At 73.2% G+C, this 54,115-nt stretch carries 59 protein-coding genes and 1 tRNA gene (1 of these 60 cut by a window edge); 23 read left to right on the plus strand and 37 right to left on the minus strand.

What is annotated here, in order from left to right; translation table 11 throughout:
• Positions 1-91 precede the first annotated feature (91 nt).
• Together ACGFNF_RS13140 and ACGFNF_RS13145 are read right to left on the minus strand one after the other, a co-directional pair.
• Positions 92-661 (minus strand): GNAT family N-acetyltransferase, encoded by a 570-nt coding sequence (locus tag ACGFNF_RS13140; protein ID WP_393167816.1) that lies wholly within the window; start codon positions 659-661, stop codon positions 92-94.
• Positions 658-2,049 (minus strand): cobyrinate a,c-diamide synthase, encoded by a 1,392-nt coding sequence (locus ACGFNF_RS13145; RefSeq protein ID WP_357580489.1) that lies wholly within the window; start codon positions 2,047-2,049, stop codon positions 658-660. The genes ACGFNF_RS13140 and ACGFNF_RS13145 overlap by 4 nt, the downstream gene beginning before the upstream one ends.
• Before the next feature lie 211 nt (positions 2,050-2,260).
• On the opposite strand from ACGFNF_RS13145, the gene ACGFNF_RS13150 reads away from it, so the two are divergent.
• Positions 2,261-3,088, plus strand: coding sequence for an SURF1 family protein (locus ACGFNF_RS13150; RefSeq protein WP_393167818.1), 828 nt, complete (start codon positions 2,261-2,263; stop codon positions 3,086-3,088).
• 18 nt (positions 3,089-3,106) lie between these two features.
• Here the strand turns inward: ACGFNF_RS13150 and ACGFNF_RS13155 are convergent, their stop codons facing one another.
• From ACGFNF_RS13155 to ACGFNF_RS13170, 4 genes are all read right to left on the minus strand, one after another.
• Entirely contained in the window at positions 3,107-4,687 is a 1,581-nt protein-coding gene (locus tag ACGFNF_RS13155) for an ATP-dependent DNA ligase (protein WP_393167820.1), read from the minus strand.
• A gap of 87 nt (positions 4,688-4,774) precedes the next feature.
• Positions 4,775-4,981: a hypothetical protein gene (locus ACGFNF_RS13160; protein ID WP_121399432.1), complete on the minus strand. Its 207-nt coding sequence runs from the start codon at positions 4,979-4,981 to the stop codon at positions 4,775-4,777.
• 77 nt (positions 4,982-5,058) lie between these two features.
• A complete protein-coding gene (locus ACGFNF_RS13165) occupies positions 5,059-6,411 on the minus strand; it encodes a dipeptidase (protein WP_393168162.1) in 1,353 nt (450 codons plus the stop codon).
• A gap of 99 nt (positions 6,412-6,510) precedes the next feature.
• Entirely contained in the window at positions 6,511-7,134 is a 624-nt protein-coding gene (locus ACGFNF_RS13170) for a hypothetical protein (RefSeq protein ID WP_393167822.1), read from the minus strand.
• Positions 7,135-7,327: 193 nt separating this feature from the next.
• Here ACGFNF_RS13170 and ACGFNF_RS13175 point away from each other — a divergent pair, with 193 nt between their 5' ends.
• Positions 7,328-7,729, plus strand: coding sequence for a rhodanese-like domain-containing protein (locus ACGFNF_RS13175; protein WP_151456079.1), 402 nt, complete (start codon positions 7,328-7,330; stop codon positions 7,727-7,729).
• Between the two features lie 249 nt (positions 7,730-7,978).
• On the opposite strand, the gene ACGFNF_RS13180 is transcribed toward ACGFNF_RS13175, so the two are convergent.
• The 3 genes from ACGFNF_RS13180 to ssb all read right to left on the minus strand — a co-directional run bounded on the left by ACGFNF_RS13180 (position 7,979) and on the right by ssb (position 11,495).
• Positions 7,979-9,523 carry a cobyric acid synthase gene (locus ACGFNF_RS13180; RefSeq protein ID WP_393167824.1) on the minus strand — a complete coding sequence of 515 codons (1,545 nt, stop codon included), beginning with the start codon at positions 9,521-9,523 and terminating at the stop codon, positions 7,979-7,981.
• The gene (locus tag ACGFNF_RS13185; protein WP_393167826.1) at positions 9,520-10,533 is read right to left on the minus strand and encodes a cobalamin biosynthesis protein; all 1,014 of its coding nucleotides are present in this window, start codon (positions 10,531-10,533) and stop codon (positions 9,520-9,522) included. Before ACGFNF_RS13185 ends, ACGFNF_RS13180 begins: the two co-directional genes overlap by 4 nt.
• 164 nt (positions 10,534-10,697) lie before the next feature.
• A complete protein-coding gene (ssb, locus tag ACGFNF_RS13190; RefSeq protein ID WP_393167828.1) occupies positions 10,698-11,495 on the minus strand; it encodes a single-stranded DNA-binding protein in 798 nt (265 codons plus the stop codon).
• Positions 11,496-11,869: 374 nt separating this feature from the next.
• On the opposite strand from ssb, the gene ACGFNF_RS13195 reads away from it, so the two are divergent.
• Together ACGFNF_RS13195 and ACGFNF_RS13200 are read left to right on the plus strand one after the other, a co-directional pair.
• Positions 11,870-12,286, plus strand: coding sequence for an HPF/RaiA family ribosome-associated protein (locus ACGFNF_RS13195; RefSeq protein WP_311414353.1), 417 nt, complete (start codon positions 11,870-11,872; stop codon positions 12,284-12,286).
• Positions 12,287-12,383: 97 nt separating this feature from the next.
• Positions 12,384-13,421, plus strand: a complete 1,038-nt coding sequence (locus ACGFNF_RS13200; RefSeq protein WP_393167830.1) for an alpha/beta hydrolase — start codon at positions 12,384-12,386, stop codon at positions 13,419-13,421.
• A gap of 34 nt (positions 13,422-13,455) precedes the next feature.
• Here the strand turns inward: ACGFNF_RS13200 and ACGFNF_RS13205 are convergent, their stop codons facing one another.
• Positions 13,456-14,157 carry a hypothetical protein gene (locus ACGFNF_RS13205; protein ID WP_393167832.1) on the minus strand — a complete coding sequence of 234 codons (702 nt, stop codon included), beginning with the start codon at positions 14,155-14,157 and terminating at the stop codon, positions 13,456-13,458.
• Between the two features lie 164 nt (positions 14,158-14,321).
• Between ACGFNF_RS13205 and ACGFNF_RS13210 the strand changes: the two genes are divergently transcribed.
• Both ACGFNF_RS13210 and ACGFNF_RS13215 read left to right on the plus strand, forming a co-directional pair.
• Positions 14,322-14,394: transfer RNA gene (locus ACGFNF_RS13210), tRNA-Arg, on the plus strand.
• Positions 14,395-14,462: 68 nt separating this feature from the next.
• Positions 14,463-15,953: a tyrosine-type recombinase/integrase gene (locus tag ACGFNF_RS13215; RefSeq protein ID WP_393167834.1), complete on the plus strand. Its 1,491-nt coding sequence runs from the start codon at positions 14,463-14,465 to the stop codon at positions 15,951-15,953.
• Positions 15,954-16,057: 104 nt separating this feature from the next.
• Here ACGFNF_RS13215 and ACGFNF_RS13220 read toward each other — a convergent pair whose 3' ends face one another.
• Positions 16,058-16,588, minus strand: coding sequence for a hypothetical protein (locus tag ACGFNF_RS13220; RefSeq protein WP_393167836.1), 531 nt, complete (start codon positions 16,586-16,588; stop codon positions 16,058-16,060).
• A 106-nt stretch (positions 16,589-16,694) separates the two neighbouring features.
• Here ACGFNF_RS13220 and ACGFNF_RS13225 point away from each other — a divergent pair, with 106 nt between their 5' ends.
• A complete protein-coding gene (locus tag ACGFNF_RS13225; protein ID WP_393167838.1) occupies positions 16,695-17,729 on the plus strand; it encodes an NAD-dependent epimerase/dehydratase family protein in 1,035 nt (344 codons plus the stop codon).
• On the opposite strand, the gene ACGFNF_RS13230 is transcribed toward ACGFNF_RS13225, so the two are convergent.
• From ACGFNF_RS13230 to ACGFNF_RS13240, 3 genes are all read right to left on the minus strand, one after another.
• Complete coding sequence (locus ACGFNF_RS13230; protein WP_393167840.1) at positions 17,709-18,413, minus strand: hypothetical protein; 705 nt, start codon at positions 18,411-18,413, stop codon at positions 17,709-17,711. The genes ACGFNF_RS13225 and ACGFNF_RS13230 overlap by 21 nt on opposite strands.
• A 19-nt stretch (positions 18,414-18,432) precedes the next feature.
• Positions 18,433-19,601 (minus strand): IS3 family transposase gene (locus tag ACGFNF_RS13235; RefSeq protein WP_393167842.1). Its coding sequence is split into 2 segments (ribosomal slippage): positions 18,433-19,314 and positions 19,317-19,601, totalling 1,167 coding nucleotides; the frame shifts between segments, so codons are not numbered across the junction.
• A gap of 38 nt (positions 19,602-19,639) precedes the next feature.
• The gene (locus ACGFNF_RS13240; protein WP_393167844.1) at positions 19,640-19,870 is read right to left on the minus strand and encodes a hypothetical protein; all 231 of its coding nucleotides are present in this window, start codon (positions 19,868-19,870) and stop codon (positions 19,640-19,642) included.
• Between the two features lie 283 nt (positions 19,871-20,153).
• On the opposite strand from ACGFNF_RS13240, the gene ACGFNF_RS13245 reads away from it, so the two are divergent.
• The gene (locus ACGFNF_RS13245) at positions 20,154-20,384 is read left to right on the plus strand and encodes a GntR family transcriptional regulator (protein ID WP_393167846.1); all 231 of its coding nucleotides are present in this window, start codon (positions 20,154-20,156) and stop codon (positions 20,382-20,384) included.
• A 105-nt stretch (positions 20,385-20,489) separates the two neighbouring features.
• Here the strand turns inward: ACGFNF_RS13245 and ACGFNF_RS13250 are convergent, their stop codons facing one another.
• Positions 20,490-21,062, minus strand: a complete 573-nt coding sequence (locus tag ACGFNF_RS13250) for a site-specific integrase (RefSeq protein ID WP_393167847.1) — start codon at positions 21,060-21,062, stop codon at positions 20,490-20,492.
• Positions 21,063-21,475: 413 nt separating this feature from the next.
• Entirely contained in the window at positions 21,476-21,715 is a 240-nt protein-coding gene (locus tag ACGFNF_RS13255; RefSeq protein WP_393167849.1) for a YrhB domain-containing protein, read from the minus strand.
• A gap of 594 nt (positions 21,716-22,309) precedes the next feature.
• Between ACGFNF_RS13255 and ACGFNF_RS13260 the strand changes: the two genes are divergently transcribed.
• Both ACGFNF_RS13260 and ACGFNF_RS13265 read left to right on the plus strand, forming a co-directional pair.
• Positions 22,310-23,125 carry a superoxide dismutase gene (locus ACGFNF_RS13260; protein ID WP_393167851.1) on the plus strand — a complete coding sequence of 272 codons (816 nt, stop codon included), beginning with the start codon at positions 22,310-22,312 and terminating at the stop codon, positions 23,123-23,125.
• A gap of 169 nt (positions 23,126-23,294) precedes the next feature.
• The gene (locus tag ACGFNF_RS13265) at positions 23,295-24,683 is read left to right on the plus strand and encodes an LPXTG cell wall anchor domain-containing protein (protein WP_393167853.1); all 1,389 of its coding nucleotides are present in this window, start codon (positions 23,295-23,297) and stop codon (positions 24,681-24,683) included.
• 234 nt (positions 24,684-24,917) lie between these two features.
• Here ACGFNF_RS13265 and ACGFNF_RS13270 read toward each other — a convergent pair whose 3' ends face one another.
• Positions 24,918-25,526, minus strand: coding sequence for a hypothetical protein (locus ACGFNF_RS13270; RefSeq protein ID WP_393167855.1), 609 nt, complete (start codon positions 25,524-25,526; stop codon positions 24,918-24,920).
• 98 nt (positions 25,527-25,624) lie between these two features.
• Here ACGFNF_RS13270 and ACGFNF_RS13275 point away from each other — a divergent pair, with 98 nt between their 5' ends.
• The 6 genes from ACGFNF_RS13275 (at position 25,625) to ACGFNF_RS13300 (ending at position 31,199) form a co-directional block, all read left to right on the plus strand.
• Entirely contained in the window at positions 25,625-26,182 is a 558-nt protein-coding gene (locus ACGFNF_RS13275) for a DinB family protein (RefSeq protein ID WP_393167857.1), read from the plus strand.
• 118 nt (positions 26,183-26,300) lie between these two features.
• Positions 26,301-27,194, plus strand: coding sequence for a septum formation family protein (locus ACGFNF_RS13280; RefSeq protein ID WP_393167859.1), 894 nt, complete (start codon positions 26,301-26,303; stop codon positions 27,192-27,194).
• 184 nt (positions 27,195-27,378) lie between these two features.
• Positions 27,379-28,557 carry a sensor histidine kinase gene (locus tag ACGFNF_RS13285; RefSeq protein ID WP_393167861.1) on the plus strand — a complete coding sequence of 393 codons (1,179 nt, stop codon included), beginning with the start codon at positions 27,379-27,381 and terminating at the stop codon, positions 28,555-28,557.
• Positions 28,547-29,713, plus strand: a complete 1,167-nt coding sequence (locus ACGFNF_RS13290; protein ID WP_393167863.1) for a hypothetical protein — start codon at positions 28,547-28,549, stop codon at positions 29,711-29,713. Before ACGFNF_RS13285 ends, ACGFNF_RS13290 begins: the two co-directional genes overlap by 11 nt.
• Positions 29,686-30,399, plus strand: a complete 714-nt coding sequence (locus tag ACGFNF_RS13295; protein ID WP_393167865.1) for a response regulator — start codon at positions 29,686-29,688, stop codon at positions 30,397-30,399. Before ACGFNF_RS13290 ends, ACGFNF_RS13295 begins: the two co-directional genes overlap by 28 nt.
• A gap of 74 nt (positions 30,400-30,473) precedes the next feature.
• Positions 30,474-31,199: a hypothetical protein gene (locus tag ACGFNF_RS13300; protein WP_393167867.1), complete on the plus strand. Its 726-nt coding sequence runs from the start codon at positions 30,474-30,476 to the stop codon at positions 31,197-31,199.
• On the opposite strand, the gene ACGFNF_RS13305 is transcribed toward ACGFNF_RS13300, so the two are convergent.
• The 11 genes from ACGFNF_RS13305 to ACGFNF_RS13355 form a co-directional block, all read right to left on the minus strand.
• On the minus strand, positions 31,081-32,061 hold the full coding sequence (locus ACGFNF_RS13305) for a GlxA family transcriptional regulator (protein WP_393167869.1): 981 nt from the start codon (positions 32,059-32,061) through the stop codon (positions 31,081-31,083). The two genes, ACGFNF_RS13300 and ACGFNF_RS13305, sit on opposite strands and share 119 nt — an antisense overlap.
• Positions 32,062-32,065: 4 nt before the next feature.
• Positions 32,066-32,674, minus strand: a complete 609-nt coding sequence (locus tag ACGFNF_RS13310; protein WP_393167871.1) for an isochorismatase family protein — start codon at positions 32,672-32,674, stop codon at positions 32,066-32,068.
• A 124-nt stretch (positions 32,675-32,798) separates the two neighbouring features.
• The gene (locus tag ACGFNF_RS13315) at positions 32,799-33,557 is read right to left on the minus strand and encodes a lysophospholipid acyltransferase family protein (protein WP_393167873.1); all 759 of its coding nucleotides are present in this window, start codon (positions 33,555-33,557) and stop codon (positions 32,799-32,801) included.
• A 163-nt stretch (positions 33,558-33,720) separates the two neighbouring features.
• Positions 33,721-35,778: a glycogen debranching N-terminal domain-containing protein gene (locus ACGFNF_RS13320; protein WP_393167875.1), complete on the minus strand. Its 2,058-nt coding sequence runs from the start codon at positions 35,776-35,778 to the stop codon at positions 33,721-33,723.
• Positions 35,778-36,155 carry an SCP2 sterol-binding domain-containing protein gene (locus ACGFNF_RS13325; protein ID WP_357578131.1) on the minus strand — a complete coding sequence of 126 codons (378 nt, stop codon included), beginning with the start codon at positions 36,153-36,155 and terminating at the stop codon, positions 35,778-35,780. The genes ACGFNF_RS13320 and ACGFNF_RS13325 overlap by 1 nt, the downstream gene beginning before the upstream one ends.
• A gap of 286 nt (positions 36,156-36,441) precedes the next feature.
• Positions 36,442-37,137: a hypothetical protein gene (locus tag ACGFNF_RS13330; RefSeq protein WP_357578826.1), complete on the minus strand. Its 696-nt coding sequence runs from the start codon at positions 37,135-37,137 to the stop codon at positions 36,442-36,444.
• An 83-nt stretch (positions 37,138-37,220) separates the two neighbouring features.
• On the minus strand, positions 37,221-37,637 hold the full coding sequence (locus tag ACGFNF_RS13335; RefSeq protein ID WP_132239381.1) for a CBS domain-containing protein: 417 nt from the start codon (positions 37,635-37,637) through the stop codon (positions 37,221-37,223).
• Between the two features lie 76 nt (positions 37,638-37,713).
• Complete coding sequence (locus ACGFNF_RS13340; RefSeq protein WP_357578825.1) at positions 37,714-38,154, minus strand: PPOX class F420-dependent oxidoreductase; 441 nt, start codon at positions 38,152-38,154, stop codon at positions 37,714-37,716.
• A gap of 146 nt (positions 38,155-38,300) precedes the next feature.
• Entirely contained in the window at positions 38,301-39,326 is a 1,026-nt protein-coding gene (locus ACGFNF_RS13345; protein WP_311411981.1) for an aspartate-semialdehyde dehydrogenase, read from the minus strand.
• 257 nt (positions 39,327-39,583) lie between these two features.
• On the minus strand, positions 39,584-40,930 hold the full coding sequence (locus tag ACGFNF_RS13350; protein ID WP_357578824.1) for a pitrilysin family protein: 1,347 nt from the start codon (positions 40,928-40,930) through the stop codon (positions 39,584-39,586).
• Complete coding sequence (locus ACGFNF_RS13355; protein WP_357578823.1) at positions 40,930-42,222, minus strand: pitrilysin family protein; 1,293 nt, start codon at positions 42,220-42,222, stop codon at positions 40,930-40,932. The genes ACGFNF_RS13350 and ACGFNF_RS13355 overlap by 1 nt, the downstream gene beginning before the upstream one ends.
• 89 nt (positions 42,223-42,311) lie before the next feature.
• Between ACGFNF_RS13355 and ACGFNF_RS13360 the strand changes: the two genes are divergently transcribed.
• Positions 42,312-43,052, plus strand: a complete 741-nt coding sequence (locus ACGFNF_RS13360; RefSeq protein ID WP_357578822.1) for a phosphodiesterase — start codon at positions 42,312-42,314, stop codon at positions 43,050-43,052.
• On the opposite strand, the gene ACGFNF_RS13365 is transcribed toward ACGFNF_RS13360, so the two are convergent.
• The gene (locus ACGFNF_RS13365) at positions 43,019-43,234 is read right to left on the minus strand and encodes a hypothetical protein (RefSeq protein ID WP_101415193.1); all 216 of its coding nucleotides are present in this window, start codon (positions 43,232-43,234) and stop codon (positions 43,019-43,021) included. The genes ACGFNF_RS13360 and ACGFNF_RS13365 overlap by 34 nt on opposite strands.
• Positions 43,235-43,683: 449 nt before the next feature.
• Here ACGFNF_RS13365 and ACGFNF_RS13370 point away from each other — a divergent pair, with 449 nt between their 5' ends.
• The 3 genes from ACGFNF_RS13370 to ACGFNF_RS13380 all read left to right on the plus strand — a co-directional run bounded on the left by ACGFNF_RS13370 (position 43,684) and on the right by ACGFNF_RS13380 (position 45,679).
• Positions 43,684-44,781 carry a 3-deoxy-7-phosphoheptulonate synthase gene (locus tag ACGFNF_RS13370; protein WP_357578828.1) on the plus strand — a complete coding sequence of 366 codons (1,098 nt, stop codon included), beginning with the start codon at positions 43,684-43,686 and terminating at the stop codon, positions 44,779-44,781.
• Positions 44,782-45,087: 306 nt separating this feature from the next.
• Positions 45,088-45,336 carry a hypothetical protein gene (locus ACGFNF_RS13375; RefSeq protein WP_207914538.1) on the plus strand — a complete coding sequence of 83 codons (249 nt, stop codon included), beginning with the start codon at positions 45,088-45,090 and terminating at the stop codon, positions 45,334-45,336.
• A gap of 133 nt (positions 45,337-45,469) precedes the next feature.
• Positions 45,470-45,679 (plus strand): hypothetical protein, encoded by a 210-nt coding sequence (locus tag ACGFNF_RS13380; protein ID WP_393167879.1) that lies wholly within the window; start codon positions 45,470-45,472, stop codon positions 45,677-45,679.
• A 57-nt stretch (positions 45,680-45,736) separates the two neighbouring features.
• Here ACGFNF_RS13380 and ACGFNF_RS13385 read toward each other — a convergent pair whose 3' ends face one another.
• The 3 genes from ACGFNF_RS13385 to ACGFNF_RS13395 are packed head-to-tail and all read right to left on the minus strand — an operon-like array spanning position 45,737 to position 46,954.
• Entirely contained in the window at positions 45,737-46,273 is a 537-nt protein-coding gene (locus ACGFNF_RS13385; RefSeq protein ID WP_132239401.1) for a DUF1360 domain-containing protein, read from the minus strand.
• 34 nt (positions 46,274-46,307) lie between these two features.
• A complete protein-coding gene (locus ACGFNF_RS13390) occupies positions 46,308-46,628 on the minus strand; it encodes a hypothetical protein (protein WP_132239403.1) in 321 nt (106 codons plus the stop codon).
• Entirely contained in the window at positions 46,628-46,954 is a 327-nt protein-coding gene (locus tag ACGFNF_RS13395) for a DUF6158 family protein (RefSeq protein WP_132239489.1), read from the minus strand. Before ACGFNF_RS13395 ends, ACGFNF_RS13390 begins: the two co-directional genes overlap by 1 nt.
• Positions 46,955-47,076: 122 nt before the next feature.
• On the opposite strand from ACGFNF_RS13395, the gene ACGFNF_RS13400 reads away from it, so the two are divergent.
• Positions 47,077-47,514, plus strand: a complete 438-nt coding sequence (locus tag ACGFNF_RS13400) for a hypothetical protein (RefSeq protein ID WP_393167882.1) — start codon at positions 47,077-47,079, stop codon at positions 47,512-47,514.
• A gap of 26 nt (positions 47,515-47,540) precedes the next feature.
• Positions 47,541-47,870 carry a DUF3817 domain-containing protein gene (locus ACGFNF_RS13405; RefSeq protein WP_311411988.1) on the plus strand — a complete coding sequence of 110 codons (330 nt, stop codon included), beginning with the start codon at positions 47,541-47,543 and terminating at the stop codon, positions 47,868-47,870.
• Between the two features lie 6 nt (positions 47,871-47,876).
• On the opposite strand, the gene ACGFNF_RS13410 is transcribed toward ACGFNF_RS13405, so the two are convergent.
• Positions 47,877-48,401 (minus strand): DUF6232 family protein, encoded by a 525-nt coding sequence (locus tag ACGFNF_RS13410; RefSeq protein WP_393167884.1) that lies wholly within the window; start codon positions 48,399-48,401, stop codon positions 47,877-47,879.
• 496 nt (positions 48,402-48,897) lie between these two features.
• Between ACGFNF_RS13410 and ACGFNF_RS13415 the strand changes: the two genes are divergently transcribed.
• On the plus strand, positions 48,898-49,872 hold the full coding sequence (locus tag ACGFNF_RS13415) for an NlpC/P60 family protein (protein ID WP_357578819.1): 975 nt from the start codon (positions 48,898-48,900) through the stop codon (positions 49,870-49,872).
• A 69-nt stretch (positions 49,873-49,941) separates the two neighbouring features.
• Here the strand turns inward: ACGFNF_RS13415 and ACGFNF_RS13420 are convergent, their stop codons facing one another.
• The 4 genes from ACGFNF_RS13420 to ACGFNF_RS13435 all read right to left on the minus strand — a co-directional run.
• Positions 49,942-50,931 (minus strand): sigma-70 family RNA polymerase sigma factor, encoded by a 990-nt coding sequence (locus tag ACGFNF_RS13420; protein ID WP_207914530.1) that lies wholly within the window; start codon positions 50,929-50,931, stop codon positions 49,942-49,944.
• 442 nt (positions 50,932-51,373) lie between these two features.
• A complete protein-coding gene (locus tag ACGFNF_RS13425) occupies positions 51,374-52,330 on the minus strand; it encodes an N-acetylmuramic acid 6-phosphate etherase (RefSeq protein ID WP_393167887.1) in 957 nt (318 codons plus the stop codon).
• The gene (locus ACGFNF_RS13430; protein WP_357578817.1) at positions 52,327-53,241 is read right to left on the minus strand and encodes a MurR/RpiR family transcriptional regulator; all 915 of its coding nucleotides are present in this window, start codon (positions 53,239-53,241) and stop codon (positions 52,327-52,329) included. The genes ACGFNF_RS13425 and ACGFNF_RS13430 overlap by 4 nt, the downstream gene beginning before the upstream one ends.
• A 282-nt stretch (positions 53,242-53,523) precedes the next feature.
• Positions 53,524-54,115, minus strand: the 3' portion of a protein-coding gene (locus ACGFNF_RS13435; RefSeq protein ID WP_393168165.1) for a dTMP kinase. 185 nt of this gene lie beyond the right edge of the window; 592 of the gene's 777 nt are visible here — the last part of the coding sequence; the start codon falls outside the window, past its right edge; it ends in the stop codon at positions 53,524-53,526.

Raw genomic sequence — 54,115 nt, forward strand, 5'->3', positions numbered from 1 at the left:
CAAAGGCACGAAGCCAGTCAGGGCAAGAGTCACGTCCGCTGCCACCAGCCATCAGCCCATCACCTTCGGGCCGACCCGGCCAGCCTCACAGTCAGCGCAGGTCGGCGGAGACGAGGGACCAGACCTCCAGGTCAACCCGGCCGCCCCGGACGTAGCCGGCGTTGCGGAGCAGGCCCTCGTAGCTGAACCCGGCCTTCTCGGCGACCCGGCGGGAGGCCAGGTTGCCGGGAGCGACCCGCAGCTCGACGCGCTGGAAGCCGTGTTCGAGGATCAGCGCGATGGCCAGCGCGTCGACCGCCTCGGCCGCCAGGCCGAAGCCCCGTGCGTGCGCCGCCATCGCGTAGGAGACCTCGGTGCACCGGGCGCCCCAGTCGGTGCGCCGCGTCCACAGGCAGCCCACCACCAGGTCGTCCTCCCGGCGTACCACCGCGTAGTGGTCGCCGTCGCCGCTGTCGCGCCGCTGCCGCGCCAGGTCGGTGCACCAGGCCAGCCCGTCGATCTGACCCGAGGTGTCGGCCAGCGGCAGCCACCGCCGGGTCTGCCGGTCGGCGAAGACCTCGTCGGCCGCCGCCGCGTCGGCCCCGGTCAGCGCGCGTACCTCGGTGCGGGGCGTGGAGACGGTCAGCGCCGGGAAGCGGCGGACCGCCACCTGACCGATCACGCGGGCACCCCGTCGGGCCGGGCGGTCGCGGGGTCGGCCGCCGCCGCCACCGCCGCGTCCACGAGGCGGGCCGCCAGCTGCGGGTACGCCGCCCAGTGCAGGGTGAGCTGCGAGGCGTGCACGCCCCGCCAGACGAAGCCCTCGGGCGCCCCGCCGTCCCAGCTCCACGCCGGCCGTGCCCCGGCGCGCGGGGTGAGCACGCCGCGGTGCTCCTTGTGCCCCGCCACCACCGTGCCCGCCGGCCCCACGAGGCTGTCGGTCAACGCGGTCGCCTGCCGGTAGCCCACCACCAGGCCGTCGCGGCGCGTCCCCACCGCGTCGAGCACGCCGCACATGGGCAGTCCGTCCAGTTCCCGCGCCAGCCAGAGCAGGCCGGCCCCCTCGGCGACGACCGGCCGCCCGGTGCGGGCCAGCTCGGCGACCGCGATGCAGAGCCGGCGGTTGGCGGAGAGCAGCTCGGCGTACGACTCGGGCAGCCCACCGCCGACGACCAGCGCGCCGGTGCCGGCGGGCAGCGCCTCGTCGTGCAACGGGTCGACCGTCACCACCTCGGCGCCGGCCGCCCGGAGCAGCTCGACGGTCTCGGGATCGCTGTAGCTGCCGCCCGGCGTCCCGGCGACCGCGACGACCGGGCGCGTACCGGCGTCCTCCCGCCCGGCCTGCGGCGTCCAGGGCGGCGCGGGCAGGGGCGGCGCGGAGCGGGCCAGGGCCAGCAGCCGGTCCAGCTCGACGGTGGCGGCGACCGCCTCGCCGAGCCGGCGGACCGCGCGGGTCGCCTCGTCGGTGCGGGCGAGCGCGGGCACCGCCCCGTAGCGGCGGGCGGGCAGCACGGACGGCAGGTCCTGGCGGCGCAGCGCGCCGTAGACGGGCACGCCGATGTCGTCCAGCGCCGCGCGCAGCAGCTCCTCGTGCCGGGAGGACGCCACCCGGTTGAGGATCACCCCGCCGAGCCAGAGCTGCTCGTCGTACGACCGGAAGCCGTGCACCAGGGCGGCCACCGACTGTCCCGTCGCCGCGACGTCGACCACCAGCACGACCGGGCTGCGCAGCGCGGTGGCCACGGCGGCCGTCGACTCGCTCTCCGGGCGGCCGGCGAGACTGTCGTACAGGCCCATGCTGCCCTGCACCACGGCGAGCCCGGCGCCGGCCGCGCCGTGGCCGACGAGGGGGGCGATCCGGTCGGCGCCGACCAGCCGGGGATCGAGGATCCGACCGGGGCGGCCGGCGGCCAGCCCGAGGTACGCGGCGTCCACGCGGTCGGGGCCGACCTTGAACCCGGCGACGTCGACGCCCCGGTCGGCGAACGCGGCGAGCAGCCCGATCGCCAGCGCGCTCTTGCCGTGGCCGGAGGACGGCGCGCTGAGCACCAGGCGCGGCACGACGGTCATCATCGACTCCCTTGCGGGGCGGCGGGGGGACCTGCGGCGGGCCGACCGCGCGGTCCGCCCGCGTGACGATAGCCGAAGCGGCCGCCGCGCGGTCGCCGCCGAACGGGCCCGCCGGCGGTGTCGGGCGTCGCCGGGCGGAGTCGCCGGCACCCCGCCCGGGTCCGCGATGGGGGCTGTCGAAGCAAGTGCCTCCGGTCACAGGGGTAGCCTCGTGGGCGTGTACCGGTTCCTGCTGACGCCGCGCTGGCTGGGCATTCTCGCACTGACCCTGGTCGCCTCGGCGGTGATGGTGCTGCTCGGCAACTGGCAGCTGGACCGCTACCACGGCCGTACGGAGGCCAACGAGCGGATCGACGCCGGCCTGCGGATGGCCCCGGTGCCGCTGCGGGACGTGCTGCCGGCCCCGACGGGCGGCAACGGCACGGCCGGCCCCGCCCCCGCCGCGGAGAAGGCCTGGACGAAGGTCACCGTGACCGGCCGCTACGACCCGGCGAACGTGGTCCTGGTCCGGGGCCGCTCGGTGGACCGCACGGTCGGCTTCGAGGTGGTCACCCCGCTCGTGCTGGCCGACGGCACGGCCGTGCTGGTGGACCGTGGCTGGATCCCGCCGGCCCGGGGCGGCGACGCGACCGTCCAGCCGGAGGTGCCGGCCCTCCCGCCCGGCGAGGTCACCGTGACGGGGCGGGTGCACCTGAGCGAGAGCGGTTCGGTCGCCGTGACCCGGCGCGACGGCAAGCTGGAGACCCGGCGGATCGGCGTGCCCCGGCTGGCCCGGGAACTGCCCTACCCCGTGCACGGCGCGTACCTGCTGCTCGACGAGCAGACCCCGGCGGCCGACCCCGCGTTCAAGGACGTGCCGGTCGGATACAACAACAACTGGCAGAACTTCGGCTACGTCGTGCAGTGGTGGATCTTCGCCGCGATGACCCTGTTCGGCTACGGCTGGGTGGCCCGCCGGGAGGCCCGTCGGCTGGCGGGCGTGGGACCGCGGCAGCCCGTCGACCGGGCCGCCGAGCCCGCGCCGCAGGGCGCCGCCTGACCCGCCCCGCCGGACCGCTCAGCCGGTGACGCGGCCGGCGTGGATGGCGCGTACGGCGTCGATGGTGTCGGCCTCCGCCGCCGTCTTGTCGTCGCGGTAGCGCACCACGCGGGCGAAGCGCAGCGCCATCCCGCCCGGGTAGCGGGAGCTGGTCTGCACCCCGTCGAAGGCGATCTCGACCACCTGCTCGGGGCGGACCCGCACCTCCCAGTCGCCGTGCTCGACGGCGAGGGCGAGGAAGCGCTCGGTCTGCCAGCGCAGCAGCTCGTCGGTGAGGCCCTTGAACGTCTTGCCGAGCATGACGAAGTCGCCGGTGCGCGGGTCGCGGGCGCCGAGGTGCAGGTTGGACAGCCAGCCCTCCCGGCGGCCGCTGCCCCACTCGACCGCGATCACCACCAGGTCGAGGGTGTGCCGGGGCTTCACCTTCACCCAGGCGGATCCCCGCCGGCCGGCGTCGTAGGGTGCGTCGGGCGCCTTCACCACCACCCCCTCCTGGCCGGCGTCGATGGCGGCGGCGAACGCCTCGCCGGCCCGCTCCGGGCCGTCGACCTCCACCCGGCCGACCACGAGCGAGGCGTCGACCGCGGCGTCGAGCGCGGCCCAGCGCTCCCGGCCGGGTCTGTCGATCAGGTCGTCGCCGTCGAGGTGCAGCAGGTCGAAGAAGTACGGCGTCAGCACTGTCGCGCCCGTCGTCCCGGCGGCGGCCACGGCCGGGGCGACCGGGGCGGCGCCGGTGCTGCTCGGCGTGGCGCGCCGCGCCGCCCGGCTCGACGTCTGCTGGAAGGGCAGCGGCCGGCCTGTCTCGTCGAGCCCGATCGCCTCCCCGTCGAGCACCAGCTCGCGGGCGGGCAGCGCCCGCACGGCGGCGACCACCTCCGGCACCCGGGCGGTGATGTCGTCCAGGCTGCGGGTGAACACGGCGATGTCGTCGCCGGAGCGGTGCACCTGGATCCGGATGCCGTCGAGCTTGACGTCGACCACGGCGGGGGTGCCCGTGGCCGCGAGCGCCTCGTCCACCGAGGGCGCGCTCTGGGCCAGCATCGGCGCGAGCGGGCGGCCGACCTGGAGGCCGAAGGCGCCCAGTGCCGCCGCGCCCCCGTCGAGCGCGGCGACCGCGACCGCGCGCAGGTCACCGGCGAGCAGCAACGCCCGGCGTACGGCGACGAGCGGCACGTCGGCGGCCCGGGCCACCGCGTCGGCGAGCAGCCCCGCCTGCGCGCCCTGGCGCAGCTCACCGCTGAACAGGCCGGTCAGCAGCCGCTGCTCATCGGCGGTGGCGGCGGAGTAGAGCGCGCCCAGCAGCGCCCGGCGGCGGGCCTGGGAACCCGGCCCGTGCACGGACGCGATCTCGTCGATGGCCGCGTCGACGGCGGCCACGGTCAGGGTCGGCTCGGCGGCCGGCGGCGGCAGGTCACGCAGGCTCGCCCAGCCGACCCCGGTCTGCCGCTGGCGCAGCTCGCCGGCCAGCCAGCCGGCGCCCGCCGGGACCTCGGACGGGTCGAGCGCCCGCAACGCGGCAGCGAGCAGCTCCACCTTGGTCCGCCGGGCCCGGGTGGCGCCGACGGCGGCGGAGGTGGCTGCCAGGTCGAGGAACCGCACGGCTCCATCCTGCCAGCCACCCCCGACACGACCCCGGGCATTGCCGTGCCCGGGCGTCGGAAAACCTGCGCCCGCCGGGGTGGTGGGTCAGGCCGAGACGGGTTCCTCGATGCGCAGGCCGCGGGCGCGGATTTCCTCGGCGACCCGGGAGAGCACCGTGTCGAGAGCGACAAGCGCGGCGGACAGGTCGCCGAGCTGTTCCTTGAGCGTGTCCTCGGACCACGCGGAGACGTCGACGTCCCCCAGGGCGCTGACGGCGGCCTCGAGCCGACCCATCACCTCATTCGTACGCATGTTCGAGAGGCTATAACAACCCGACCGGCGACACACCGCAAACTCCCACATCGGCCCCGAAGTTACGGTTCCGACACCTAACGCCCGTCGACGCCCACCTCGGCGACCTTCTTCAGCAGCAGCGCCTCGGCCAGGCAGACCCGGGCGAACTCCCCGAGGTGCAGGCTCTCGTTCGGGCCGTGCGCCCGGGCCTGCGGGTCCTCCACGCCGGTCACCAGGATCGCCGCGCGCGGGAACATCTCCTGGAAGGTGGCGATGAACGGGATCGAACCGCCGATGCCGAGGTCCACCGGGTCGGTGCCGTCCCAGGCGGTCCGGAACGCCGAGCGGGCCGCGTCGAACATCGGCCCGGACGCGTCGATGACGCACGGCGCGCCGTCGTGCTCGAAGGTGACGCTGACCCGCGCGCCCCACGGGGCGTGCTTCTCCAGGTGGGCGCGCAGGGCCGCGTACGCCCGCTTCGGGTCGTCGCCCGGCGCCAGCCGTACGCTCAGCTTGGCCCTGGCCGCCGGCACCAGGGCGTTCGGCGCCTCGGCGGTGGACGGGGCGTCGATGCCGAGCACCGCGAGGGCCGGCTTGGTCCAGAGCCGCTCGGTGATCCGTCCGGTGCCGATGAGGCTGACGCCCTCGGCCAGCCCCGCCTCGGCGCGGAACCGGTCCTCCGGGTAGTCGACGCTCGCGCCCTCCCGGGCGACCAGCCCGTCGACGGCCACGTCCCCCGCCTCGGTGTGCAGGGTGGCCAGCAACCGCGCCAGGGCGGTCAGCGCGTCCGGCACGGGACCGCCGTAGACGCCGCTGTGCACGGCGTGGTCGAGGGTGCGCACCTCCACGAAGCAGTTGACGATGCCGCGCAGGGACGTGGTCAGCGCCGGTACGCCGACGTCCCAGTTGGTGGAGTCGGCGATCACGATGACGTCCGAGGCGATCTCGTCGCGGTGCTCGGCGAGCAGCCGCTCCAACGAGTCGGAGCCGTACTCCTCCTCGCCCTCGACGAAGAGCACCACGCCGACCGGCAACGCGTCACCGTACGCGCGCAGCGCCGCCACGTGCGCCATGATGCCGGCCTTGTCGTCGGCGGCGCCCCGGCCGTAGAGCCGGCCGTCGCGCTCCACCGGCTCGAACGGGTCCGACTCCCACAGCGTCAGGTCGCCGACCGGCTGCACGTCGTGGTGGGCGTAGAGCAGCACCGTCGGCGCCCCGGGCGGGGCCGCCTTCCGCCCGATCACGGCCGGCTGGCCGCCGGAGCGCACGATCTTGACATCGAGACCGCAGCCGCGCACCAGCTCGGCCACCGCCTCGGCGGAACGCTCCACGTGCGAGTGGTCGAAGCCCTCGAACGCGACGCCGGGAATGCGGACGAGGCGTTCCAGGTCGGCGCGGACGCCGGGCAGCTCCCGCTCGACGGCGGCCCGGATCTCGGACTCGGACATGAGGGGTGTGGTCATGACCGGCATCGTATGCCGGCCTTACCGACCATCCCATCCCGCCCGAGGCCGGAGTGACGATCCGGTCCCGGCCGGCCCGACCGCTCAGCGGCGGCGCACGTAGTAGCGGTCGGCGTCGTGCGGCAGGCCCGGGGCGCCGTCGACCACCAGGTCCGCGCGCGCCTCGGTGCCGTCGGCGGCGAAGTGCGACCGCTCCCCGAGGTGCCAGCGACGCAGCTCCGGCAGGATCTCCGGACCGTCGCGCTCGATCGCCCGGGCCAGCCGCAACGGTGCCGGGGCGGTGACGAAGACGGCCAGGGTCAGGTCCGCGGTGGCGGCGGCCCGCGCCGCGCTCACCCCCTCGACGAGGAGCACCGGCGCGACCGGGACCGGCACCGGGCGCGGCAGGAAGGCCCGCCGGACCCAGCTGAACCGGCGGTACGCCCCCGGCCGACCGGCCCGCAGCGGCCCGAGCACCCACTCCTCCAGCCGGGGCCAGAAGGTCAGCTGGTCGTCCCAGCCGTCGAGCAGGTCGTCGGTGTGCACCACCGGCGCCGGACTGCCGCCGGGCAGGGCGGCGAGGGCGTCCGCGAGCCGCGCCGCGAACGCGCTCTTGCCCGCGCCGCTCGGCCCGTCCACCGCCACCAGCCGGGTCCGCCCCAACCGCGCCGGCCCAACCAGCACCCGCCGGGCCAGCCGGTCGTACGCCTCGACCACCGCCACCGCCACGTGCCCGACGGTAACCAGGCCGGTCCCCCCGCCACGGAGCGGGCCTGCGGTGGCGGGAGGCTCCGGCGTCGGCGGGCCGTGCGGGACGCTCCGATCGGGGGTCGCCCGAACGAGCGTTCGTCGGGTGCGGCGGGGCGTTCCGCGGGCGGACCGCGCGACGGGGCGGGATGATCTGCTGGTGTCCCACAGCGTGATGAGTCCGGGCGTAGACGCCCTCCTGGAACAGGCCCGCGCCGGGGTACGCCGGCTGACCCCGCACCAGACCGTCGAGGCGGTCCGTACCGGGGCGTTGCTGATCGACACCCGCACCGACACGCAGCGGCAGGAGCAGGGCGACCTGCCCGGCGCCATCGTGATCGACCGGACGGTGCTGGAGTGGCGGCTCGACCCGGCCAGCGCGTGGCGGATCCCGGAGGCCACCGCGTACGACCAGCGGATCGTGGTGGTGTGCCGCCAGGGCTACAGCTCCAGCCTCGCGGTCGCGAGCCTGCGGGCGCTCGGGCTGCACCTCGCGACCGACATGATCGGCGGCGTGCAGGCCTGGCGCGAGGCGGGGCTGCCCATGTCCGACCGCCCCGCCGACATCCGCCCCTGACCGAGGGCCTCCCCGGCCCCTCGCAGCCCACAGCCCGCCGCCGAGGCGATGATCAAGAGGTTTGCGCCCTGATTCGAGCCTCCGCAGGACACAAACTTCTTGATCACCCCCGCGAGACGTGACACGCGGGCGCGAGGCGGGCGGGCTGCGAGGGCGGGCGGGGTGCGGATGGGCATTGGCAGGGCAGGGCAGGGGTTGGCAGGCGGGGGTGGTGGTCGGGGGTGGTGGTCGGAGAGCCCTGGGGTTCGGTCAGGGGGTTTCCGGGGCTCCGGGTGGGATGAAGGGGAGGCCGGCGGGCGGGCCGGACTCGACGAGGCGCCAGAGGGCGTCGGTGTCGAGGTGCTCCTCGACCAGGTCGCCGAGCAGGTCCAGGGAGCGCTCGCGGGCGGCGGCGAAGGCGGTGTCGGGGGCCACCGTGAAGCCGGTCCGGCCGGCGAGCCGGGCCACCTCGGTCAGGAACCGGCGGCGGAACCCGTCGGACTCGAAGGCGCCGTGCCAGTGGGTGCCGTGCACGGCGCCGACCACGGCTCCCTCGCCGCTGCCGTCCGCGCAGGTCAGCAGCGGGGTCAGCGCCGGGTCGGCGTGTGAGACGTACCCGTGGTGGATCTCGTAGCCCTGGACCGGGACGTCGCCGCCAACGGTGCCGACCGACTGCCGGACGGTCTTGCGCGGGTCGAAGGTGACCTCGATCGGCAGCAGGCCCAGCCCCGGCACGCTGCCCTGCCGGCTCTCCACCGGGTCGTGGATCGCCCGGGCCAGCATCTGGAAGCCGCCGCAGAGGCCGAGCAGCGGCTTGCCGGCCGCCGCGTGCGCCAGGACGGCGTCAGCCAGGCCGGTCTGCCGCAGCCAGGCCAGGTCGGCCACCGTCGACTTCGAGCCGGGCAGCACGACCAGGTCGGCGGCGGCCAGTTCGGCCGGCTCGACGGTCAGCCGGACCCGCACGCCCGGCTCGGTGGCGAGCGCCTCGACGTCGGTGGCGTTGGAGATCCGGGGCAGCCGGACGACGGCCACGTCCAGCCAGTCGGTGCCGCGCGGGGCGGCCGGCCGGCCGAGCACCCGGCCGTACGCGAGCGAGTCCTCCGCGTCGAGCCAGAGGTCGAGCGCCCAGGGCAGCACCCCGTACGTCGGCCGGCCGGTGACCTGGCGCAGCATGTCCAGCCCCGGCCGGAGGAGCCCGAGGTCGCCCCGGAACTTGTTGATCACGAAGCCGGCGATCAGCGCCTGGTCGGCCGGGTCCAGCAGGGCGAGGGTGCCGAACATCGAGGCGAAGACCCCGCCCCGGTCGATGTCGCCGACCACGATCGTGGGCAGGCCGGCGTGCCGGGCCAGGCCCATGTTCACGTAGTCGCCGGCCCGCAGGTTGATCTCCGCGGGGCTGCCGGCGCCCTCGCAGATCACCACGTCGTACGCGGACCGCAGCTCGGCGAGCGCCGCGTACGCGGTCTCGGCGAGCCGGGGACGCAGCTCGCGGAAGTTGCCCGCCGTGACCGTGTCGACGGCCTCGCCGAGCAGCACCACCTGGCTGGCCAGGTCGCTGCCGGGCTTGAGCAGCACCGGGTTGAACCGCAGGTCGGGGGCGAGTCCGCAGGCCGCGGCCTGCATCGCCTGCGCCCGCCCGATCTCGCCGCCCCGGCCGTCCGGGCCGACGACGACGGCGGAGTTGTTGGACATGTTCTGCGCCTTGAACGGCGCCACCTTCACGCCCCGGCGGTGCAGCCAGCGGCAGATGCCGGCGGTGAGCACGCTCTTGCCGGCGTCGGAGGTGGTGCCGGCGACCAGCAGGCCACCGCTCACCGGCGCCCCTCCCGCCCGGCGGCGGCGCTCCGCTGCGCGGCCCGGCGGCCGACGGCGCCCACCAGCCGGCCGAGGGTCAGCGGGTACGTGGCGGCCAGCCCGAGCGCGGCCAGCCCGACCGCACCCGAGATCCGGGCGGCCCGCTTGAGGTGCCGCGCCTCCGGTCGGGGGCCGTCGCCGAGGAACGGGCGCACCTCGGAGCGCCCGAAGTAGACGTTGCGCCCGCCCAGCCGTACGCCGAGGGCGCCGGCCATCGCCGCCTCGCACTGCCCGGCGTTCGGGCTGGGGTGGTCGTTGCGGTCCCGGCGCCACACGCGCCACGCCCGGTCCCGGTCGCCGTGCGCGGTCGGCGCGACCGCGACGGTGAGCAGGCCCGTCAGCCGCGCGGGCACCAGGTTGAGCAGGTCGTCGAGGCGGGCGGCGGGGGTGCCGAACCGGGCGTACCGCGGCGAGCGGTGGCCCACCATCGCGTCGAGGGTGTTCGCCGCGCGGTACCCGAGCAGGCCGGGCAGCCCCGCGACGGCGCCCCACAGCAGCGGGGCGACGACGGCGTCCGAGGTGTTCTCGGCGAGCGACTCCACGGTGGCGCGGGCCAGCTCGGGCTCGTCGAGCGCGGACGGGTCCCGGCCGCAGAGGTGGCCGAGCCGCTGCCGGGCGGCCGGGAGGTCGCCGGCGCGCAGCGCACGCCCCATGACGGTGGCCTCGTGCCGCAGCGTGCGCCCGCCCAGCACCGTCCAGGTGCCGGCGGCGACCAGGACGGCGCGGGCCACCGGCCGGCGCCGGGTGGCGACGGTGGCGGCCACGCCGAGCAGCACCGGCGCGCCGACCGCCAGCGCGGTGAACGCCGTTCCGGCAAGCCGGTCCGGGCGGTACGTCCGCCGCTCCAGTGCCCCGGCGGCGCGACCGAAGCCGGCCACGGGGTGGTACCGGCGGGGGTCTCCGAGGAGCGCGTCGAGGGCGTACCCCGCGACCAGTCCCGCCGCGGTCGCCACCGGCGTCGCCTGTCGCACCTCTCACCACCTCCGGCCGGCCAGCCTAGCCGAGCGCCCGGCCGGCCTCCGGCAGGTCCGCGGCGCATGCCGCCGACGGGGTGACCGCACGCCGCCCGGCGGCACGCGGGGTGACGCCGGTGCTGCCGACGCCACCCCGCCCCCGTCGTGCCGCCCGCGACCGGTCACGCGGGCTGCGGCACCCGCCCCCGGCCCCGGCGGCCACGGCCGGCCGGCGAGACGCCCGCCTCGGCCTCCTCGGACGACGGGCCCGACTCCCCCACGGCCACGTCGCCCCGACCACCCCGGGCACCGGGGACGTCCTCCGGCGGGTCGGTCACCGGCGTCGGGCCGTCGGCCTCCGGCTCCGGCCCGTCGGGCTCCCCGCCGTGGGGGTCTTCCGCCGGGTCGTCGAAGGGGTCGAGCGAGCCGTCGACGGCGGCGTCGGCCGGCAGCCCGCGGCCGGCGGGGTACGCGCCGAAGTCGGGCTCGAAGTCGTCGTCGAGCGGACGGCGGTCCGGCAGGACCGGGGCCTCCTCGTCGGGCACCGGCTCGGTCGCCTCGCCGTGCACCCGGTGCTCGGTCTCGGCGTCCTCGACGGTGCTGGTCGTCATCGTCGGCCGGTTGCGCTGGAACCGGCTGCGGCCCCGCGACAGGTCGTGGCCGACGGCGACCGCCTCCAGCTCGTAGAGCGAGCGGTGGTTGCCGGCGTCGTCCGTCCAGTCGCGGGTGTAGAGCCGGCCGCAGACCACCACCGGGTCGCCGACCATCACCGAGGCGGCCACCCCCTCGGCGAGCTTGCGCCAGCAGTTGACCCGGACGCGCAGGCTGTTGCCGTCGACCCAGCGCCCGCTGTCGCGGTCGAGCCGGCGGGCGGTCGAGGCGACCTTGAAGTTGGCCACCAGGGTGTTGCTCTGGGTGGTGCGGCGCCACTCCGGCGCGGTCAGCACGTTGCCCACGATCGTGACGTAGGTGTCGAACATCGTCCCTCCAGGGGGAGATCGGGCTTGCCATCGCGAGTCGACTCGGTGCCGAGCCTGGATCCTCGGCGGAGGCGCCGCCAGCACCGCGCCCCCGCCTGTGGACAACCGGACCGCCTGTGGACAAAGACCTGATCAAGGTCCCGGTGTGCTAGGGCCGGGCGACCCTGGGGAGCCCGCCCGACCAGCTCGATGATCGGGAGGCGGGGCCACGCTTCCGGCACCGCCACGGGCGGGGCGACATGTCACGTTCCGGACGGAGCCCGGCGGGGTATGGATTCGATCAACCGCACCGCCGACAGCACGACGAACGAGAGGTCAGCGATCATGAAGATGACCAGCACCGCAGCCGCCATCGTCTCCGGCGAGGTGCGGCGATGAGCGCCGTCGCCAACCCGGCCACCGTGGCGGAGTGCCTGCGGGTCGGCGCGGGGTTCTCCCAGGGCGACCGGAACTGGATCGCGGAGCAGTTCGCCACGCTCGACTCCCGGCTGGCCGGGTTCCACGCCGACGCCACCGAGCTGGAGGTGTCGGTCAAGGACCGGGAGGCCAGGGGCCAGAAGGTCACCCTGGAGTGCTGGATCGCCGGTCGCCAGAAGATCGTCACCACCTCCGCCGAGGAGGACCTGCACGCCGCGCTCAACGACGTCCGGGACGACCTGCGGCGGCGGCTCAACGACTCGAAGACGAAGCAGGAGCCGCGGCACAACAAGCACCTGCGCGACGTACCCCCGCCGGTCGTCGAGGTCGAGCCCGACACCGACCCGGCCCGCGCCGAGGCCGAGACCGTCTGACGCGTACGCCGAGGCCCCGTCCGCCGGGTGCGGGCGGGCGGGGCCGGGCGGCACCCAGGGCTACCGTCCGGTAGCTTCCCGGCGTACCGTCGCGGTCGTGGAACCGGACGTGCTGGGCCCGCCGTACGAGCGGCAGACGATCGACCTGGGCACCGACGACGAGGGGCCGGTGGTCGCCACCCTGGTCCGTCGCCGGGCCGACCGCCCGACGGGGCGGGCCGTGCTCTACGTGCACGGCTTCACCGACTACTTCTTCCAGGGCCACCTCGGTGACTTCTTCGCCGAGCGGGGCTGGGACTTCTACGCCCTCGACCTGCGCAAGTACGGACGCAGCCTGCGGCCCCACCAGACGCCGAACTTCTGCCGCGACCTCAGCGACTACTTCCCCGAGCTGGACGCCGCCGCGCGCATCATCCGCGAGGACGACGGGCACGACACGCTGCTCGCGATGGGCCACTCCACGGGCGGGCTGATCATGCCGCTCTGGGCGCACGCCCGCCGCGACGCCGGGATCATCGACGGCCTCTTCCTGAACAGCCCATTCTTCGACATCAACGCCCCGTGGCTGGTGCGCCGACCGCTCGCCGCCGCCGTCGGCCGGCTGGGCCGCCGGGCGCCGCGCCGGGTGCTGCCGTTCGGGCTGGGCACGGTCTACAGCGAGAGCATCCACGCGGAGCACCACGGCGAGTGGAACTACGACCTGACCTGGAAGCCGCTCGCCGGGTTCCCCGTGCGGGCCGGCTGGCTGAACGCCATCCGCAGCGCCCAGCGGCAGCTCCGCGCCGGCCTGGACATCCAGGTGCCGGTGCTGCTCGCCTGCTCGACCCGCTCGTTCAGGGGAAAGAAGTGGCACGAGTCGGCGGCCCTCGCCGACGCCGTCCTGGACGTCGAGCACATGGTCCGCTGGGCGCCCCGCCTCGGCCGGCACGTCACCGTGGCGCGCTTCGACGGCGGGATGCACGACCTCACGCTCTCCGGCACCGCCGTACGGGAAAAGGTCTTCCAGGAGGTCGGACGCTGGGCCGACGCGTTCTTCGACGCCGGGCCGACGGTCCGCGCCGGGGAGCGCCCACCGGCGAGCCGGCAGCCGGCGGACGAGACCGACCCGGCTGGTGCCCCCACGCAGGGCGGCTGAGCGCAGGTCGCCCACCCGCCGCGCGTCGCCGGCCTCACGCCGCCTCGACGGCCGCCCGGATGCGGTCGAAGGTGGCCAGCGGGTGGCCGCCGTCGCGGGCCGGCAGCACCAGGCCCAGGCACCGCAGCCCCACCTCGCCGTCGCCGCCGGCCTGCACGGCGAACACCGGCGCCCCCACGTAGCCGGCCGGCAGCTCCGCCAGGAGCCGGACGGCGTCGCCCACGCGCGCCACCCGCTCGATCGCCACCTCCAGCGGCCGGGCGCCGCCCGCGCCGACGCCGTGGGCGAGCACCACGGCGGACCCCGGCTCCACACCGATCCGGGCGATCGCGTCCCGATCGGCCGCGATCGGATCCGGCACCTGCTGGGTACGCCACCGCCAGCCCTCCCCGGCGGCGTACTCGTGCAGGCCGCCGGTGGGCAGGACGGCGACGCCGACGTCCTCGTGGTGCCGCCACCCGTCGGCGAGGTCGGGCAGGGCGACGGCGTCGGCGGCCACCCCGGCCGGCTCGGTCACGCTCGCCCGCAGCCCGATCTCCCCCGCCCCGGACCGGGTGAGCGCGTCGGCGGTCAGCAGGTACTCGCGCCCCTGCCCGGCGAAGAGGAACGCGGTCCCCTCGCACCGGTCGCCGTCCCCCGCCCCGGCGTCGGTCCGGCGGAAGGGCAGGATCGCGCGGCCGAGGAGTTGACACAACTCGTACGCGACGTCGTTCTCGGTCTCCGGATCAAGCAGCACGAGCCGAGGGTACGACCCGACGGTCCCGAGCCGTGCGGACGCCGGAACAGGGGTGACCGGCACCGGAGTCGCATGCGACCCTCTTGTGCGACGCGAGACGCGACCACCCGTTCCACCGGTCACCCGGTGGACGGCGGTACCCTTCTCGCGCGACACGCACGCGCGCGCCCGTAGCTCAGCGGATAGAGCAGGGGACTTCTAATCCCAAGGCCGCAGGTTCGAATCCTGCCGGGCGCACAGGTACTTCTCTCGGCCGATCATGCCGTGTGGTGCGGCACGTGGTGCGAACGAGCTAGCTTTGCCGCGTGGCAACCTCGAACGGACGTCGGAAGCGGCAACGCGGCGAGATCGAAACCCTGCCCAGCGGCTCACTGAGAGTGAAGGTCTATGCGGGCGAGGATCCGATCAGTGGCAAGCGGCACTACCTGACCGAGGTCATCCCCGCCGGCCGCACAGCTGCCAAGGAAGCGGAGAAGGCGCGCACGCGGTTGCTGGCCCAGGTGGACGAGCGGCGCAACCCGCGCACCCGCGCCACACTCGACCAACTCCTGGACCGGTGGCTTGAGGTGGCCGATATCGAGACCACCACGCGCATGGGCTACGTGAACAAGCTCAACAAGCACGTACGGCCGGTGCTGGGCAAACTGCCGGTCGGTCGGCTCGACCCCGAGACGCTGGAGTCGTTCTACGCGAGCCTGCGCCGCTGCCGCGACTGGTGCGGCGGCAAGGCGTACGTAAAGCACCGCCTGGAGGGCGAGCACACCTGCACCGCGAAGTGCCGGCCGCACGTCTGCAAGCCGCTCAGCGCCTCGTCAGTGCGGCAAATCCACTGGATCCTCAGTGGTGCCCTCAGCCGCGCCGTCCGGTGGCGCTGGATCGCCGTCAACCCCGCCAGTCAGGCCGAGCCACCCGCGCCGCCGCACCCCGACCCGCAACCGCCGAACCCGGCCGACGCCGCGCGCATCATCAACGAAGCGTGGCGCGACCCGGACTGGGGCGCGCTGGTCTGGCTCGCCATAACCACCGGCGCCCGACGCGGCGAGCTGTGCGCGCTGCGCTGGCACCATCTCGACCTGGCCGCCGGTGTGCTGACCTTGCGGCGTAGCTCCTACCTGGACGCAGACGGCGAGCTGCGAGAGAAGGACACCAAGACGCACCAGCAACGGCGGGTAGCGCTCGACGCCGAGACGATCGAAGTGCTGCGCGAGCTGCACGGCCGGTACCTCGACCGCCTGGCGCAGCTCGACGCCGAGCCCGAGGCCACTGATTACGTCTTCTCCCCCGAACCGAACAACAGCCGCGGCTACCGGCCCGACACCATCACCCAGCGGTACGGCCGGCTCGCTACCCGGCTTGGCCTGAACAGCCACATACACGCCCTGCGCCACTACTCGGCGACGGAGCTAATCAACGCCGGTGTTGACGTGCGAACTGTCGCTGGCCGGCTCGGTCACGGCGGTGGAGGGACAACGACGCTCAGGGTTTATGCAGCTTGGCTGTCGGAGTCAGACCAGCGGGCCGCTGGAATCTTGGCCGCCCGAATGCCGCCCCGCCCCGCTGCGCCGACGCAACGCACAGTGGCGAGCAGTCCCTACCAGAGAATCGCCGCAGAGCTGCGCGGGCAGATCGCGGCCGGTCTGCTGAGGCCCGGCGACCAACTCCCGGCGGTTGCCGAACTGGCCGCAGCACATGGCGTCTCAATCGGTACCGCTCATCGAGCACTAGCCGCACTAACAGCGGATGGAATGGTAAGCGTTACCCGAGGTCGCCGCGCGACTGTCGCTGACACTGGTTGAACACCCATCAGTCGATAGCAGGGCAACTCCTAGCGGCGACTCGAACTAGCCGGCCGCACGCCGGTCGGGAGATGCCTTTCGGCATCTCCCGCCTCTTCCCACTCCTAGACCTGCTGCCCACCATGTTTCCTGGCAGCCTCCCGCGAGACCGACTTGTAAACCTGCGATCGAACTAAACCCTCACGCAGCCCCAGATCGGAGCGCACAAGGAACAAATACTTTCCAAAAAGCAGCTCGTCGTCAAATGACCTGTCATCGAATACCCACTTCTTCATTGCGTCGAACATTTCTCTGGCGGAGTCGATCAACTCTTTTGTGCCGAATATCTCCACCTTAATAAGGCCGGCATAAAGGCTGGATAGCGCATCCACGTCGGGTTCCGGCTCATCAAGAATCTTGCATCGCTCTGTGATGAGTAGATATTTCTGCCACTCGGTCGCGTACTCAACATAGACATCTCGCCGCTGCTCATGGGTCCGAGCTACATCTTCTCGCTCCCATTGCTCTTTTAGCCGAAGATGCTCGCGGCGCCATCGCACGGTCTCACGGCGATTCGAAAGCAACTGTCCGACCACGACACCCAGTAGTGCTACACCGGCACCCGCTAAAGGCACCCACCAAATATTATCGCGCACTCTTGAATCCTCGACTACAGATGGGGTCTTGTCGAGGCAGCGAACGGCACCCCGCTTCGCCACCCCGCCTTCAGGGACGCACACCGTGGAGCGGGATGATGGGCCCATGCGCTTGTTGGTGCTCGGCGGAACCTGGTTCGTAGGCCACGCGATCGTCACGGCAGCCCTCGACGCCGGATGGGAGGTCACAACGTTCAACCGGGGCACCTCCGACCCCTTCCTAGATGCCGTACGACCCATCCGGGGTGATCGAACCCGCCCGGAGGATGTCGCTGCCCTCGCCGCTGCCGGCCCCTGGGATGCCGTGGTCGACACCTCGGGCTACGTGCCGAGGAACACCCTCGACGTGGCCCGTGCGCTCGCTCCCGTCGCCGGTCGCTACGTCTTCATGTCGACGGTCAGTGTCTACCGGGACTGGCCGCTGAAGCCGCTCAGCGAGCGGTCCGAGGTGCTCTACTGCCCGCCGGACGCCGGCCCGGACTACGGCACTGACACCGAGGACGGACCGACGCGGTACGGCTACCAGAAGTCCGGCTGCGAGGCAGCAGCCGCCGCCGCGTTCGGAACGGATCGGACAACGATCCTGCGCCCCGGTGTCGTGCTCGGCCCGCGTGAGTACGTCGGCCGCCTGCCGTGGTGGCTGCGCCGCGTGGCTGCCGGTGGGCAAGTCCTAGCCCCCGGCTCCCCCCACCGCACGATTCAGCCGGTCGACGTGCGCGACCTGGCCGCGTTCGCACTTCACACCATCACCGAAGATTCCTCCGGCGCGTTCAACGTCTGCGCCCCGGTGGGCGGCGCCACCTTCGGCGGACTGCTGGCGGACTGCGCCCACGCGACCCGAACTGACGCCGCCTTCGAGTGGGTGCCCGATGAGGTGCTACTCAGCAACGGCGTCCGGCAGTGGTCTGAGCTTCCTCTCTGGCGCACGTTCGACGGCGTGTGGCGCGTCGACACGGCCAGGGCGCAAGCTGCCGGTCTCCGCTGCCGACCGCTCTCCCTGACCGTCCGCGACACCTGGCGATGGATGGTGGAGAGCGGCGAAATCAGCAACCACGACCGCGCCGCCGAGATCGGCATCAGCCCGGAGAGGGAAGCGCAGGTGTTGGCCGCCTGGCGGCAGTCAGGCAAGCGGGCGCGCTGAGGTTTCCGACAGCCAGACCGAGATGCGCTCGGCGAGCTGGCGCGCGTCCGCATCGCGCTCCCACGGCGACCGGCTCAGCATGCGCTCAATCCGCGACAGCCGGCCGGTCAGCGAGACGTTGCGCTTCTGCGGCGGCAGGTCCAAGACGGTACGCAGTGCTTCGGCCGCCCCGTCCTTGTCTCGCATGTGGAGGTGAGCAGCGGCCACGTCGATCTGCGTCCCGTTGATCTGCGAGTACGGCCGCCTGGGCGACGGCAGCGCCTCGTACACCTGCAACGCCTCTCGGGCGTACCTCGCCGCCTGCTCGCCGTTGCGGAGGTCGAGCCATGCCGCCGCCGCACATGCCGCCGCCCGCGCGTCGCCGAATGCGAATTCCCCGCCGGTAACGGTGGCAAGTTCGTCGGGTCGGTCCGCCGCCGCTTCTCTGTCTCGCTGGGCCGCCTCCAAGACGGCCGCGACTGAATCGGAGTCGGTGAGCAGAGCGTGAGAGCGGGCAGCGACATAGCGGAGCCTCAGTCTCGGCTCGCCCTCCGGTGCCGTCCGCATGGCGCGAGCGAAGTAGCTCAGCGCGGAATCAGGCTCGTTACGCCAGTTTGCGAGAGTCATTTGCAGGCCATAGGTCCATGCCTTCAATGACGCATGTCCGGCCAAGTCGGCGTACTGCGTCGATGGGGTCTGCTGCACCGGCAGGTGACAGGTGTAGTCACGCGGCCTGACTGGCCGGTGGGTGCATGATGGTCTCGAATTCGACGGGGGTCAACCGGGACAGCGACCGCTGGCGTCTGCGGCGGTGGTAGGTCCGTTCGATCCAGGTCACGATCGCGATCCGTAGTTGCTGGCGGGTGGTCCATGATCGCCGGTTGAGGACGTTGTTCTGCAGGAGGCCGAAGAAGGATTCCATGGCGGCGTTGTCGCCGGCGGCGCCGACGCGGCCCATCGATCCGGCCATCCGGTGGCGGTGGAGGGCTCGGACGAATTTCCTGGACCGGAATTGGGATCCGCGGTCGGTGTGCAGGATGCAGCCGGCCAGGTCACCGCGTCTGGCGGCGGCGTTGTCCAGTGCGGTGACGGCGAGGCGGGACTTCATGCGGGAGTCGATGGAGTAGCCGACGATCCGGTGGGACCAGACGTCCTTGATCGCGCACAGGTAGAGCTTGCCCTCGGCGGTGTGGTGCTCGGTGATGTCGGCCAGCCACAGCCGGTTCGGGCCGTCGGCGGTGAAGTCCCGCTGCACGAGGTCGTCATGCACGGGTGGGCCTGGCTTGCCGCCCTTGCCGCGATGCTTGCGCTTGCCGAACGCGCTCCACCAGCCGTTACCCGAACAGATCCGCCACGCGGTGCGGTCGGCCATCGGCTGCCCAGCGTCGCGGGCCTCATCGACGAGGAACCGGTAGCCGAACTCCGGATCGTCACGGTGGGCGTTGAACAACGCGTTGGCCCGGTACGCCGCCACCTCCTCGGCGCTGGTGACGGGTCGGGCCAGCCACCGGTAGTAGGGCTGACGAGCGATGTTCAATACCCGGCACGTCACCGCCACGGGGATTCCGTCGGCGGCCAGCTCGCTCACGAGCGGGTAGAGCCTTTTCCCGGCAGATGCGCCTGCGACAAGTACGCCGCAGCCCGCCGCAGGACCTCGTTCTCCTGCTCCAACAACCTGATCCGCTTACGGGCCTCGCGCAGCTCGACCGACTCGGTGCCGGTCGTCCCGGGCGCGGTGCCGGCGTCGAGGTCGGCCTGGCGCAGCCACTTGAACAACGTCATCGGGTGCACCCCGAAGTCCTTCGCGATCTGCTCGACCGTCACGCCTGGCTCGCGGTCACGAGCAACACGCACGACGTCATCGCGGAACTCTCGGGGGTAGGGCTTGGGCACAGCGACATCCTTCCAGCTCGCCCACAGGGCAAGCCATCTCAGATGTCACCTATCGGTGCAGCAGACCCGCCCCGCTGGACGTAGACCTCCCGCTTGTCAGTGGCATCACCCCGCTGATTGAGGACGTATCCCGTCAGCCAGACCCATCCGTAGTAGGTCGGCGTGGAGTCGATGCTCACCAGCCGTAGACGGAGCGCACGATTGCCGCCGAACTGGACGGAGCAAGCCGCACCGATGAGCAGAACGTCTCCCGGCTTGAAGCCGGTCATGACGGCCAGTGCTCCCGGTTAATCGGGATGCGGTGCCGGGCGCGGCACGGCAGCTCCGCCCCGCACCGGCACATCCGACGCCATCTCGCCCAACTCCAGACCGGACGGTGCCGGCGAGCAAGGGTCAGCGCTGCTGACAGTATGTAGTCGTCAAAGCTGACGCGGCGCACCTGACCTCCCACAGTCGGTTTCCTTCTATACACCGACCGTAGTTGAACTCGTACAGAACGTCTAGGACGTACCCCACGACTCGTGCGTCCTGGTCGTCCATATCGTGAGCCGCATGATCGACCCGATGTCACCGACGCCTCTGTACGTGCAGTTGGCGGATCTTCTCGGGAAGCGCATCGAGGAGGGCGATCTGAAGGCGCGCCAGCCGCTCCCGAGCGAATCCACGCTTCAGCAGGAGTACGGCTTGGCGCGCGGGACCGTCCGCCAAGCCATCGCGCTCCTCCGCGAGCGCGGTCTGGTCGTGACGCTCCCGCAGCGCGGCACGTTCGTCATCGACAAGTAGGCGGGAAGGTACCCCTACCCCGTACGCTCCCGGCTCTCCAGTGAGTCCGGCGAGCGTCCGGAGCCGGGCGGGAGGCGACGAAGGTAGGGATGCGCGCAAGCCAAGTCAGCCGAAGAGGTGCTTCGCGGCCTCGTCCACGGCTGCCCTCTCAATCTCCCGCAGGACATGAGCGTAGGTGTTCATCGTCAGCCCAATCTGGCTGTGCCCGAGCACCTTCATCACGGTTCGGGGCGAGGCACCGGAGACGAGCAGGAACGTCGCGCAGGCGTGCCGCAGGTCGTGCAGCCGCAGCCAGTCGAGGCCGGCCGCCGCCCGGATCTTGTGCCACGTCCGGTCGATGTGGTCCGGGTCCATCGGCGTACCGACCTTGGACGGGAAGACCAGGCCGTGATCCTGCCACCACTCCCCCGCCGCCAACCGGTCCGCGGCTTGCTGGCGGCGATGCGCTCGGAACAGGGCGAGAGTCTGCGCCGGCACCGGCACTGTCCGCCGAGACCGCTCCGTCTTGGGTGCGACGAGTTGCAACCGGCCCTCGGCCCGCTGAACGGTTTGCCGAACGGTCAGGGTGCCGGCCTCGAAGTCGATGTCCGACCAGGCGAGCCCGAGCAGTTCCCCACGACGTCGCCCGACCGTCAGCGCGCAGACGTACAAGGCTTCCAGGCGGTGCCCCCGCAGCACGTCGAGCAGTCGCGGCCTCCTCCACGCCCAGGCCGCAACGCTCAACCTGACGCATAGCCGGCGGACGAACCGACTTCGCGGCGTTGCGGCGCATTAGCTCCTCCCGCTCCGCGTCACCGAGCGAGTTCCGGATCAAGGCGGCCCGCAAGCGGGCCGCGCCGGCCCGGCCCCGGCCTGCTGGCGACCTGCGGCCGGCATCGGCCGGGTCGGCCGGCCACGCTAAGGGACGACACGGTCAGAAGACCTCGGGGCTCCGCCCCGAACTCCGACCCTCCTCAGAGATACCGCCGCAGATCGCCTCGCCGGGCACCACAAGGGCTACCAGCCTCCCGGACGGGGAGATCCGCTCTTGTAGGCGAGCGGCTACGCCATCACCGCATCCCTAGATCAGCCCTGTCCTTCATTGCCAGATCTTAGGCAGAGAAGCGCGCTTCGCCCGTTCGCTTGTCCACCATGACGGGAAGATTGCCAGCCATCGCCTGGTGCCAGTCATCAGCTTCGACGTAGGCCTTCCCGTTGTAGGGAAAGACGTACGCGTCGGCGATGTCCTTTATGGCGTAGTCCACGATGACGACCGGATAGCTGAAACGTCCTCTTACCTCGGCATCCAGAAACTGTTCGGCGACCTGTCTAGCAGCTTCCAGTGAGATCATCGTCTTATCGCCCCTCAGTTGCCGGGCCATCTAACGGCATCACTATTTGCGCTCATTTCTTCGGTTTACCGCTACCGCCGCTAGGGCGCCGACCGCAGCCAGCGGCAGCGACCAAACCAAGCCTTCCCAGTAGGACTTCTACGTGATGACCGAGTAGATCAAGGCGGCTACCGGCAGTCCTAGGGCTGCACCGATGATGACTCGCCAGTGGCTTGTTGACTCACCTCATCATCACAGGAGCGTCCAGCGAACTTAGGGCTGGGACAACGACGTACAGCCAGCCGTACAGCCAAGACCACCGGCTGATGCCGACGCCACCCGACAACGACGGACGGGCTGACCAGGTGCGTAGCCACCCGACCGGCGACGGCGATCGGCGGGTCTGGCACGCGGGCGCCGTCCGGTCACTTGTCGAGCAACGGCGGAGTGGCCTCGGCGCTTGATCCACAGGTCCCATATAGGTGTTCGCCTATCGGAAGGACCACGACAGTGCACAGACGAACGCTCTTGGCCGCAGCCGTCGCCGCGCCCATCGGGGCCGCCATCGCCGGGACTCCGGCCTCGGCCCACCACGGGCACGGCCGGTATCCCTCAGTGATCAACCTGCCGAACGGGTTCTGCCCGGAGGGGATCGCCCGGGGAACCGGCACGAAGATCTACGTCAGCTCGATGGCCGACGGATGCGTCTGGTGTGCCGACCTGCGCACCGGCAAGGGGAAGCTCCTCGTGCCGCCCGTGTCCGGCGCCCAGGCCACGGGCATGGACGTCGAACGAGGCCGGATCTGGGCGGCCTGCGGCAACATGGGCGGCGCGGCCGTCTACCGTGAGTCGACCGGCGAATGCCTGGCGACATACGACTTCGGCGGCGGGTTCATCGACGGCGTGACCGCCACGAAGAAGGCCGTGTTCTTCACCGACTCAAAGAAGGCGAAGATCTATTGCGTCGAGTTCGGCCGCAATGGCTCGCTGCCCGGACAGTCGGGAGTACGCGCGCTGCCGTTGCCGGGTGGGCTCGGTGACCCCACCGCCTGTAACACCGGCATCGTCGCCGCCTGGGCGGGCAAGCTCATTGTCGTGCAGGCCAGGACGGGCCGGCTCTACTGCTTCGATCCCCGCGCGGGCATGGCCGCCCAGATCAGCACCTGCGGCGTGTCGGTGTCCAACGGCGACGGTCTCCTGCTCGAGGGGCGCACGCTGTATGTGGTGCGCAACCGGAACAATGTGATCGCCAAGTTCCGCCTCAACGAGCGGCTGACGCGGGCCACGCCGGTCGACGTGATCCGTGACCGCGACCTCGACGAGCCGTCGGCTGTGGTCTCCTTCGGCTCGAGCCTGTACGCGGTCAACGCGCGGTTGTCCGTCCCGGCGACTCCCGACACTACCTACTGCGTCGTGCGGGTGCGCGACTGATCACTCATCTTGCACCATCCGGCCGGGGATATCCCCGGCCGGATAAAAGGTGAGCATTCAGGGTCGGCGTGGCAGTACCCCTAGCGGGGGATTCTTGTTGGTCCGACGTGACGGATGTCTCTACCCCTCGTTGCCTCCGTTGTCAACGATCACCGCACGGGGGATTTACATGAGCAGAACCTCTATCACGAACGGACCCGCCCGGCTCTGCGCCCGGCTGGCCGCCTTCGCGTTGCTGGCCGGTGCCCTGCTGCTGGGCGGCTCGCCGGCCCTGGCGGCGGAGACAATCAACATCAATCCAGGCAACGTGCCGAGGACGGCAACCCAGGCCACGCAGAACTGCGATCCCAACCTGGGCGGCGGGCCCTTCGCCAACCAGGATGTCTGGGTGTTCAACCTGCCGGGCAACCAGCAGACCACCGGCACGTTCCTGTCGGTCACGGCGACGTTCAGCACGCCCGGTGGCACCGAAGTCCGGACGATCCCGACCGCCCCCACCCCCAACAGCGCCATCGTCAACGACATGGGCACCAGCAAGGCCTGGATCAGGCTCCCGGCTGGTTGGACGCTGACCGGCGCCACGGCGGTCATCTCCGGCACCGCCGACTTCTTCGTGCTCACCCACACCTGCGCCGCGTCGAACCCAGAGGTGAACCCGAAGCTGACCCTGACCAAGACCGGCACGCCGACCAGCGGTCTCCAGGCCGGTGACAAGGTCACCTACACGTACACGGTGACGAACCAGAGCACCGGCACGGCCAACCCGATCACCGGCATCACCGTCAACGACAACACGGTCACCGGCATCACCTGCCAGGCCACCTCGCTCGCGCCAGGGGCCAGCACCACCTGCACCGGCACGTACACCGTCACCAAGGCCGACGTGGCCAACGGCAAGATCGTCAACATCGCCCAGGCGACCGGATTCTTCGGCCAGCAGTTGGTGCCGTCGAACAACGCCACGTTCACCGTCACCACCCAGGAGGCGCAGGCCAGCCTGTCGATCGACAAGAAGGCCCGGGTCGAGTCGGACTGCCGCGACAAGTGTGAGAAGGACGGCTTCGCGGCCAAGGGCGACAAGATCTTCTACACCTACCGGGTGGCCAACACCGGCACCGTCACCATCACCAACGTCGCGGTCAACGACCCGACCGCCGGACCGGTGATCTGCAACAACACCACCCTGGCACCGGGCACGAGCACCGACTGCCACGCCGTCAACCCGCACGTGGTGACCGCGGCTGACGTCAAGAAGGGCAAGGTGGTCAACACCGCCCGGGCGACCGGCAAGTACGGCAGCGCGACCGTGACCTCCGACCCGGTCACCGTCACCGTCTGCATCCGGCACGGCAAGTACGACCCCCGCAAGCACGACAAGGACAAGGGCGGCTGGGACAAGGACAAGGACGGCTGGGACAAGGGCAAGGACGGCAAGCCCCACCTGCCGGTCACCGGCGTCAGCTCCACCCACGCCCTCTCGCTGGGTGGCGGCCTCCTCGCCGCAGGCGCTCTCATGGTCGGCGCCAGCCGGCTGCGCCGCAGGGAGACCCAGGCCTGACCCGTACGGCGGCACTCCAGGAAGCGCATTCGGCCTGGTGAGCCACCGTCGGCGGACGGGGTGACCGGATGCGTCACCTGCCGGCCGGCACGGACACTGAACTCACAGTGCCCGTGCCGGCCGTGCCTGGTTTCTGGGGCCCGCCGGGCGCCCGGCTGCCGTCCCGCACTCCGGGCCGTCGATCATGCCCCGCGCGCCCCGCGGCCCCGTGGCCCCGTGCGCACGACGGGACGGTCAGCGGAGCCGGACGTCGAGGGTCGGAAAGTCGTACCAGGTCAGCTCGAAGGACGAACCGGTCTCCGGCACCACCGGGAAGACGGCCCAGCTCTCCACCCGCTCCCCCGACGCGATGCTGAAGGACTCGTCGGGCCGCGTGGTGGTGCACCAGGTGGACTCGGGACGCACCGTCCGGCCGTCCGACAGGACGATCTCGGAGGAGGTCCGGTCGACCTCGGCGGTCGGGCAGCTCACCGGCCATGGCACCGGCGAGCCGTTGCGGTACGTCAGGTTCAGCCGCAGCTTGCCACCGGTGACCTCAGCGCTGACCAGCGTGACCGTCAGGCCCGCCTGGCTGTAGACCGACCGGTCGAGCTGGTACGTCCGGCCCGCTGGCTGCTCCTTCGTCGGCGACGCACCGGCCCCCGACGACGGACCGGCAGCCGGGGAGCCCGTCGACGGGCCGCCGACGGCGCCGGTGGTGGCCGCGTCCCGCGCGGACAGCGTCGGGTCGGCCCGCCCGGAGTCGCCTCGGCCGGCCAGGAACCAGCCACCGAGGGTGCCGACCACGGCGAGGCACGCCGTCACGGCGACGAGGGCGAGCAGACCGACGTACCTTTTCGTCACGGTGGGCTCCCGACTGCGGTGAGAACGGCGACGGCGCGAAGGTAGCACCACCGTCCAAAGTCGGCGGCTCGTCAGTGGTGCGGCGTAGCGTCGGGGCCATGGACGTCGACTGGAACGGTGAGCTGCTCGAACAGCTCGACTGGCACTGGCGGCTGCAGGCCCGGCCGCGCCTCGACGGGTTGACCGACGCCGAATACCACTGGGAGCCCGTCCCGGATGTCTGGGGCGTCCGGCCGCGCGGCCGCAGCACCGCCACGATGGCGGTCGGGCAGGGCGACCACCTGATCGAGTTCGCGATGCCGCAGCCCGAGCCCGCGCCCGTCACCACGATCGCGTGGCGGCTCGGGCACCTCGTCGTGGGCGTGTTCGGCGCCCGCGTCGCCGCCCACTTCGGCGGTCCCCCGGTGGACTACGGCTCCTTCGCGTACGCCGGCACCGCCGACGCGGCGCTGGCGCAGCTCGACGAGGCGTACGACAGATGGGTCGCCGGGGTGCGCGGCCTGGGCCACGACGGCCTGGCCCGGCCGTGCGGCCCGGCGGAGGGGCCCTACGCGGACCGGTCGCTGGCGACGCTCGTGCTGCACATCAACCGGGAGGCCATCCACCACCTCGCCGAGATCGCGTTGCTGCGCGACCTGCACCTACGGCTCGGCTGACCTCGGCGGTCCTCGGAAAGACCGGCCATGGCACGGGCAGGCCGGCGCCCGCGGGCACCCGGCTCCGCGCCGGGTGCCATATGCTGCGCCGGTTGTCACGGGGCGCGGGGAGGACCACATGCGACGCTGGCTGGGCGTCACGGCTTCGGCTGCGCTGGTCGCGGCGGCGGTGAGCGGGTGCGGCACGCCGGCCGGCACGGACGGGGACCTGACCGACGACTGGCGGCCCGTGGCCGAGGCCCGCCAGTTCGCGCCGCAGGCCGGCGAGTGCCACGTCGTCGCCGAGCCGACCGCCTACCTGACCAGCCACCAGCCGGTCGACTGCGCGAAGGCGCACCTCGTCGAGACGTTCCACATCGGCACGTTCACCGGCGACCTGGCCGCCCGCGCGATCCCGCCCCGCGTCGGATCGGCGGCGATGCGGTCCGCGTTCGCCGAGTGCGACGCCAAGGCCAAGGAGTTCGTCGGCGGCGAGTGGCGCGACGCCCGGCTGTCGGTGCAGGTTGCGCCCACGTCGCCGGCCGGCTGGACGGGCGGCAGCCGGTGGTACCGGTGCGACCTGTTCGAGCTCGACGCGGTGAGCGGCGCCAACGGCGACAACGACTCGGCCGTCAACCGGGCGGGCAGCCTGCGGGGTGCGCTGAAGGCGGCCACCCCGCTGCGGTACGGCTGCGCCGAGGAGGACGAGTGGTCGAACCTGCTGGCGGTGCCGTGCACGAAGGTCCACCGCTTCGAGTACGTGGGCGTCTGGACCGCGCCCGACGTGTCGTACCAGGACGCGACGAAGGACGAGGACGCCGTGCACGCGAAGTGCCGGCCGGTGATCGCCCGCTACGCGAAGGTGCCGGTCGACGGAATGCTCCGTTACCGCACGGGCAGCACGTACCGGTTCCCGTCCGAGGAGGCGTGGGCGCGCGGCGACCGGGGGGTGCGCTGCTGGTACTGGTCCAGCGGGAAGAAGCTGACCCGGTCGATCGCCGGCGGCGGGACGAAGGTCCTGCCGATCAACTGACCGGGCGTCCGCAGGGGCAGGTGGGCAGGTCAGCGTCCTGCCGACGGCGCCGGGAAGAGCTGACCGAACGGCGACACGGCACGCACCGAGGGTGATCGCGGGCCGGTGCTCGTGCTATTCTCCGGCGTCGATCCCCCGTTTTGGCCCGGATCGGGTCGTTGTCGCAGAAGGACCCTCTTTCCCGATGCCGGCCGTTGCCGCCCCGACCACCTCGCCGACCGCGCTGGACAACCCGGCCGGTGGCGCGTTCACCCTCATCTTCACCCGTCTGCCGGCGTTGCTGCGGCTGGCCTGCGGCCTGGCCGGCGCGGTGGTCGCCCTGTCGGTGCGCACTGCGCCCGTCGAGCCGGCGCTGCTGTTTCCGGCCGTCGCGGCGCTTACCGCCTGGTCGGTCTGGTACGCGTTCCGCGCGCTGCGCCACGGCATCGGCCGCCCGATGGTGCTCGGCGACGTGGCGCTGACCGCCGCCGCCTGCCTGGCGATGCCGGTGCTGGTCGCCCCGGAGGTGCTCCCCGGCGAGGTGAGCTGGATCGCGGTGCTGGCCAGCACCACGGTCCTCAACGCGCAGGCCAACGCTCCCATCGGCTGGTCGGTTCCGGCGGGGCTGCTGGTGACGGCGGCGTACGCGGCGGGCGCGCACGCCGCCGGCCAGCCCGACGAGGCCGTCGCGCACGCGGTGACGCTGCTGGTGCAGACGGCCTGCGGCGCGGTGATCACCGCCATCATGCGGCGGCGGATCGGTCGGGCCGACGACGCCTTCGTGGCGCACCAGCGGCTCACCCGGGAGTCGCTGGTCGCCCGGACCGCGCGGGACGCGGAGCGGCGGCAGAACCGGGACCTGCACGACACGGTGCTGGCCACGCTGACCATGGTCGGGCTGGGCGCGGTCGCCGGCCCGTCCGCCGCGCTGCGCGAGCGGTGCGCCGCCGACCTGCGTACCCTCACCGCGCTGGCCGACGCGCGGTCCGCGCCCGAGGAGGGGGCGGTGCCGCTGGACGGGCGGCTGCGGGCGGTGCGCGCCCGGCTGCCCGAGCTGCCGGTCACCACCGAGCTGGCGCCGTGCGTCGTGCCCGCCCCGGTCGCGGAGGCGCTCGCGGAGAGCACGTACGCGGCGCTGTCCAACGTGGTCCGGCACGCGCCGGGCGCGTCCGCCGCGCTGCGGCTGAGCCGGGTCGCCGACACCGTCGTGGTCGAGCTCGCCGACGACGGTCCGGGTTTCGACCCGGCGGCCGTTCCCGCGCACCGGTACGGCCTACGCGAGTCGGTGAGTGGCCGGATGTCCTCCGTCGGCGGGCGCGCCCAGATCGACTCGCGCCCCGGCGCCGGTACCCGGATCCGGTTGGAGTGGTCCGGTGTCGACTGAGACGACGACCGCCCCGGCGCCGGCGGCGCGTACGCCCGACGAGGGCCGGTCCCCGGTGGACCCGGCGGCGGCGGTGGCCGCCGCCTCCGACGGCGGCGCCCGGATCGTGACGGTGGTCATCGCGCTGGCCTGGCACACGGCGATCGCGCTGCCCGCGGTGCTGGGCGCGTGGGCGGAGCTGGCCGCGCCGGCGGTGGTCCTCGCCGGCTGGCTGCTCGTGGCGGCGGTCGGGGTGCTGGCCGGCCTCCGGCTGCTGCGCGGCGCCGCCCTGCCGGCCTGGCCGCTGGCCGTGCTCCTGCTGGTGGTCGACGCGGTGGTTGTCACGGCGGCCGGTGAGCGGCACCTCTTCACCGCCGCGAACTGGGTGTGGGGCACGCTCGGCTGGTTCTTCGTCATGGTGCTGTGGGGGCGGCGGGCCCACGGGCTGATCGCGGCGCTGGGCGTGCACGCGCTGATCGCGCTGGCCGGGGTGCTCGGCCACGGCGCGACCGCCCCCGCCGACCTGGCCCGGTACGCCATGTCCGTCTACGCCACGTCGACCCTTCAGGTGGCGGTCTTCGTGGGCGGCACGGCGATCGCGAGGCTGGCCCGGCAGCGGGCCGGCGCGGCGGCGGACGCCCACGCGGCGGCGGCCGAGCGGGACGCCGCCGAACGGGCCCGGCAGGAGCGGCGCGCCCGCCTGACGCTTGTCAGCGGCGCCGCCGAGGAGGTGCTCGCGGAGCTAGCCGACGGGCGGGCGGACCCGGCCGACCCGGACGTGCAGCGGCGGGCGGTGCTGGCCGCCGCCCGGCTGCGCCGGCTCATCGCCGAGTCCGACGACGTGCCCGACCCGCTGCTGCACGAGCTGCGGGCCGCCGCCGACCTGGCGGACCGCAACGGGCTGCCGATCGACCTGGTGACGATCGGCGACCCGCCGCCGCTGCCGGTGCAGGTGCGCCGCCGGCTGGCCGATCCGCTCACCGCGCTCCTGGCCGACGCCCGGGGCTGGGCCCGGCTGACCGTGGTCGCCGGGCCCGACGAGGTGGTGGTCAGCCTGGTCACGCCCGACCGGGCCGGTCCCGACACCGCCGGACCGCCGGGCGACGACGGGCGGGTGGAGTACCTCTACGAGCGGGACGGGGAGATCAGATGGGCGCAGACGCGGTGGCGGGGGTGACCGCCGGCAGGACGGTCGGCGTGGCGATCGTCGACGACCACCCGGTCGTGATCGAGGGGGTCCGCGTCTGGCTGGCCGCCGAGCCCCGGCTGACGGTCCTGGCGACCGGCGACGACCCGGATGCCGTGCTGCGGGCCGCCCCCGACGCCGACGTGGTCCTGCTCGACCTGCGGCTGCACGGGCGGATGGCCCTGGACAAGCTCGCCGAGCTGAGCACGGCCGGCCGGCGGGTGGTGGTCTACTCGGAGCACACCGATCCGCAGACGATCCTCGCCGCCCTGGACGCCGGGGCGGTCGCGTTCCTGGCCAAGCACGAGGGGCGGGAACACTGCGTGGCCACCGTGCTGGCCGCCGCCAGCGACCGCCCGTACGTGCCGCCGGCGCTCGCCGGGGCGATCGTGGGTGACCCCCGCCCGGACCGGCCCGCCCTGTCCGACAAGGAACGCGAGGCGCTGCTGCTGTGGTTCCAGTCGATGTCGAAGGCGTCGGTGGCCCGTCGGATGCGGATCAGCGAGCACACCGTCAAGCAGTACGTCGACCGGGCGCGGATCAAGTACACCCGAGCGGGGCGGCCGGCCGCCACCAAGGCGGCGCTGCTCGCCCGGGCGATCGAGGACGGCCTAGTCCGGCCGGAGGAGATCGGCATCTATCGGTCACAGGCTTCCTACGACCGGCCGACCCCCTAACGGGCGTCATGACAGCCGGCCCGGGGGTCGGCGACGCTCATGGTGAGATGCCGTCGGCACCGGAGGTCATGACGATGCACGATGACGCGTCCCCCTTCTTCATCGCCCCGCACCGCTTCGACGCGGACGACGACCTGGCCCCGGCGCTGGACCGGCGGCACGAGTTGGTCGTCGAGGCCGGTGAGCGGGTGCTCGCCCGGCACCGGCTGCACGCGTCGGGACATCTGCTCGGCCCGACCGAGGCACGGCGGCGGTGGACGCTGCCCGAGCCGGTGGCGGTGACCGTCACCGACCGGCGGATCGCGTACGCCGGCGGCGGGCCGCAGCTCGCCCTGGTCGACGGCGTCGGTGACGGCGCGCGGCACCGCCGGGGCGTCCGGCTGCCGGGGCTGGTCAGCGGTCAGATCCGCTGGCAGTGGCCGTCCCGGCTGGAGCTGCTGGCGGCGGGGCCCGCAGAGCAGGCCCGCCTGCTGGTGGTCTGCGACGCGCTGCGCACCATCCAGCAGCCGGCCCTCGGCCTCACCGGCCCCGCCGGGGAGATCACCGGGCTGACCCGCCAGGTGCGCCGGGCGGTGGCCGGGTTCCGGCTGGCCCACCCCGAGCTGGTGGACCTGTCGCCGCCCGAGCGGGACGTGCTGGCGGTGCGGGCCGGGGGTGGGCCGGGCGCCGGCGAGACCCGGATCACCCTGCCCGGGTCACTGCCGGTCGAGTTCCAGTCCCGGGACGACTACTACCGGCCGGGACGCTTCGATCGCGGGTGGCACGGGCCCGCAGCCGGCGCAGCATCCGGGCATCGGTGAAGCCGACGGTACGGGCGGCCCCCTCCACGGTGGCGCCGTGCCCGATGAGGTGCTCGGCGCGTTCCACCCGCAGCAGCTGCTGGTAGCCGAGCGGGGTCAGCCCGGTGGCCCGCCGGAACAGTCGGGTCAGGGTCCGCTCGGCCACCCCGCCGACGGCGGCGAGGTCGGCCAGCGGCAGCGGTTCGGCGAACCGGCGGTCGATCAGGTCCTGCACCCGGTGCACGGCGTCGGAGAGGTGGGACCGGTGCCGCAACATGGCGCCGGCCTGCGGCTCGTGGCCGTTGCGCCGGGAGTGCAGGACCAGGGCGCGGGCGATCCGGGCCGCCACCGCCGGCCCGTGCCGGGTGGCCACCAGGTGCAGTGCCACGTCGATGCCGCTGGCGATGCCGGCGGAGGTCACCACCCGCTCGTCGACCACGTAGAGCACGTCGCGGACCACCCGCGCCGACGGGAACCGGCGGGCCAGCTCGTCCTGCACGTCGTGGTGGGTGGTGCAGCGGCGTCCGTCGAGCAGGCCGGCCCGGCCGAGGGCGTACGCGCCGGCGCAGACGCTGGCGACGGTGCCGCCGGCGGCGTGGTGGTCGGCCAGCCGCCGCAGGTCGTCCGGCCCCACCGGCCCCTGCGGTCCGTGCGCGTGCAGCCGCCATCCGGGTACGACCACCAGGTCGTCGCAGGTCAGCTCGGGCCACCGGAGCCCGGCCACCAGCGGTACGCCCTGCACGGTCGGCACGACCTCCCGGTCGGCGACGTAGTGCAGCCGGTAGTCGTACCCGAGGTCGGCGGCGGTGGAGAAGACCTGGGCCGGGCCGGCGAGGTCCAGCAGGTGCAGCTGCGGGACGAGCAGGAAGACGACCCGGGCCATCGGCTCAGGCCCGCGCGCCGGCCGGGGCCGCGCCGGTCAGCTCGGCCACGCTGCGGATGGTGGCGAAACGGCCGGCGAGGGCGTACTCGGTGCGGGCGGTCATCTCCTCGCTCGACAGGGTGCGCGGGTCGGCGAGGATCTCCTCCGGCGTGGCCGTGGCCGGCAGGTCCCGGTGCGGGGTCGGGAAGGTGACCGTCGCGTCCGTCACGAAGATCACCTCGTAGCCGAGGTCGCAGCCGACCCGGGCGGTGGTCTCGACGCACTGCTCCGTACGGATGCCGCAGACGGTGATCCCGCGGACGCCCGCGGTCGTCAGCACCTGCTGGAGGTTGGTGGTGGTGAAGGCGTTGTGCGACGTCTTCACCAGCGTGGGTTCCCCCGGGGCGGGCGAGAGCCCCTCGATCAGGCGGACGTGCCCGTTGGCCGGGTCGAAGACCCCGCCGGTGCCCGGCTCGGCGTGCAGGACCCAGACGACCAGGTCGCCGCGTCGCCGGGCGGCGGCGACGAGCCGGTCGACCCGGCCGACGATGTCGGGGTTGGAGGCGTACGCCCAGCTGGGGCGGCGGCGGAAGGACTCCTGCACGTCGATGACGACGAGTGCTGCTCTGCTCATGGGTTGAATCCTCGCCGGGGACGCGCCGGCGCGGCAGGCACCATCCCGCCCCGCTGCGGAACGATCCGGCCGCCCCCGATGCCCGGGGGCCTCCCTCGGGCATCGGGTCGATCGGGGCCCCCGCTCAGGCGTCGGGGTCGACCGCGGCGGCCCGGCGGCGGACCTCCAGGTCGGCGGCCTCCTCCAGGGTGGGCGCGGTGCCGCCCAGGTGCACCGGGAGCCACCAGGTGTCGTCGGGGCCGGCGGGGGCGTCGGGGTACTCCCGCTGGGCCCGGTCGACAAGCGCCGTCAGCCGTTCCTTCAGGTCGACGGTCATCGCGTTGGCGTCCGGGTAGGCCGCCGGGTACATCGGCTCGCCGACCAGGATGGTGATCGGGGTGTGCCGGCGGGTGAGGGTGCGCGGCCGGCCCTTGGTCCAGAGCCGTTGGGTGCCCCAGAGCGCCACCGGCAGCACCGGCACACCGGCCTCGGTTGCCATCCGGGTCGTCCCGCTCTTGAGCGCCTTGACCGTGAACGACCGGCTGATCGTCGCCTCCGGGAAGACACCGACCACCTCACCGCGCTTCAACGCGCTGACCGCCGTCGCGTACGACCCGGCGCCCGCCCGCCGGTCCACCGGGATGTGCCGCATGCCCCGCATCAGCGGGCCGGACACCTTGTGCGTGAAGACGGACTTCTTGGCCATGAACCGCACCAGCCGCTTCGCGGGGTTCGCGCCCAGCCCGCAGAAGATGAAGTCGAGGTAGCTGACGTGGTTGCTGGCCAGCACCGCCCCGCCCGTACGCGGCACGTGGTGGGCACCCTCGATGGTGATCTTCAGGTCGAGGACCCGGAACATCGTCTTGGCGGCGGCGATCACGGGCGGGTACACGAGTTCCGGCATGGCGCGAACTTACCCTGCCAGCCTGAGCCCCATGCCGGCCCGCCGGGTTCACCACGCCGGCCGGTGCTCGCCCGCCCACGTCGGCCCGCCACGGTCGCGGCGACCGGCCGGCGGCACCCGGTCCACGGGGTCGCCGCCGGCCTCCACGGGAGCCGGACCTCCGCTAGTCGGCGAGCCGGTGCAGGTCGAGGCGGCCCCGGGCGAACGCGTCGACGCGGCCCCACCGGCCCGGGATGTCCAGCACCTCGATCCGGCCCATCCCGATGGGTAGCCGGGGCTCCACCGCGAGGTGCCCCTCGTGCGGCTCCAGGCCGAGCATCGTCCGCAACAGCAGCAGCGGCGTGCCGGTCGACCAGGCCTGCGGGCTGCACGCGGTCGGGTACTCCACCGGGAACTTGGTCAGCTCGCGGGGGTAGCCCCCGAACGCCTCCGGCAGCCGGCCCTCGAAGTAGGTGGCCGCGTCGAGGATGCCGTTGGCGATGACCGCCGCCTCCTCGGCGAAGCCGTACCGGCGCAGGCCCCAGGCGATGAAGGAGTTGTCGAACGGCCAGATCGTGCCGTTGTGGTAGCCGATCGGGTTGTAGCGGACCTCGCCCTCGGCCAGCGTCCGCACCCCCCAGCCGGTGAAGAGCCGGGGCCCGACCAGGTGCTCGGCGATCTTCCCGGCCCGGTCGTCGTCGACGATGCCGCTCCAGAGCAGGTGACCGATGTTGGAGCTGAGCACGTCGCACTGGCGGCCGTCCGGGTCCAGGGCGAGGGCGTAGTACTCGCCGTCCGCCACCCAGAAGTCCCGGTTGAACCGCTCCTTCAGCGCCGCCGCCTCCCGCTCCAACCGGTCGGCGAAGTCCGGGTCACCCCAGAACTCGCGCGCCAGGCGGGCGGCCCGCAGCTTCGCGTCGTACGCGTACCCCTGCACCTCGCAGGTGGCCCGGGGGAACGGCGGCAGCGTGCCGTCCCGGTAGGAGATGGAGTCCCAGGAGTCCTTCCAGCACTGGTTCTCCAGGCCGGTGTCGGTGTTGCGCCGCTCGTACCAGATGTAGCCGCTGCCGACCAGGTCGGCGTAGTCGTCGATCCACTCCAGCGCGGCCCGGCACTCCCGCTCCAGCTCCCTGACCAGCTCGACGTCCCCGCTCCACTTCTCGTACTCGTCGAGCAGCACCAGGAACAGCGGGGTCGCGTCCACCGACCCGTAGTACGGCGAGTGCGGCTGTTCCTCGAAGGCGGCGGTCTCGCCGTACCGCATCTCGTGCAGGATCCGGCCCGGGTCCTCGTCCCGGAAGTCGTCGAACCGGGTGCCCTGGAGCGAGGCCAGGATCCGCAGCGTGGTCTTCGACAGCTCCGGCGTGAACGGCAGCGTCTGCAGGCAGGTCAGGATGCTGTCCCGCCCGAACATGGTCATGAACCAGGGCAGGCCGGCGGCCGGCAGCGTCGCCCCGCCGAGGGAGAGCGGCGAGAAGCGCAACGCGGCCAGGTCGATCAGGCTGCGCCGGTACGTCGAGGCGACCCGGCCGTGCTGACTGTTGACCTTGGGGGCCCTGGCGATCCACTCCTCGAGGTCATGCTGGAGGGCGAGCCGCTCGGTGGTGTGCGCCCGCAGCCCCATCCGCAGGTCCCGCCCGCCCGGGGAGACCGCCATGGTCTTGACGTCGATCTCGGATTGCCACTGCTCGTTGGGCTGGAGGTGGATCGAGTAGGCGAAGCCCTTGCGGTCGTAGCGCGGAGCCGGGGACGCGGAGATCAGCGTTTCCCGGATGAAGTTGCCCCGCCGGTAGCCCAGGCGCAGCCGGTCGGACTCGACCTCCGTGTAGATCTCGCCCTTCTTGTTGAGGATCTCGTCCTTGACCTGGAACAGGTCGGCGAAGTCGGACGCCGCCTCCATCCTGATCTCCAGGTCGATCGGCTTCTCGTCGTGGTTGAGGATGGTGATCGTCTCCCGGAAGCTGCCCCCCACCGCCCGCTCCCGGACGATCGACAGCTTCGCGTCGACGTAGTGCGTCGCCATCCCCGGCACCAGGAAGAAGCGGGCCTCGTAGTACTGCAGGTCGTCGTACGACAGGGGGGTGAGCCGGTCCCCGTTGACCGTCAGCACCCACGTCGACAGGAAGCGGGTGTCCAGGGCGAAGAACCCGGTCGGCTCGCTCGGCGTCGCCTCGATGTCCCCGGTGTCCTCCGACACCACGAAGGTGCTGCCGTCCAGGATCCGGATCGTGTTCTGCCCCATCACCGCACCTCCTGACAGGCCTCGAAGTGCCGGCGTGGTCCACGGGTGTCCGGATGGCTGGGGAAGAGCCGCTCCATCTGCACCACCAGCCGCAGGTCCCCGCTCACCGTCATGTCCCCCCGCAGCAGCGCGGCCACCCCGTGCTCGCGACCGGCGGCGAGCTCCTCGAAGAGCTCGGGGCTGGTCCCGACCACCGTGTCGGCCTCCTGGTCCTCCTGGCTCACCTGGAGCCGCCCGCGGTCGATCCGCAGCAGCCAGTGCGTCGTGTGCGCCCCCTCGTGCAGGTCCAGGCGCAGGGTCCCGGAGGACTTCGCCAGCAGGGGGTCGTACCCCCGCCGGTCGAGGTCCTCGAAGAACCTCGTCGTCGCGTCCACCATCGGGTCTTCTCCTCCCCCGTCGGGCAATGTCCCTGCACGGGGTCCCCGTCCGGTGCGGGGCCAACCTCGCCCGGACCGGGTGAGTCGCCCGGCCGGCGGGGTGGCCCTGCCGCGGGACGGGTTAGGGCCTGTTTCATAAGAACTGGCCGGCCTGCGGCGGGCCCGGACGACGACCGGCGGCGTTGCGGTTTCGTCCGGATACAACACCGGTATCCGGACGAAACCGCGCCTTGCCGGATCGCCGCCCGGACTCCGCCTCGGCTCGACCGCCCTTATGAAACAGGCCCTAGATCAGGAGGGTGTCGTGGCGGTCGTGCCGGCGGCGGACGTGGCCGCGCCACCCGGCGAGCAGCGCGATGAAGGTCCAGCCGGCACCGCCGAAGAGCAGCGCCCCGACCATGCCGCCGGAGTCGACCCGGTCGGCGGCCTCGAGTTCGACCACCCCGTCGGGATCGGTGAGCACGGCAAGCCGGTCGCCGACCCGGTAGCCGGGGTTGCTGCCCTGGTGGACCAGCGGCTCGTCGAGGCGCCCGTCGGCGCCCTCAAGCGTGAAGGCGTGTCGCTTGCCGACGACCGACACGTCGACGATCGTCACCTCCTGGCGGACGCCGCGCGCCTCCAGCACCGCCTCGGGGGCGAGCTGCACCGAGCCCACGAGGACGAACAGGGCCGGCCCCATGGCGAGGAACGCCAGCCACGCGGCCCGGTGCAGCAGACGCACGGCGAGCACGAACACCAGGCAGAGGAGCAGCCCGGTGACGATCGGGACGACAGTCGCGCCGACCGCCACGTACGCGATCGCGGTGTTCACCCCGACCACGGCCAGGCCGAACAGGACCAACAGCACCGTCATCGCCGTCGACCTGCCGGCCGACCACGCTCCCGCCACCGGCACGGGCCCGGTCGGCGGCAGGGTGGGTCGGACGTCGGGGCGCCAGCCGGTCGGCGCGATCCGGCCTGGCGCGGGGGGCTCTGCGGGCACGCCGGGATCATAGTTCCGGCGGTCCAGCCGAGGGCCAGCGCGCCGGCTCCCACCTCGGGGAGCCGGCGCGCCGACGCGTACGGTCAGTTGTTCGGTTCGTCGGCGCTGATGTCGGCGAGCACCGACTGCGGTTCCCGCTCCACGGCGAGGTCACCCATCGAGACCAGGCCGACCAGCCGCCCGTCGTCGATGACCGGCAACCGGCGTACGGCGTAGGTCCGCATCAGGTCGGCGGCGGCGACCGCGTCGTCGTACTGGCTGACCGTGATCACGTCCTTGCTGGTGATCCGGTTGAGCGGGGTCGAGTTCGGGTCCATGTTCTCGGCCACGCCCCGGACCGTGATGTCCCGGTCCGTCACGATGCCGATGACGTCGTCGCCGTCGGTCACCACCACGTCGCCGATGGCGCTGTCGCGCATCTCCTGCGCCGCGGCGATCAGCGTGTCGTTGCCGTCCATCGTCACCAACCGGGTCGTCATGAACTCTCCGACCGTTGTCATGGTGCTCCCCTCTCGGTGTCGGCACCGCCGTCTACCCGCCGACCGGACGGGGTAACGCGTGCGCGCCCGGCCCGGGTCAGGCGCGCGGCGGGAGGCCGTAGAGGCGCTCGACGTGCAGCCGGAGCACGAGGCGCCCCTCGGCGACCATCGCCCGCCGGTAGTCGGCCCAGTCCGGATGTTCCCCCTGGATCGCCCGGTAGAGGTCGACCAGCTCCGTCACGGTCGCGTCCTGCGGGTCGGCGGCCACCGGCGTCAGCTCGGCGCGCCCCTCCACGACCGCGTACGCCCAGCCGTCGTCGCTGGCGACGTGGAACGAGGCGCGCGGGTCCCGGCGCAGGTTGGCGGTCTTGGCCCGGCCGTCGGTCACCGAGACGCGGATCAGGGCCGAGCCGCTGTCGAAGGCGTAGATCACGGTGGAGAGCTGCGGGCGACCGTCCCGCTTGAGCGTGGCCAGCACCCCCAGCCGGTGACCGGCGATCAGCTCCGTCAACGCCCGCTGGGTCTCGTCGTCCGCCACGGCAACCTCCGCTCGACCGGTCACGGCGTTCCCATCGAACCACGGCGGACGCCCCGCGTGACTGCCGTACGCCGACGCGGCGGGCCGCACCGGGGGACGCGACGGGCCCCCGCCACAGCCGGCGGGGGCCCGGGAAGGCGCGTCGGTCAGCGGCGCTCGGCGGCGACCAGCTCGGCGAGCTGCACCGCGTTGAGCGCGGCGCCCTTGCGCAGGTTGTCGTTGGAGCAGAACAGGGCGAGGCCGTGCTCGACGGTCTCGTCGGCGCGGATCCGACCGACGAAGGTGGGGTCCTGGCCGGCCGCCTGCAACGGGGTCGGCACGTCCGCGAGCGCCACGCCGGGGGCGCCGTCGAGCAGCTCGCGGGCCCGCTGCGGGCTGATCGGGCGGGCGAACCGGGCGTTGATCTGGAGCGAGTGGCCGGTGAACACGGGCACCCGCACGCAGGTGCCGGAGACGCGCAGCCCGGGGATCTCCAGGATGCGGCGGCTCTCGTTGCGCAGCTTCTGCTCCTCGTCGGTCTCGAAGCTGCCGTCGTCGACGATCGAGCCGGCGAGCGGGAGCACGTTGAACGCGATCGGCCGGGCGAACGAGCGGGGGGCCGGGAACTCCACGGCCGCGCCGTCGAAGGCGAGGCCGGTGGCGTGCTCGGCGACCTTGCGGACCTGCTCGTCAAGCTCGGCGACGCCGGCCAGGCCGGCGCCGGAGACCGCCTGGTACGTCGAGACGACCAGGCTGACCAGCTCCGCCTCGGCGTGCAGCGGGCGCAGCACGGGCATCGCGGCCATCGTCGTGCAGTTCGGGTTGGCGATGATCCCCTTGGGGCGTACGGCGGCGGCGTGCGGGTTGACCTCGGCGACGACCAGCGGCACCTCCGGGTCCATGCGGAACGCCGAGGAGTTGTCGATGACGACGGCGCCGGCGGCGGCGACCCGGGGCGCGAGTTCCTTCGCGCTGCCCTTGCCGGCGGAGAAGAGCACGATGTCGAGCCCGGAGTAGTCGGCGGTGGCCGCGTCCTCCACGGTCACCTCGCCGTCCCGCCAGGGCAGGGTGCGCCCGGCCGACCGCGCCGAGGCGAACAACCGCACCTGCTCCGCCGGGAACTCCCGCTCCGCCAGCACCTGCCGCATCACGCCACCGACCTGGCCGGTGGCCCCCACAATGCCGATCCTCATGCCCGCGAGGCTACCCAGCCCGGCGACCCGACCGGGAACGCTTTCCCACCCACCGGGGCCGGCGGCGCTCCCGCCCGGCGGTGGCCGTGGTCACCCCGGGCCGCGCCGGGACGCAACGACATCGCCGGAGGGGCCGGTGGGACGGGAGGATCGTCAGCCGGCGGGGCGGCCCGCCGGAGCATCCACGCCGGCCGCCCCGGACGGGCCACCCGCGCCGACCGGGGGCGGCGCGATCCATGTCACACCCCCCGCGCCGGTCAGGAGGCGTGCTCGACCAGCTCGCCCAGGCCGGCGGCGACGAGTTCGTCGCGGATCACCGCAGCGTCGCCCTCCACCACGATGGTGAGATCCTCCGGACGCAGGTGCGTGGCCGCCGCCGCGGAGACCTCCGCCAGGTCGGCGGAGAGCAGCGACTCGCGCAACCGGGCGTGGTAGTCGTCGGGCAGGTCGTGCACGACCAGGGTGGTCAGCGCGGAGGCGATCGACCGGGGGCTCTGCAACTCGACCGAGAGCTGCCCGGCCCGCCAGGAGCGCGCGACCGCCAGCTCCTCCTCGGTCACCCCGGTCTCCCGGGTACGGGTGATCTCGCCGACCGCCTCGACGACGGCCGGCGCGGTGACCGCCGTCTGCACGCTGGAGCTGACCCCGAACCGGCCGAACCGGCGGGACGAGGCGAAGTCGCCCCGGATGCCGTACGTGTAGCCGCGTACCTCGCGGATCAGGTGGTTGAGCCGGGAGGTGAACGCCCCGCCGAGCACCGTGCCGGCGAGCGTCATCGGCACGTGGTCGGGGTGGGAGCGGTGCGGCGACGGGTGGCCCAGTCGCAGCGTGGACTGCACCGAGCCGGGCCGGTCCACCAGGATGATCCGCCGGCCGGGGCGGGTCGGCACCTCGATCGGGCCGCCCCGGTCGACCGGCCCGCCACCGGTGCCCGCGAACGCCGCCGCGCCGAGCGCGTCCAGGTCCAGCCGGTCCAGGTCCCCGGCGACGACCAGCGTGCCGGGACGGATGAACCACTCGGAGTGGAAGACCGTGACGTCCTCGACGTCCAGCGCCGCCACCGACTCCGGGTCGCCGTAGAGGGGACGGCCCCAGCGGTTGCCGGCGCCGAACAGGTCCGCGCGCAGCGCCGCGTCGGCCCGCGGGCCGGGGTTGGCCCAGTCCATCCGCAGCGCGGTCGCCTCGTCGTCGCGGACCCGCCGGACGTCGTCCGGGTCCAGCTTCGGGGTGCGCACCGCCTCGGCGAGCAGCTCCACGGCGGCGTTCAGGCGCTCCACCGGCACCTGCACGCTGACCTGGAAGGAGTCCCAGTCCAGCCCGATCACCAGCTCGGTGCCGAGCCCTTCGATCGCCAGCGCGTACGCCGTCGCGTCGCGCTGCGCGGTCCCCTCCTCCAGGGCCTTGGCGAGCACCGCGCCGAGCCCTTCCTTGCCGGTGGGCTCGCGGACGGCGCCCGCGTCGAGCAGCAGCAGCGCCACGGCCAGGTTCTGCCCGGGCAGGTGCGCGGCGACCACCTGACCACCCGCCACCGTGCGGCGGACCACCTGCGGGAACCGGTACGGGCGGGCGGCGCCGGGCCCGGGACGGTCGGCGATCAGCGTCATCAGGGCTTCTCCTCGGGCAGGTAGGTCAGGGTGACCCGGTCGTCGGAAGCGAGCACCTCGGCGGCGGCCTCGGCGATCTGCTCGGCGGTCACCGCGAGCCAGGCCGGCAGCCGCTCCGCGGCCTTCGCCGGGTCGCCGAACTGGGTGGCGTAGCGCCCGAGCGTGTCCGCCCGGCCGTCCACCGTGGACATCTGCCGCCACCACGAGGTGCTCAGCAGGGACTTGGCCCGGTCCAGTTCGGTGGTGGTGACCGGGACGGTGGCCAGTTCGTCGACCACCTCGGCCAGCCCGGCGCCCAGCCGTTCGGCGCTCACCCCGGGGCGGGCCGTGGCGGTGGCGATCAGCGGCGCGGGGGCGTGCGCCAGGTCCACGCCGTACGCCCCGACCATGTCGGGCTGGGCGATCCGCTCGCCGTCGGCGAGGCGCTGGTAGAGGCGGCTGCCCCGGCCGCTGCCCAGCACGGTGGCGAGCACCGTCAGCACGTCGTAGCCGGGGCTGCCGAAGGGGTGGGTGCGGTGCGCGACGTAGACGCGCGGCGCCGGCACCTCGGCGGTGACCGTCTCCACGGCGGGTCGGCCGGTGGCCGGGACGGTCCGGCCGTCCGGGGCGGACGGGATCTCCGCGCGCGGCGGGATGGCGCCGAAGTACTTGTCGGCCAGCGCGAACACCTCGGCGGCCGAGGCGTCGCCCACGACGGTGAGCACGGCGTTGTTCGGCGCGTAGTACGTCCGGTGGAACGCCTGGAAGGTGGCCAGGTCGGCGGCGTTCAGGTCGGCCATCGACCCGATCGTGGCGTGGTGGTAGGGGTGCCCGGGCGGGTAGAGCAGCGGCAGCAGGCGCAGCCAGGCGTCGCCGTAGGGCACGTTGTCGTAGCGCTGGCGCCGCTCGTTCTTGACCACGTCCCGCTGGTTGTCCAGCGTCTCCTGGGTCAGCGCGGGGACCAGGCCGCCCATCCGGTCCGCCTCGAGCCACAGCGCCAGTTCCAGGTGCTCGGCGGGGACGGTCTCGAAGTAGTTGGTGCGGTCCGGGTTGGTGGTGGCGTTGAGCGAGCCGCCCGCGCCCTGCACCAGCTTCATGTGCTCGGTCTTCGCCACGTTGACCGAGCCCTCGAACATCAGGTGCTCGAAGAGGTGCGCGAAGCCGGTCTGGCCCTCGGGCTCGTGGCGGGAACCGACGTCGTACCAGAGGTTCACCGCGACCGCCGGGGCGGTGCGGTCCTCACTCACCACCACGCGCAGGCCGTTGTCCAGGCGGGTGGTCTCGATGGGCCAGGGGTAACCGCTGTCGGGCATGGCACGACGCTATCCGATCAGGTGGGCGGGAAGGGGACGCGCCGCACGCGGCGAGGCATCGACCGGCGGCCGCCGGGTACCGGGGAGGCATGCCGCCTGCCGCCACCGTGACCGACCGGGCCGCCGTCGCGGTCGACCGCGCGACCGCCGCCCTGACCCGGCTGCGCCGGGCCCGCCTGCTGCATCCCGCGGGCCGCTCGTTCGCGGGCGAGGTCGTCGTCTGGGGTACGCCGGGACCGCCGACCGGGGTGCCGCTGCTGGACGGCCCAGGCCGCTTCCGGGCGACCGTCCGGCTCTCCAAGGGCGTGCCCACGCCGGGCTCCTGGCCGGACGTGCTGGGGCTGGCCGTGCGGCTGCACCGCGACGGTGGCCGGCCGTTCGACCTGCTGGTCAGCTCCAGCGGGGCCGCGCCGCTGCTGCGGAACCTGCCGCTGCCCCGGCGGCGCTTCGCGGGGACGTACAGCACGATCATGCCGTTTCGCGCGGGTCGGCGGCGGCTCTTCCTGGCCGCGCTGGCCGACCCGGAGTCGCCCGACCTGGGCCGCAGCCTGGCCGAGGTGGCCGCCGCGGCCCGGGCGGACGCGCCGCGCCTGGTGCTCGCGGTCGCGTCCGCCGTCGGACCGTGGCGTCCGTTCGGGCAGGTCAGCCTCGGTGCCCAGCTCAGCGCCCGGGAGGACGCGGCGCTGGCCTTCGACCCGATCGGCAACCTGCCGCCGGGGCTGCGGGCGGTCGGCCCGATCGCCTGGCTGCGGGAGCACAGCTACCGGGGCTCGCGACGGACCCGGGGGGCCGTGGCTCAGTCGGGGGGCTCGATGGGGGTCACCGTCTGATCGGAGGTACGCCGCTCCAGCACGGTGTCGGGGGCGGCGTTGCGGTCCTCCTCCCGGAGGTCGGACTCGGCGAGGATGGCCTCCGCCTGCGCGTGGGGGTCGTCGCTGCCGGCCGCCGCCTCCTCCGGCAGCAGGTGTGCGCGGGACTCCACTCGTTCCTGGTCGCTCTGCTCGTGACTCATGACCGCCCACATACCCCGCCGCCGCCTCCGGCACGCCGCATGATCGCGCCCGGCTGATCGCGACCGGCCCCACCGGTGCTCGGGATCTCGGAGTTCGAGACGTGGATCCAGCCGGTGCCGGCGACGGAGCAGGCGCCGCCGTCGGGCGCGTCGTGCCAGGTGTCCGACGACCGGTGTCGTGAAACTACCGCCGCACGCATCGATGAAGGTGAACACGAAGCGAGTCTTTCCCGACGACCGGGTGGACCTTCCCGCGCAAACGGGTACGCTGGGCCGCGTGACGCGTTCGTATCGATGGTTTAGGCAGCCGGCTCGCACGCCGGTGACTTCACCATGATCTGACGTCACCACATTCGAGCCGGCCGGGCAGGAGCTCTCGTTCCTGCCCTTTTGCGTACGAGCAGCCGGCTCGACCCGGGCACCGGCCCCGGGGCACGGTCGGCGGAAGGATTCCCACCGTGACGACCCCGGAGACCGTTCGGGTCAGCGATCAGCGGATCGACCGTGTCGTGCCGCTGACCACCCCGGCCCTGCTGCACCACGACCTGCCCCTCGACGACACGCTCGCCTCGGCCGTGCTGGCCGGGCGACGCGCGGTCGGCCGGGTGCTGGACGGCGCCGACGACCGCCTGCTGGTGGTGGTGGGCCCGTGCTCGGTGCACGATCCGGCCGCCGCCCTGGAGTACGCCCACCTGCTCCGCGACGCCGCCGCCCGGGTGGCCGACGACCTGCTGGTGGTGATGCGGGTCTACTTCGAGAAGCCGCGCTCGACGGTGGGCTGGAAGGGCCTGATCAACGACCCCGGGCTGGACGGTTCCGGCGACGTCAACACCGGCCTGCGTACCGCCCGGGCGCTCCTGCTCGACGTGCTGCGCCTGGGGCTTCCCGTCGGCTGCGAGTTCCTCGACCCGATCACCCCGCAGTACATCGCCGACACGGTGGCGTGGGGCGCGATCGGCGCGCGGACGGTGGAGAGCCAGGTGCACCGGCAGCTCGCCTCCGGCCTGTCGATGCCGATCGGCATGAAGAACCGCCCGGACGGCAGCATCGGCACCGCCGTGGACGCCATCCGCGCCGCCGGCGTACCGCACGTCTTCCCCGGCATCGACGTCTCCGGCACGCCGGCGATCCTGCACACCCGGGGCAACGCGGACGGGCACCTGGTGCTGCGCGGCGGCGGCGGGCGGCCGAACTACGACGCGGAGTCGGTGGCCGGCGCCCTGGAGCTGCTGCGGGCGGCGGGCCTGCCCGAGCGCGTGGTGATCGACGCGAGCCACGCCAACAGCGGCAAGGACCACCGCAACCAGCCGAGGGTGGCCGCCGACGTGGCGGCCCAGCTCGACGCCGGCCAGCGCGGCATCGTCGGGATCATGCTGGAGAGCTTCCTGCTCGCCGGCCGCCAGGATCTCGACCCGACCCGCGAGCTGACGTACGGCCAGTCGGTCACCGACGCCTGCATCGGCTGGGACACCACCGAGGAGGTCCTCAGCCACCTGGCCGCCGCCGTCCGCACCCGCCGTCGCACCCCGGCCGCCACCCCCGCCTGACCTCCACCCCGCCCGCCACGGGGGTGGTGGAGACGGACAGTGCCGCCCCCGGGCCCGGGAGGGCTCGGGGGCGGCACCGGTGTCGGTGTGCAGGTCGCCTCTCGGCGAGTGGCACGACGCGGCTCCAGCCGGACGGTATTCCGCGAAGGCAATTTGGGTGAGGCCCGGGGACACTGGACACACCGACACCTGACTCAACCGGGGGCCCGCCGCCGGTGTTCCGGCCCTCGCCATGACCGCCGTCACAGCCCCGGCGACCACTCCGCGCACGGCCCGGCGACGTTTCACCGGTTCCGGCGCGGGTAGCTGACCGTCGTGACCGACGACGCACCCGTGACGGACGCGCCCGTGATCGAGGAGCCGGACATCCGGCGCCTCGACGACCTCCTCGAGGATCTCTACCACGGCCAGGAGCGGATCAGTCAGGCGGACATCTACCGCCGGGCCGTCGCCGCCGAGCTTCCCGCGCAGCTCCTCACCCGCATGGCCGCCCTGCCCGAGGGCGAGTACGCCGTGGACGAGGTGGCCGACCTGCTCGGCGGTTCGGTCACCTGACACCGGGCGGCCGGGACCGGCACGGCCCCGGCGGGCCGTGACGACCCGTCGTGGGGCGAGACCGCCGCCCACCCGTCCCCCGGGGGCGGACGGCCTTCCGCACCGGAGGCCGACGAGCAGTGAGGAGAGCGAGATGTCCCACCACGAGGAAGAGCACGAGAAACTGCCGGCGCTCGGTCAGCCCCCCGGGGGCCGGGACACCCTGCCGGAGCCCGACTTCGCCAACGAGCACGACCGCACCGCGGTCGACCGGGACGTCATCACCGGAGCGGACGCCGACGAGCGCGAGCCGGAGGCCTCCCGTGGTTGGGCGGGCCAGGACCACGGCACGACCCCGACCTGACGCACAGCCACGACGAAGGGGGCCGGCAGTTGAGCCGGCCCCCTTCGTCGTACGTCGTCAGTCCTCGTCGTGGTCGCCGCCCTCGGCGGCCTGCTGGGCCACCGCGTACGCCATCTGGAGGAAGTCCGAGGCGGCCACGGCGGTCAGCGCGGTCGCCACCAGGCGGGTGAGCCGGGGGGCGAGCACCAGGCCGCCGGTGAACCCGGTGGCGACCCAGACGGCGAGGCAGAACGGGCAGCTCAGCAGCTCCCCGATCGCGTGCCGGGTGGAGCTGCCCTGGTCACGGACCTGCTCCATCACCTCGCCGCTGCCGATCGGCTTGTCGTACCGGGTGAACGGCGCCCGCAGGGGGCTCGTCACCGCGTCCTTCGTCAGCAGCCGGCTCAGCTTGTGGGTGGCGATGCTCAGCAGCACCACGTCGGCCGGGGCGGGACGCTCGGGCACCGGTCGGCCGGTCGCCCTGACCAGACCGGCGATGCCGGCGGTCACCCCGGCGTAGGTTCCCATCGCCGCCAGGTACCCGCCCAGCGGTCGGTGTTCGTGCGGCGCGTACGCCTGGCGCAGCCGCGCCACCTTCTCCTTCAGGGCGGTCACCCGGTCTCCTCGATCCTCTCGGGGGCGGTCCGGCTCAGCCGGCCTGCAGGTTGTCGGCCACCTCGCGGGCGAGACTGTCCAGCGCCTCGTCGGCCAGCCGCTCGGCGTCCGGCCCGCCGGTGAGGTCGAGCCGCATCCGGGCGCCACCGGCCTGGGCGGGCTCCACCAGGATCTCCGCCGACCAGTCCTCGGCGGCGCTCCAGCGGGCCCGCAGTTCCTCGGCGCTGACCTCGTCCGCCGGGCTGCCGTCGGCCCGCAGCGGCTCGGGCAGCCACGCCGACGCCCGGGCGGGGTCGGTGGCGGTGTTGAACACGACCTCCGGCGGCGCGGACATCCCGCGCTCGGCGGATGCCATCAGGCGTCCCGCAGCCGGCTCGGGTCGACCTCGCGGCCGGGGTGCCGGGCGAGGTACTCGGTCTCCAGCTCGGCGGTGCGCCGCAGGTGGTTGGCGAGCGCGGAGTCCGCCGCGTGGCGCAGGGTGTCCAGGCGGGTCCGGTGCAGGCTGTGCATCTCCCGGATCAGGTCCTCGTCGGCCAGCTCGGCGGGGTCGACGCCGAGCAGCTCGCCGTCGGGCGGATCGGCCTCGCCGGAGGCCCTGTCGTGGACATGGTCGCCGTCCCACTCGGGCATCCGCTGCTCCGGGCTGCCGAAGTCGTCCTGCCGTACCGATCCCGTCATGATCGACCCCCTGCTCTGGTTTGGGCTCGCGTCTAGACGGATGCCCACACCGGCAGACACCAAACCATCCCCGCACCTACGACGCCGCGTCGGAGACCCCGGCGGCCCCCGGTACTCTCGATGCCATGAAACGGCTCTGGACCCCGGCGTGGATCGCGCGCCACGTGGCCATGGTCGTGCTCGTCACGGGTTTCCTGGCGCTGGGCTGGTGGCAGGTCAGCCGGGCCGCCGCCGGCAACGCGATCAGCTGGGGCTACGCGGTCGAGTGGCCGATCTTCGCGGGCTTCGTGGTCTTCGTCTGGTGGCGTGAGGTCCGGCACGCCCTGCGCGGGCCGGCGGCGCCGGCCGACGCGCAGGGGGAAGCGTCGACCGCCGCCGGGACGCGACAGGCCGACGCCCCGCAGGCCGCCGCGACGCGCCCGGTCGTACGCCGACCCGTGCGGGTCGCCCGCGTGCCCGCGGCTGCCGGCGGCGGCGAGGACGGCGACCTCGTCGCCTACAACCACTACCTGCAATGGCTGAACGACAACCCGGGTGCCAAGCCCGGTGACTACCCCGGCTGAGGCCGGGCGCGAAAGGACGGACGACGGTGGGCGCAGCCCTGACCCGGTACCGAGTCATCGCCTGGATCGTCGGCGTGGCGCTGATCCTGCTGGTCGTGATCGGCATGCCGATGAAGTACGGCTTCGACGACCCGATCCTGGTGGAGACCGTGGGCCAGGCGCACGGCTTCCTCTACATGCTCTACCTGGTGGCCGCCTTCGACCTGTCCCGCCGGGCCGGCTGGCCGCTGAAGCGGATGGTCCTGGTGATGTTGGCCGGCACGGTGCCGTTCGTCTCCTTCTACGCGGAGCGCCGGGTCAGCAACTGGGTGACGGCGGAACAGTCCGAGCGCACCCCGGAGCCGGTCGCCGGCTGATCCCGGTCACCGGGTGGGCCGCCACGGGTCGGCCGAGGCGAGCGGGTCCTCCCAGCCGCCGTACCGGTTCATCTCCCGGGCCCGGCGCAGGGCCCGGGTGACCTGGCCGAACTGCCGTTCGTCGTCACTGCTGAACAGCAGCACCCGGTCGCCCCGGCGCCGGCCCCACAGCTCGTACGCGGGCGGCCGCCACCGGTCCCCCACCAGCGCGACCAGCACCGGCAGCAGGAACACCAGGCCCAGGACGAGGTACGCCCCCGCGGTGAGCCGTTGCAGCCCGCCGGTGAAGCCGAGCAGCAGGCCGACGCCGCCGATCATGGCGCCGGTGACCAGGACGGCCCGTACCGCGACGCGGTCGTGCGGGCCGCGGCCGGTCTGGAGGTGGGTCAGCTCGGTGACCTGCCAGCTGTTGCGGCCGACGGTGAAGCGGTCGACCGTCACGATGATCCCGGGTCGGGCGTAGAGGAGGGTGTTCTTCTGCGCGGTCGTCCGCGATGACCGCGTCTGTCGGGTGGCGCCTTGAGGGTTCACGGTTCTACCTCCCGCGGCTGGTGCCGGGTCGGCTCCCGTCGACGGTCTCGCATCGCCGGTCGACGGGATTCCCGGCTGCGCGCTTCATTGTGTGGCGCACGTGCCAGCCCGGACGGCGATTTCGGCTCGCGTCCGGGGGCCGCGGTCGCGTGGCCCGCCGGTTCCGGCCGCCATGTCGGTCTTGTCGGTCATAACGGCTCACGGTCCGCCGGCATACGCCGACAACGACGAACGGCACGGATCGCCCGATCGCCGACAATAGCCGCCGCCCGCAGCGGCTAGCCGGAGAAGTCGATCACGCGCCGCACCCGTCGTGATCCGCAATTTCCGTCACTCGGCCAACATTCGACCCTGCTTCAACTGCGCATCACTCCTGCCCCGGGATAGGTTGTCCCGGTCGGCCCGGTCGATCGCCGTCCACCCGGACGGCACCGGCCCGGTGCCGCCGGGGGCGTCAGCAGCCCACGGCGGCCGATGGGAGAGGAGCCTTCCGCTCTTGTCGTCCCTCAGGAACACGCTGCGCGCCCTGGCGGTCGCCGTGGTGTCGGCCACGCTGCTCGCCCCGGCGATACCCGCCCGGGCCGAACCGTCCCCCGCCGAGCTGACCCGGCGGATCGAGAATTCCTCCTCCCAGCTGGAGCACGTCGTCGAGGCGTACAACAAGCTCCGGGAGGAGATCAAGACCAACCAGGCCGCCGTGGCGCGGGTGCAGAGCCGCATCGGTCCGCTGGAGCAGGAGACCGAACGGAGCCGGGCGGACGTCGGCGAGATGGCGGTGACCGCGTACAAGACCGGCAACAACCTGAGCACCGCGGAGGCGCTGCTGCGTCCCGGCGGTGCCGACACCCTGCTCGACCGGCTGAGCATGCTCGACCAGCTCACGCGGCAGCGGCAGGCGAAGATCTCGAACTTCACCGGCAACCAGCGCCGGCTGCTCGACGAGAAGACCCGGCTGGAGGTCACGCTGGGCCGGCAGGCGGTGCAGGCCCGCGAGATGACCGCCACGAAGAAGCGGATCGAGCGCGACCTGGCCGAGCTCTACGAGCTGCGCCGGCAGGCGTACGGCCGGGCCACCGAGAAGCCGGCCGCCCGGTCCGACAGCGCGAAGGAGGCGCCGACGGTCTCCGGCAAGGCCGGCGTCGCGGTGCGGTACGCGTACGGCGCACTCGGCAAGCCGTACGTCTGGGGCGCCGACGGACCGAACGGCTACGACTGCTCGGGCCTGACCTCGGCGGCCTGGCGGGCGGCCGGCAAGTCACTGCCGCACAACACCCGGATGCAGTGGGGCGCGGTGGCCCACATCAGCCGCAGCGAGCTGCGCCCCGGCGACCTCGTCTTCTACAGCGGGCTCGGGCACGTGGGCCTCTACGTCGGCGGCGGTCAGGTGATCGACGCGCCGAGCGCCGGGCGCAACGTGCTCAAACGGGGCATGAACCTGATGCCCATCCAGGGCTACGGTCGGGTCCGCTGACCCACCGGCAACGCGAACGGCCGGCGTCCCCCTATCGGACGCCGGCCGTTCGCGTTGTTCCTACCCAGCTCAGGCCGCCTGCAGGCCCTCGGCCCGGGCCAGCTCGCGGAGCCGACCGAGCGCCTGGATCTCCAGCTGCCGGATCCGCTCCCGGGAGAGCGAGAACCGCGAGGCCACCTCGGTGAGGGAGTGCTCCCGGCCGTCCTCGAGCCCGTAGCGGGCCCGCATGATGCCGGCCGAACGGTCGTCGAGGTGGTTGAGCAGACCCTCGATCCGCTGCCGCTCCAGCCCCGTCAGGACGATCTCCTCCGGCGACGGCGCGTCGCTGTCGGCGACCAGGTCACCGAGGTTGGTGTCGCCGTCGTCGCCCACCGGGGTGTCCAGCGAGACGGTGTCCTGCGACCAGCGGACCAGCTCGTTGACCCGCTCGACGGTGACCCCGAGGGCCGCCGCGATCTGCTCCGGCTCCGGGTCGCTGCCCAGCTCACGGGTGAGCTGCCGGGCCACGTTGCGCATCCGGTTGACGTCCTCGACCAGGTGCACCGGCAGTCGCACGGTGCGCTCCTGCTGGGCGATCGCCCGGCTGATCGCCTGGCGGATCCACCAGGTCGCGTAGGTGGAGAACTTGTAGCCGCGCACGTAGTCGAACTTCTCGACCGCCCGCACCAGGCCGGTGTTGCCCTCCTGGATCAGATCCAGCATGGGCATGCCCGAACGCACGTAGCGGCGGGCGATCGACACGACCAGTCGCAGGTTGGCCCGGATGAACAGGTCCTTGGCCCGCTCGCCCTCGGCGACCAGCCGCTCCAGGTCGTCCCGGTCGGCACCGGCGGGGACGCGGTCCTCGCCGAGCAGGTGCTCGGCGTAGAGGCCGGCCTCGATGGCCTTGGAGAGGTCGACCTCCTTGGCGGCGTCCAGCAGTGGCGTCCGGGAGATCTCGTGAAGGTAGACGCCGACCAGGTCGCGCTCCTCGGCAACCTCGTCGGTTCGCATGCCGATGTTCTTGTCCACGTTGCCCACGGTCCCCTCGCTCGCGCCGGTTGCCCGGTTCCTTGCCATCCCCACGTCCATCAGCCCTCCCCCGTAACTTCCGCTGTGCCCACCGGTGCTGACACCTACACAACAGTTGAGACGCGCCGGGGATTCCATGTCGTGAGTCGAAAGTGTCACGAATGCCTGATAATCCGCTGAGAGCGCGGTCCATGTTTGCTGTCAGCACCCCGGGTGGCGGCTCTCCGCTGGGCACCACGCCAGGGGCGGCGGATCGACGTGTCGCCGTGTCCCGGTCCATGGCAGCACCGCCCCGCCCGCACACGCAGCGACCCGGGTCACCGTCGGGCTGCGATCCTGGTCACTGCGGAGTCACGCACGGGTGGACCGGTCGGTTCATCCACGCCCGTGGTAATACCCCACCCCCCGGTGAACAATCCGCACCGCGAACCCGTGCCCGTAAGTGACGGGGATCGCAGGGCGGGTGTGGCGGGGGCGGGGGCGGGTCGGCTCAGGAGGCGAGCAGGGCCAGGGCGCCGCGGACCTGGTCGGCGGAGCGGGAAAGGGCGGCCCGCGCGGCGGACACCTCCACCCCGGAGACGAGCGAGACCAGCGCCACCTTCATGTCGCCGTCGGCCTCGTTGAGGGCCCGCCGGCAGATCTCCTCCGAGCAGCCGGTCGCCTCGATCAGGATCGAGATCATCCGGCCCCGGAGCTTGGCGTTGGTGGCGACCATATCGATCATGAGGTTCGAGTAGACCCGGCCCAGCCGGACCATCACGGCCGTGGAGAACGTGTTCAGCACCAGCTTCTGCGCGGTGCCCGCCTTCATCCGGGTCGACCCGGTGACGACCTCCGGTCCGGTGTCCACCCCGATGAAGACGTCCACCGACCGGGCGGCCTGCGCCTCCGGGTTGGCACAGAGCAGCACGGTCGAGGCCCCCTTGGCACCCGACGCGGCGAGCGCCCCCAGGACGTACGGTGTGCGTCCGCTGGCGGCGAGCCCGACCACCAGGTCCCCGGCCCGTACGCAGTCGGCGGCCTCCGCCGCGCCGCCCCGGTCGTCGTCCTCGGCGTCCTCGACCGCCCGCCACATGGCCTCCGGCCCGCCCGCGATGTGGGCGCAGAACCAGTGCCGGGGCGAGTTGAAGGTGGGCGCCAGCTCGGCGGCGTCGATCACGCCGAGCCGGCCGGAGGTGCCGGCGCCGAAGTAGTGCACCCGGTGCCCGCCGCGCAGGGCGGTCACCGCCAGGTCCACCGTCGCGGCGATCTCGTCGAGGACGGCCGCGACGGCGCCGGGCACCCGCCGGTCCGCCTCGTTGATGACCGTGAGCACGTCCCGGGTCGACATGAGGTCGAGGTCCGCGCTCAGCGGGTTGCGCCGCTCGGTCGGCGCGCCGACCCGGATCACCGGCCGGGCCGTCACCGGGGCCGTCACCTCGTGGGGTTCCACCGCGCCCGCCGTCATGCCCGCCTCCGTCCCGGGCCGACCCGGTGCGACCGGACCGCCTCGGCTGTCGCTTCGAGGGCCTTCCTGGCCCGGGACCGGTTGCGCGCGGCCACCCCGACGAAGAGGCAGTCGACGACGGTGAGCTGGGCCAGCCGGCTCGCCATCGCGCCCGAGCGGTAGGTGGTCTCGCGGGCGGCCGTGGTGAGCACGAAGTCGGCCACCTCGGTGATCGGCGACCGGGGGAAGTTGGTGAGCGCCACCGTGGCCGCCCCCCGGGCCCGCGCCTGTTCCAGCACCTCGATCACGTCGGAGGTGGTGCCGGTGTGCGAGATGCCGACCGCGACGTCGCCCCGCCCGAGCAGCGCGGCCGACGTCAGCGCCGTGTGCACGTCCGGGAAGTAGAAGGCGGTGCGGCCGATGCGGTGCAGCTTCTGCTGGAAGTCCGAGGCGACGAAGCCGCTGGCGCCCGCCCCGTAGACGTCGATCCTTCCGGCGCCGGCGATGGCGTCGACGACCTGCTCGCAGATCGCCGGGTCGAGCTGCTCGGCCGTCTCCTCGACGGCCCGCGCGTCGTTGAAGGCGATGGTCGCGATGATCTGGGCGAGGTCGGCCCCGGGTGGGATGTCGCCGCCGACGACCCGCGCGTCGGGCGGCTCGACCCGGCGGGCGGCCTCGGCGGCGAGCCGGATCCGCAGCTGCGGGTAGCCGTCCATGCCGACCGATCGGCAGAAGCGGATGACGGTCGCCTCGGATGTCTCGGCGGCGGTGGCGAGGTCGGTGATGGTCCGACGCGAGGCGGCGGCCGGGTCGGCGACCACCAGCCGGGCGACCCGCTGCTCGGCCGGCGACAACGACGGGAGCAGGCCGCTGATGTGGACGATAAGCCCACCCGGCTCGTGACTCGCAGAAATCTTCGGACTCTTCGCCACGGATGAAACTTACTTTCACGAGGCGTGAGCGTCAACCATGACTGCGCGTATTGAGGAAAGTACCGCCCGCCCGGACATGCCGTTTCGCCCAGCGTGCCATCCGTACCGCCCAGCGTGCCATTCCACGGAGGACGTCGCCTCCCCCGCCGGACCTGCGTGGAGAGGCCACCCGGTCGCCGCCGGCCCACACTCGGCCCCGTACAGACGATGCCATCCCGCCGCCTTCCGCGGCGCCCCGCCGCCCGGCCGGATCCCCAGGCAGCCGGCCCGGGGGCCGTCGGCTCAGGCGCTCAGCCGGCCGATCGCGACCGGCTCCGCGACCGGCGGCCCGGGCACGACGGCGGACCGCACGTCTCCCCCGTCGGGCGCCCGGCCGTCGCGACCGTCGGTCAACGGGCCGTCGCGACCGTCGGCGGACGACTCCAGCCAGCCCGCCAGGTGCGCCTGGATCTGCCGGGAGACCTCCTCCGGCGGGCGCCCGGCGTCCACCACGACGAAGGTCGGATACTCCGGCAGGGTCCGGTACGCGGTGTCGGCGGCGGTCAGGTAGCGCATGCTCTCGTGGTCGGTGCCACGCTGCTCGATCCGCCGGTACGCCTCGGCGGGATCGACGGTCAGCAGGAAGGTCAGCTGCGGTCGCGGGAACATCCGGTAGCCGGCGCGGGCCAGCCGCTCCCAGCGCTGGCCCCCGTGCGCCCGGATGCTCGCGTACTGGCAGGCGGAGTAGCGGTCCATCACCGCGACCCGGCCGGTGGCCAGGCAGCTGAGCAGGGCGAGGGCGATCGCCAGCCAGCGGAGCACGGACTCCACCGCCAGCATGCCGCTGCGCCCGACGAGCCGCTGTGCGTCCGGGCGGCCGAGGCGGTGCGCGAGG

This window comes from Micromonospora sp. NPDC048868 (genome assembly GCF_043198195.1).
GTDB classification, from domain to species: domain Bacteria; phylum Actinomycetota; class Actinomycetes; order Mycobacteriales; family Micromonosporaceae; genus Micromonospora; species Micromonospora reichwaldensis.

What these genes read in the sequence shown, in the direction of transcription:
- ACGFNF_RS13145 (WP_357580489.1), bottom strand. Translation starts at nt 2,049, where the DNA reads ATGACCGTCGTGCCGCGCCTGGTGCTCAGCGCGCCGTCCTCCGGCCAC.
- ACGFNF_RS13310 (WP_393167871.1), bottom strand. Translation starts at nt 32,674, where the DNA reads ATGAGCAGAGCAGCACTCGTCGTCATCGACGTGCAGGAGTCCTTCCGC.
- ACGFNF_RS13300 (WP_393167867.1), top strand. Translation starts at nt 30,474, where the DNA reads ATGCACGATGACGCGTCCCCCTTCTTCATCGCCCCGCACCGCTTCGAC.
- ACGFNF_RS13265 (WP_393167853.1), top strand. Translation starts at nt 23,295, where the DNA reads ATGAGCAGAACCTCTATCACGAACGGACCCGCCCGGCTCTGCGCCCGG.
- ACGFNF_RS13165 (WP_393168162.1), bottom strand. Translation starts at nt 6,411, where the DNA reads ATGTCCGAGTCCGAGATCCGGGCCGCCGTCGAGCGGGAGCTGCCCGGC.
- ACGFNF_RS13245 (WP_393167846.1), top strand. Translation starts at nt 20,154, where the DNA reads ATGATCGACCCGATGTCACCGACGCCTCTGTACGTGCAGTTGGCGGAT.
- ACGFNF_RS13400 (WP_393167882.1), top strand. Translation starts at nt 47,077, where the DNA reads ATGAAACGGCTCTGGACCCCGGCGTGGATCGCGCGCCACGTGGCCATG.
- ACGFNF_RS13425 (WP_393167887.1), bottom strand. Translation starts at nt 52,330, where the DNA reads ATGACGGCGGGCGCGGTGGAACCCCACGAGGTGACGGCCCCGGTGACG.
- ACGFNF_RS13305 (WP_393167869.1), bottom strand. Translation starts at nt 32,061, where the DNA reads ATGGCCCGGGTCGTCTTCCTGCTCGTCCCGCAGCTGCACCTGCTGGAC.
- ACGFNF_RS13355 (WP_357578823.1), bottom strand. Translation starts at nt 42,222, where the DNA reads ATGCCCGACAGCGGTTACCCCTGGCCCATCGAGACCACCCGCCTGGAC.
- ACGFNF_RS13380 (WP_393167879.1), top strand. Translation starts at nt 45,470, where the DNA reads ATGTCCCACCACGAGGAAGAGCACGAGAAACTGCCGGCGCTCGGTCAG.
- ACGFNF_RS13175 (WP_151456079.1), top strand. Translation starts at nt 7,328, where the DNA reads ATGAGTCCGGGCGTAGACGCCCTCCTGGAACAGGCCCGCGCCGGGGTA.
- ACGFNF_RS13345 (WP_311411981.1), bottom strand. Translation starts at nt 39,326, where the DNA reads ATGAGGATCGGCATTGTGGGGGCCACCGGCCAGGTCGGTGGCGTGATG.
- ACGFNF_RS13280 (WP_393167859.1), top strand. Translation starts at nt 26,301, where the DNA reads ATGCGACGCTGGCTGGGCGTCACGGCTTCGGCTGCGCTGGTCGCGGCG.
- ssb (WP_393167828.1), bottom strand. Translation starts at nt 11,495, where the DNA reads ATGTTCGACACCTACGTCACGATCGTGGGCAACGTGCTGACCGCGCCG.
- ACGFNF_RS13350 (WP_357578824.1), bottom strand. Translation starts at nt 40,930, where the DNA reads ATGACGCTGATCGCCGACCGTCCCGGGCCCGGCGCCGCCCGCCCGTAC.
- ACGFNF_RS13255 (WP_393167849.1), bottom strand. Translation starts at nt 21,715, where the DNA reads ATGATCTCACTGGAAGCTGCTAGACAGGTCGCCGAACAGTTTCTGGAT.
- ACGFNF_RS13325 (WP_357578131.1), bottom strand. Translation starts at nt 36,155, where the DNA reads ATGGTGGACGCGACGACGAGGTTCTTCGAGGACCTCGACCGGCGGGGG.
- ACGFNF_RS13285 (WP_393167861.1), top strand. Translation starts at nt 27,379, where the DNA reads ATGCCGGCCGTTGCCGCCCCGACCACCTCGCCGACCGCGCTGGACAAC.
- ACGFNF_RS13160 (WP_121399432.1), bottom strand. Translation starts at nt 4,981, where the DNA reads ATGCGTACGAATGAGGTGATGGGTCGGCTCGAGGCCGCCGTCAGCGCC.
- ACGFNF_RS13315 (WP_393167873.1), bottom strand. Translation starts at nt 33,557, where the DNA reads ATGCCGGAACTCGTGTACCCGCCCGTGATCGCCGCCGCCAAGACGATG.
- ACGFNF_RS13420 (WP_207914530.1), bottom strand. Translation starts at nt 50,931, where the DNA reads ATGGCAAGGAACCGGGCAACCGGCGCGAGCGAGGGGACCGTGGGCAAC.
- ACGFNF_RS13225 (WP_393167838.1), top strand. Translation starts at nt 16,695, where the DNA reads ATGCGCTTGTTGGTGCTCGGCGGAACCTGGTTCGTAGGCCACGCGATC.
- ACGFNF_RS13295 (WP_393167865.1), top strand. Translation starts at nt 29,686, where the DNA reads ATGGGCGCAGACGCGGTGGCGGGGGTGACCGCCGGCAGGACGGTCGGC.
- ACGFNF_RS13320 (WP_393167875.1), bottom strand. Translation starts at nt 35,778, where the DNA reads ATGGGGCAGAACACGATCCGGATCCTGGACGGCAGCACCTTCGTGGTG.
- ACGFNF_RS13240 (WP_393167844.1), bottom strand. Translation starts at nt 19,870, where the DNA reads ATGACCGGCTTCAAGCCGGGAGACGTTCTGCTCATCGGTGCGGCTTGC.
- ACGFNF_RS13360 (WP_357578822.1), top strand. Translation starts at nt 42,312, where the DNA reads ATGCCGCCTGCCGCCACCGTGACCGACCGGGCCGCCGTCGCGGTCGAC.
- ACGFNF_RS13195 (WP_311414353.1), top strand. Translation starts at nt 11,870, where the DNA reads ATGAGCGCCGTCGCCAACCCGGCCACCGTGGCGGAGTGCCTGCGGGTC.
- ACGFNF_RS13390 (WP_132239403.1), bottom strand. Translation starts at nt 46,628, where the DNA reads ATGGCATCCGCCGAGCGCGGGATGTCCGCGCCGCCGGAGGTCGTGTTC.
- ACGFNF_RS13365 (WP_101415193.1), bottom strand. Translation starts at nt 43,234, where the DNA reads ATGAGTCACGAGCAGAGCGACCAGGAACGAGTGGAGTCCCGCGCACAC.
- ACGFNF_RS13335 (WP_132239381.1), bottom strand. Translation starts at nt 37,637, where the DNA reads ATGACAACGGTCGGAGAGTTCATGACGACCCGGTTGGTGACGATGGAC.
- ACGFNF_RS13275 (WP_393167857.1), top strand. Translation starts at nt 25,625, where the DNA reads ATGGACGTCGACTGGAACGGTGAGCTGCTCGAACAGCTCGACTGGCAC.